A 56,832-nucleotide genomic window follows, 5' to 3' on the forward strand; every position below is an offset into this window, starting at 1 on the left:
TGCCCCTAGCGAGCCAAAAACCAAAATCCCGTTGCTTTATTTCCCCGCCAACCGTGCAGGTCTCAATTTTCTACTCCGCGTCTGGGGCCGAATGCTTGTCTGGTTTCTGGGCGCTGCAACCGCGGCTGCTCTTATGGCATTCGGGCAATGGCTACTCAAATGAAATCTAACATTGCGGTCAAAGCCGCTCCCTCCGGTCGCTGGACGCTGCGCGATAAAGCTCCGCGCAGCGCCCCTTACCTAAAACGTTGGGCGTCATGAACTCTTATCTCAAAGTTGCCGCATCAAAGCTGAGAAAGGCCAAAAACGGTGCCTATCTTCGTCGCGCAATGTGGTTGTCATTTGAAGAACGTCTTCGGTCAGTATTCACAGAGATTGATAGCCGTGGTTTTGATGCGGACGAACTTGGGACCCTGTACCTATCGTCTAATCACTCGACAAATCCCGCCTACAACAAGCCTTGGGTATACAGGCACAACTCGCTAAATCAAGCGCAAATCTCCGTTGGTTGGAGACGATTGGGTGTTTGGCACACCATAGCCTCAGACAACTTGACTAACCCAAAGGAGGCTATGGAGGCGGGGGCAAGCATTTGCTTTTCTCAAGACATCACCGGGAAAGTGATGGTCTTGCTCTCACCATATAAGTCTGACCTTGCTAAAGTGAATGAGGAAAACTTCATCCTAGTATTTGGAGCGGAACCCAACGACTTAACAGAAAATGCTATTCGCGGTCTTATGAAGACGTTTTTTCGATATTGCGTTGCAACCAGCATGATTTCCGGTGGCAACTACCGTGACTATCTCTTTCGTCTGTGGCTAGGCCTTCGTGATATTCGAAATCGAAAGATTCAGAAGATTGCAGTCTTTCGTTTTTTCGAGCGAGTTCTACTCGTTGCTCTGGCAGCAGCGGGAGTGTGGGCCACTTTATTCACCGGAAACAAATGGCCATTTTAGCAATCACGCCCAACCCTACAGTCGAGCGGAGCTGCGCAAAAAGCCGCGCAGTCCGCTCACTTCCACGTTAGGCAGCATAGGCCGTGACTACTCCGCTCTATCCGACATTTCGTAAGCGCATCGAAGATGCGACGGAACGGATCATCCGAGATCAAGTAACTCCGTGGGCCTTTTTGACTGCTGGCCCTCCATTCAAGGTCAAGCAATTTAGCGCTCGGGAAATCTCATACCAGGGCATCGGCTTCGAGGGTTCCCCTCGAACAATATTCTGGAGCCGATATATTGATCCATTCTTGGAAGCCCTTGCTATCGAAGAAATCGAATTCGCAGTTGCATCCGCAAAGGAGCGGAGAATTGATGCAAGTCTTCTTCTCCCGGAGGTTCAAAGCTTGCTCAACGCCGCCGTTCAAAAGGTATTCCGGGAAATGGCAGAGATCGACCGCCGGTTGCTCGGAAAGGGCTTTCCAGAATCGGTGCCACTCCGTTCAACCGATGGAGAAGCTGACCAGCTCGGCGCGTTCATTGACGAACGAGTCCGGTGCGAACTTGCAATGTGGAAGCCGAGATCAACCGTCGAGGAGTGGTACGACCGAAACAAGTTCTGGGTGTGGGTGGTTGGAATCGTAGTCGGCGTGGCCGGCTTGCTCGTGAAGTTCCTCTAATGCTGCCCAACCCATCATTCGAGCGGACCTTGCGCGAAAAGCCGTGCAAGGCCGCTCAATTCAAACGTTGGGTACTTAACGCTACGCTATGACCGCCATCGCAATTTGGTGCAACCACGAGGTTCAACAAAGTCCGGGGCTCTGGGTCGCTGGCGACAGCCGCATCAGCGCATCACCAGAATCGGTCTTGATCGATGACGGCTCAAAGCTTTTCGCATTGCCAGTCATCTGTAGGTCACCGGGGCCGGATGGGTTCTTTTCGCATGTCAGTTATGCGCACTCGTTCGGCTATTGCTTTGCCGGCAGCACACTCATGGCGCAGAACACCTACCTCGCGCTTATTCCACTACTGGGCAATCTCGTAGCTACAGCCAACTACGTTCCTTCACTGGCCGACGTGGCCAAATTTTTGTTTGCATACCTGAGTCGTACATTTGATGACTACAAGGCCCGCGTAGGCGAAATGGCCGTTTTCGAGGTTGCGCTGTTTGGTTTCTGCCATAGTACAGGTTCGCTTTCTGCATTTCACTTCAAACCCAAGATCGACAGCGGCACCTGCATGCTGGCCTGCAACGAACACCTCAATATGGGGGACAGAGACTTTCTGTACCTCGGAGATGCACAGGATCGAGTCACCAAACGCCTAACATCGGCATTTTCCAGTCAGTCAGTTCCCGGCAGGCCATTGAGCAGAATCCCGCGCTATGTCATTCAAGACTGCATCGACGACGAATCCTTTCCGCGTATTGGCGGGGAGCTCCAAATCGGAATTGCTGATGCCCTTGGCTTTCGCCCGCTCGCACTGTGCAAGCCCAGGACTTTGGGTCAGCCAGCCGCATACACCAGCTACCTTGGAAGAGAGCTAACTGAAGATCTCGCTTGGGTTGGTCAAGCTAAAGTTGGCTTGCCCGCATTGGCATGAACGCACCCAACCATTCGGTCCAGGGAACACCGGCGAACTGCGCTTGCCGGTTCGCTCCGGGCAGGGCCTTCGTCGGCCCATGAAGTTGAACGTTGAAGGCCCACTCTCTCAAGCAAACAGCTTCCGTTTCAGATCAATAGTCACCGCCCCCCCAACAAAAAAGCCAACCCGACCGGTTGGCTTTTTTACTTCGGCAGCGGATCGACCCTGCCTGAATTCTGTGGAGCGGGCGAAGGGAATCGAACCCTCCTCATGAGGCGGGTAAGGAGGTGGCCTCACGGCCACCCCCTCCCCTAAGAACCGTACGTGCAAGTTTCCCCGCATACGGCTCAAGCAACCCATAAGCACCCCTACTTGAACATTGAGGTACCGGCAGCAACTCCGGTTTTCTCCAAGACGTGGTGTTGCATGTGGCAATTCGGATGTAACAGAACCAGATTGGTCAGCTTGTCCGAACCTCGCTGAGATCGTTTGATTATGTGGTGAAGATGCCACCCAGTTTCTCTCGTGATCTTTTGATTGCAGACGGGGCAGTCACCTTCCTGCCACCACCACAACCAGCGAAGTTTGCGTCGTCCTTCCAGCGTCTTGTCCATCCGCTTTGCAAGCCGTTTGGAAAAATAGCTGTCGTACGTTGGATCGTATGGATTCGCTTCCCCCATGATCTTGATGTGGGGCCTTTTCAGGTATCCCGCCAAGACCGGTAGTAACTTGTCCTGATCCGCAAAAAGCCAGTCACGCCCCTTGAGGCATTTGAAGTAACGCTGTTTGATCCACCGCTTCCCCTTGTTCGGGTGACGACGGCACGCCCAGCGCCACAATGCTTGCCAGATTTGATGGTCGCACTTTGCAAACGTCCGGGATGCCATCTGACTTCGATGATAGTTGGCCCACCCCCTGATTACCGGGGTCAGCTTTTCGATCACCTCGATCTGTCTGGCAGCCTTTCTTTCCCGCAACAGGCTGCGGATTTTCCCCAGAAACGCCTTGATATTCTTTTTCGACGGCTGAGTGACCAGCATTCGATTGAACATCCTGACATTCCACCCCAAGAAGTCGAACCCCTCCGTCACATGTGTGATTTTGGTTTTCTTCTCCGAGAGGATGAGGCCCCGAGTGGCTAGGAATTTCTCCACCAAGGGTTTGACCTTCTCTTCCAGATACTCTTTCGAGCTACCCGTGATGATGAAGTCGTCCGCGTAACGCACCAGATTGACCTTTGCCGCACGCGCATCCCGCACTGTTCTGAACAGTGTGGTCAGCTCATGTTGCAGGCCATCCAGCGCCAAATTCGCCAAAACCGGGGAAATGATGCCTCCCTGTGGCGTACCTGCTTGCGTTGGGAATAGCCTTCCCGTTTCGATAAAGCCCGCTTTCAGCCATTTCCGAAGGATGCCCTTGTCCATGCAGACATTGGCAACCAGCCAGTCATGACTGATGTTGTCAAAACAGCCTTTGATGTCTCCTTCCAGCACCCATTTCGGGGAAGCTTTCCGGCCCAGCACGTTTCGCACTTGTTCGATGGCATCTGCCGTCGAGCGCTCACGTCGGAATCCGTAGGAATGATGATCGCCAGTTGTTTCAGCGACAGGCTCCAGCGCCAATAACTGCAGCGCTTGCATCGCCCGATCGCGCATGGTGGGTATGCCCAGAGGGCGTTTGTCACCGTTTGCTTTCGGAATGTAGATGCGACGTAGCGGTAACGGCTTGTATCTCTTGTTGCCAAGATCCACGACCGCTTTCCACTTCGCTTCCGGCGTATCCCAGGTTTGTTTATCCACACCTGGAGTTTTCCGGCCTTGATTCTCCGTAACTCGCCGAACTGCCAGCGCTTTCGCGCTGCTGGATTTAGTCAGGAGTCTCTGCAAGGTGCGAACCTTCCGCCACTCCCCTGCTTTTGCTGCCTTCGCAATACGTGTCTGTAACCTCGCGACAACTTGATAAGCCTTGACCCATTGAATCTCGTGCCAAGACTGCCAAGCCGTAGAGGCGACATCGCAATTTAACTGCGTTGCGTCCATATCAACCTCCGGTTGTATGGAGCGGGCGAAGGGAGTCGAACCCTCGTCTCTTGCTTGGGAAGCAAGGGTAATAGCCGTTATACGACGCCCGCTCTGAACCTTTGGAGGAAGACGCAACTTTTCCCCGGACGGGGATTGTAGCATCAACCCCCTCGGGTTAGCGATTACACAGACCCTTCTCACGAAGAGTCACCAGATGGAAGTCAGCACGCTTTCACGTCAGGGCAATCGTTTCATCCCCTATCCCTCCCATTACAGGAAGACATTCGCTTTTTCCATCCTCCTCTACCTGCTTAGGTAAAGCGACCCTTGCGGGGCGCCTTGTTCTTTCCGGTGTTCCCTTCCTTTGCACGTTGACGTGCAAAAGAGAGTATCCGGTTAGTTCTTGGTACGCATGCGCTTCCGGTTTTTCACACCTTGAGTTCATTACCGGCAGCGCTGCCGGCATTTAAAATCAAAGCATTACTAACTTTCTACACCTGGACCAATTACCAGACACGTAAGCAATAAAGTTCCCAATCCGTCTCACGACTAGTCAGGGTGTTATGGATTGCCTAATTGTTAAAGAACGCCTAATCAGGCTTACTGCGTTCCGAACCAGTAACAGAACTGGGAAGGCCTCGCTTTTCCACCGGTGATGCCATGTCAGCGTGTCCCCACCAAGCAGGGGGACAACCGATCACGTGCCTTTTGGCAGAGCCCGATACAACAAGTTGCGTTTGGCTCATCAAGCTTGACGGTGTTTAGCAGCGATTCACTTACGTTGGCCAACCAGCCCAGCCTAGCGCCTCAATCGAATGCAACTTTCGATATCACGCCAGAACCCCTCGCGGGGTATGGCGTACCCCTAAAGGTGGCTACATTGTCAGAGCGCTTAGCACCTCACCGTTACCAGTGACGCACTGCTCCTAGGCTACGGGGTGCTGAAACCCCGGTGCTGTCTATTTTCTTGCCCCTGCTACTCCGTTGTCTCCAACGGACGATCACAGGCCCTTATAGATAGCAGCACAATTACTTGTTCGGCATTCACCGACAAGGAACCCACCCGGGCGGGTGGATAAAGCGAGTCAAGATTCGTCAGAATTAAGCGTCTGACTGGGGACTCGTAAACCTTGCGATTCGCATCGCACGCTTGGGAAGCTCAGGTAATGCCACTATACGACGCCCGCTCGGGCGTGAAGGCGTGATTCTAAGCTCTGTCGGGCCGGGTTTCAATCAGCCTGACGGGCGGCCAGCAGTCGGTACTGGCCGGCGTGGAAGAGCAAGGGGGCGGCGTCTGCGTTTTCGCTGAAGCGTTCGACGCGGCCGACGAAGATGGTGTGGTCGCCGCCGGGGTGGGCGGTTTCGTTGAAGACTTCGAAGCTGGCGCAGCTGCCGGCGATGACCGGGGCGCCGCCGATGCCGGCCTGCCAGTCGAGGCCGGCGAAGCGGTCGGTCGGCCAGGTGGCGAAGCGGTTGGAGATGTCCTGCTGGTCGGCGGCCAGGATGTTGATGGCGTGGTGGCTGGCCTTGCGGAAGGCTTCGAGGTTGACCGAGCGGTTGTCCAGGCACCAGAGCACCAGCGCGGGTTGCAGCGACACGGCGGAGAAGGAATTGACGGTCAGGCCGATCGGGTGGCCGTCGGGGTCGATGGCGGTGACGACGGCGATGCCGGTGGCGAAGCGGCCCAGGGCGTTGCGCAGGGCGCGCGGGTCGGTTGGCGGTTGGCTGGTCGGTTGGCTCATCGCTGGGGTCGACGTGGAAAAACCCCGTATTATCCCGTCTCCCGTGCTTCACGTCGAGATGAAATTTGCCGCAAGAACAAAGCTTTGCCGAACGGCTGGTGGGCTGGCAGCGCGCCGCCGGCCGCCACGATCTGCCATGGCAGCGCACGCGCGATCCGTATCGCGTGTGGTTGTCCGAGATCATGCTGCAGCAGACGCAGGTGGCGACTGTGATCCCGTATTACGCGCGTTTTCTCGAGGCTTTTCCGGATGTGGCGGCACTGGCCGCTGCACCAGCCGAACAGGTGCTGGCGCTGTGGGCCGGTCTGGGTTACTACGCCCGGGCGCGCAACTTGCACCGCTGCGCGCAGCAGGTTGTTGCGGTACACGGCGGTTTTTTCCCGAAAACCGCGGCCGGGCTGGCGGAATTGCCCGGCATCGGCCGGTCGACCGCAGCCGCCGTGGCCGCCTTCTGCTACGCCGAGCGCACGGCGATCCTGGACGGCAACGTCAAACGCGTGCTGTGCCGAGTGTTCGGCATCGACGGTTTTCCCGGTTCGACGGCGGTCGACCGCAAGCTCTGGGCACTGGCGGAAACCCTGCTGCCGGAAGCGGCCGACGACATGCCGGCCTACACCCAGGGCTTGATGGACCTGGGCGCCACGCTGTGCACGCGCGGCCTGCCGCATTGCCCGGCCTGCCCGTTCGCCGACGTTTGCGTGGCGCGCCGCGATGGTCGCCAGCGCGAGTTGCCGGCGCCGAAACCGCGGGCGGCGGTGCCGGAGCGCGAATCGACCTTCGTGCTGATTGTGGCCGACAACCGCCTGCTGCTTGAACGGCGCCCGCCGGCCGGCCTGTGGGGCGGCCTGCTGGTACCGCCGGAAGGCGAGCCGGAGGCGGTGCTGGCGGCGCGCGGCTTGCTTGCGGTCGACCGGCGCGAATTGCCGTTTTTGAAGCACGCTTTCACGCATTTCCGGCTGACGCTGAAGCCGGTGCTGTGCCGCGTGGCCAGCCAGGGCAAGGCCGGGCTGGCCGAACCGGGCGGCGAGTGGATCGAGCTCGAACGGGCGGCGGAGGCCGGCGTGCCGACACCGATCCGCAAGCTGATCAGCCTGGTTGCCAACCCAGCGGATTGAGTCCCCAGCGCTCGAAGCTGTCGGCGGCGACGATGCGGCCGTAGTGATTGCCGACCCGGCGTGCCAGGTCGACGCGCACCGGCGCCACGTACTGACGGCGCCGGCCGTGGTATATCACCTTGACCACCGGCGCCAGCGGCTGGTCGCTGTGGATTTCCTCGACCACCGCCAGATGGCCGCTTTCCAGCATGACCAGGGTGCCGACCGGGTAGACGCCCAGCGTGCGGATCAGCCCGGCAACCAGCGCCGGATCGAACTGCCGGCCGCCTTCGCCGTACAGCTGGCGCAGCGCTTCGGTGGGCGACAGCGCGGCGCGATAGGGACGTTGCGACGTCATCGCGTCGTAGGTGTCGACGATGGCCGCCAGCCGGCCGGCCAGCGAGATTTCGTCGCCGCGCATGCGGTAGGGGTAGCCGAGGCCGTTGTAGCGTTCGTGGTGTTCGAGCACCACCGCCACCGACGTCTCGGGCAGGCTGGAGGTGGCTTCGAGCACGGCCAGCCCTTCTTCGACGTGGCTCTGGACCAGTTCGTATTCAGATAGCGACAGCAGGCCGGGCTTGCCGATCAGCCGAGCGTCGATGGCGGCCTGGCCGATGTCCTTGAGCATCGTGCCGAGCGCCATTTTTTCCAGCTCCGGCGCGGCAACGCCCTGCTGCCGGCCGAGCGCGATGATCAGCGCGGCGGTGGCCACGGCGTGTTCGGTGGCGTAACGGTCCATCTGCTTGAGGCGGGCCAGCGGCACCAGCGCATCGGGATTGCGCACCACCGATTCCATCATCTTGCCGACGATCGGCTCCAGCCGTGCCGCTTCGACGCTGCGCCCGGCGCGGGCGGCCAGCGTCAGTTCGTCGAGCATCAAGGCGCCTTCGCGGATCAGTTTGCCGGAACGCCGACGCTCTTCGCCCAGCGACACCTTGGGCACCGCACTGGCACGCTTTTCGGCAATCGCCCGCCAGCCGACGTCGTCGAAACGCGGCCGCGACGGCGGCGGCGGCAGATCGCCGCCACGATCGGTATCGATGCTGACCTGTTCGATGCCGGCCGCCACCAGGCGACGGATGTGCTCGGCGTCGCGCACTTCGAAGCGGCGACGCCACAGCAAGTGGTCGAGCCACGGCTTGTGCAGGTCCACGACATACATGCCGGGCTGCAGTTCGCCGATGCGGATGGTACGGATCACGGGGCGGGCCGGCTGCGGTCGACGGCGCTCAGGGCTGTTTTTCGCCGGCGCGGGCGTCGGCTTCCGCCTTGCGTTTGGCCCGCTCGGCATCGTGCGCCTCGACCTTGCGCCGGTGCGCGGCTTCGCGCTCGGCCTTGGCCCTGGCACCTTCGTCGGCCTTCAGCGCCTTGTCTTCGCGCGCCTGTTCGCGACGCGCCTCGTCGGCCACGCGGCGGGCTTCGACCTCGTCGACGCGGGTGGCCCGCTCGGCGTCGCGCACCGGCGCCTCGGCCGCCCGCTGCGCTTCCTTGGCAGCGAAACGCTCGCGCCGCACCTCGCGCTCCTGCAGGGTGCCTTCCAGTTCCTGGGCACGGGTCGCGCGGCGCACCTCGACCTGTTTGTCGCGCGCCTTGTCGATGCAGCTGTTGACCAGGAATTTCTTCTGGCAGGCCAGGCGTTCGGCTTCGTATTCCGCGTCGGCCGCCTGCTGGCGCTTGACTGCCTCGGCCTTCAACGCACCAGCCCGTTCCAGGCGGGCGTTCCAGTCGGCCTCGCGGGCCGCGTCGTCGGCCAGGGCCGGCGTCGCCAGGCAGCAGGCGATCAGCCCGGCAACCACTGATAGGGATCGATGTTCCATTTTTCGTAACTTTCAAAACTGGCGATGCGGTCCTGCTGGAATTTCGACAGATCGATGATTTCCGGCGGAATGTAGTGCTTCTGCCCGGTATGGTAGAAAACCCGGACCACCGGTTCGAGCAGGTTGCCCTCGTTCTGTTCGAGCACGACGCCGAGCCGCTTGCTGTCCAGCATGACCAGCGAACCGCTCGGGTAGATGCCGAGCGAGCGGACGAAAGCCTGCACCAGCTGCGGGTCGAAGTGGTGGCTGCTCCATTCGAGCAGTTTCTTGAGCGCCTGCGTCGGCGGCATGCCCTTGTGGTAGACGCGGGCCGAGGTGATCGCATCGTAAACATCGACGATGGAGGCCATCTGGCCGTACAGCGAGATGCCGGCACCACCGAGCGCGCCGGGATAGCCGGAGCCGTCGAAGCGCTCGTGGTGCTGGCCGACGACCTGCAGCGCGATCTCGCTGACGCCGCCCGATTCCTGCAACAGCAGTACGCCTTCGTCGACGTGCCGCTTCATGTGCGTAAACTCGTCCTCGTTGAGCTTGGCCGGCTTGTTCAGGATGCGCTCGGGAATGCGCGCCTTGCCGACGTCGTGCAGCAAACCGCCGAGCGCCAGCTGGCGGATCACCGCCTTGTCCAGTTTCATCGAGCGGCCGAAGGCGACGAGCAGCGCGCAGACGCCGACCGAATGCTGGAAGGTGTAATCGTCGTGGTTCTTCAACCGGGCCAGCGGCAGCAGCGCGTCCTGGTTGCGGAAGATCGATTCGACCATGCCGTCGACCAGCGGCTCGACGCGCTCGACTTCGATCTGCTGGCCGAGCCGGATGTCGTCGAGCATGTTGCGCACGATCTTGTGCGCTTCGCCCTGCAGCCGGCGGGCGCGTGCCGCTTCGTCCTTGAGTTCGACCTGGATCGGCCGGTCGGATTTCTTCTGGGCGATTTCCTGCAGGCGCCGCTCGAGTTCGGCATTGACCTCGCTCTGGTCGCGCCCTTCCCACAGGTCGGCGCCCTTGACGGTGTCGATGTAGAGCTCGCGGATACCGAGCTTGATGATCTTGTCCACGGTCGCCATGTCGCGGACGTGGAAGGCGTTGGTCAGGAAGGGGTGATCGAGCCAGCCGCAATTGAGATCGGAGATGTACATCCCCGGTTTGAGCTGGTCGGTGCGAATCTGCTTGATCATGCGGAGAATTCTAGCAGCCCGCCGTTATAATTCGCCCCCTCATGATTGCCTTGCGCCAACTCACTTTCGCCCGTGTCGGACGACCGCTGGTCGTCGATGCCAGTCTGCAGATTCATGCCGGATGGAAGGTCGGCGTGGTCGGCGCCAACGGCTGCGGAAAATCCAGCCTGTTCGCGCTGCTCGCCGGCGAACTGCATGCCGAATCCGGCGATCTCGAAATGCCGCCCAACTGGCGGCTGGCCCGCGTTTCGCAGGAAACGCCGGGATTGCCGACGCCGGCGCTGGAATTCGTGCTCGACGGCGACGCCGAACTGCGCAGCGTCGAGGCCGAACTGGCCGCCGCCGAAGCGGCCGGCGACGGTGAGGCGATCGGCCGGCTGCACGCCCGCTACGCCGACATCGACGGCTATTCGGCCAAGGCCCGCGCCGCCGAAGTGCTGCACGGGTTGGGCTTTTCCGACGCCGATTTTGCCCGGCCGGTGGCCGATTTCTCGGGCGGCTGGCGGGTTCGCCTGAACCTCGCCCGCGCCCTGTCCTGCCGCGCCGACCTGCTGCTGCTCGACGAACCGACCAACCACCTCGACCTCGATGCAGTGCTCTGGCTCGAAGGCTGGCTGAAGACGACACCGGCGACGCTGCTGCTGATTTCGCACGACCGCGATTTCCTCGACGCCGTGGTCGGCCAGATCATCGCCATCGACCAGCAACGGCTGAACCTGACCAGCGGCGGTTATTCCGATTACGAACGCGCCAAGGCGGCGCGGCTGGCCACCCAGCAATCGGCCTACGAAGCCCAGCAGCGCGAAATCGCCCACCTGACGCGTTTCGTCGAACGCTTCAAGGCCAAGGCGACCAAGGCGCGCCAGGCGCAGAGCCGGGTCAAGATGCTCGAACGGATGGAAATCGTCGCCGCGGCGCATGTCGACTCGCCCTTCCATTTCAGCTTCCGCCAGCCGGACAGCCTGCCCGATCCGCTGCTGGTCGTCGAAAATGCCGGCGCCGGCTACGTCGACCGCAAGATTCTGGAAAACCTGACGCTGACGCTGCGTCCGGGTTGCCGCATCGGCCTGCTCGGCCGCAACGGCGCCGGCAAGTCGACGCTGATCAAGCTGCTGGCCGGCGCCGTCGCGCAACAAGGCGGCGAACGCAAGGAAGCCAGGGCGCTCAATATCGGCTACTTCGCGCAGCACCAGCTGGAGCAGCTGCGCGAGGAAGAAACCCCGCTGTGGCACATGCAGAAGCTGGAGCCGCTGACGCCGGAACAGGAACTGCGCGACTACCTGGGCGGCTTCGATTTCCGCGGCGACATGGCGACGCGCCCGGTCGGTCCGTTCTCTGGCGGCGAGAAATCGCGGCTGGCGCTGGCCCTGCTGATCCGCACCCGGCCGAATCTGCTGCTGCTCGACGAACCGACCAACCACCTCGACCTCGAAATGCGCGAGGCGCTGGCCTTCGCCATGCAGGATTACGAGGGCGGCATGGTCGTCGTCTCGCACGACCGCCACCTGCTGCGCAGTTGCACCGACGAGTTGCTGCTCGTCGACAACGGCCGCGCCACGCCTTTCGACGGCGATCTCGACGACTACGCCGACTGGCTGGCCGCCCAGCGCAACGCGGCCAAGGCACCGCAGGCGGAAGCCGTCGCCGACAAGGCCGAGCGCCTGCAACAGCGCGCCGACGCCAAGGCCAGCCGGCAGGCGCTGCTCGCCGAGCGCCGCAAGCTGAGCAAGGAAATCGAGAAGATCGACCGTGATCTGGCCAAATGGCACGAAGAAAAGGCGGCACTCGACGCGCAGTTCGCCGATCCCGACTTCTATGCTGCGGTCGACCGCGCGAAAAGCGAAGAAATGCACCGCCGCGCCGGCGAACTGGGCGAGCAGATCGATACGGCCGAACTGCGCTGGCTGGAACTGCACGAGGCACTCGACGCGCTACCTGCGGTCGACTGAGCCGAAACGGGAAAAAACCGGGAAAGCCCCGGTGACGATCGGGTAAAATCGCCGTTTTTTGGCCGTTAGCCGGAGTTGACCGTGAAAATCGTCTGCCTTGACCTCGAAGGGGTGCTCGTCCCCGAAATCTGGATCGAATTCGCCGAGCGCACCGGCATTCCGGAACTCAAGCGGACGACGCGCGACGAGCCGAACTACGACACGCTGATGACCTATCGCCTGAACATCCTGCGCGAGAAGAAGCTCGGCCTGCCGGACATCCAGAAGGTGATCGCCGAAATGGGCCCGATGCAGGGCGCCCGTGCCTTCCTCGACCAGCTGCGCGAGGATTACCAGGTCATCATCCTGTCCGACACCTTCTACGAATTCGCCCATCCGCTGATGCGCCAGCTGGGCTGGCCGACGCTGTTCTGCCATTCGCTGGAAGCCGACGCCGCCGGCATGCTGGTCAATTACCACCTGCGCATGCCGAACCAGAAGCAGGAAGCGGTCAAGCGCTTCAAGGAACTGAACTTCACCATCGTCGCCGCCGGCGATTCGTACAACGACACGGCGATGCTCGGCGAAGCCCACGGCGGCATCCTGTTCCATCCGCCGGAAAACGTCGTCCGCGAATTCCCGCAATTCCCGGTGGTGCGCGACTACGACGCGCTGCGTACCCAGATTGATCTCGCTTTCGCCAAGGCCGCCTGACCGCCATGCATCGCGACCGGTTCTACACCCTCTCCGCCTCCTGCCCCGACCAGGTCGGCATCATCGCCCGCGTCACCGGCTTCATCGCCGAGCACGGCGGCTGGATCCTCGAATCGAGTTTCCACGCGGACGAGGTCACCGGTCGCTACTTCATGCGCATCGAGATCAAGGCCGATTCGCTGCCCTTCCTGCTCGCCGAATTCCGCGAGCGTTTCGGTCGGGACGTCGCCGAACCGCTGAGCATGCACTGGCGGATCGCCGACAGCGCGGTCAAGAAGCGCGTCGTGGTGATGGTTTCCAAGCAGGAGCACTGTCTGTACGACCTGCTGGCGCGCTGGCAGTCGAAGGAACTCGACATCGAGATTCCCTGCGTCATCTCGAACCACGACACCTTCAAGGGTTTCGTCGAGTGGCACGGCATTCCGTTCATCCACGTGCCGGTGAACAAGGACAACAAGGCGGCCGCCTACGCCGAAATCCAGCGCATCTTCGAGGATGTGCGCGGCGACACGATGGTGCTGGCCCGCTACATGCAGATCCTGTCGCCCGAACTGTGCGACGCGCTGGCCGGCAAGATCATCAACATCCACCACAGCTTCCTGCCCAGCTTCGTCGGCGCCAAGCCTTATCACCAGGCCTACGAACGGGGCGTCAAGCTGATCGGCGCAACCTGCCATTACGTGACCAGCGAGCTCGATCAGGGACCGATCGTCGAACAGGACGTGATCCGCATCGACCATTCGGATTCGCCGGACGACATGGTGCGCTACGGCAAGGACATCGAGAAAACGGTCCTGGCACGCGGTTTGCGCTACCATCTTGAAGACCGTGTACTGGTGCACGGCAACAAGACGATCGTTTTCCGCTGATGGTGATTTCGCGCAAGGACTCCCTGCTACTCGTCGTCGATCTCCAGGAAAAGCTGGCGCCGGCCATCTTCGAAGGGGACGACATCATTCGCAACAGCGTCCGGCTGCTTGAAGGTGCGCGCCGGCTCGGCGTGCCGGCCTTCGTTTCCGAACACTACGTCAGCGGCCTCGGGCCCAGCGTACCGGCGATCCGCGCGGCTGCGGTCGACGCCCGGATTTTCCCGAAAACCCATTTTTCGTGCTGGCGCGAACCGGAAATCCCGGCGCTGCTGCGCGCGGCCGGCCGCCGCCAGATCGTGCTGACCGGTGCCGAGACGCACGTCTGCGTGCTGCAGACCGCGCTCGACCTGCTGGCCGCGGATTTCGACGTGTTCATGGTGGCCGATGCGGCATCCTCGCGCACGCCGCTCAACCGCCAACTGGCTTTCGAGCGCCTGCGTTCGGCGGGTGGCCAGGTCGTCAGCAGCGAAATGGTGCTGTTCGAATGGCTCGAACGCGGCGGCACCGATGAGTTCCGCGCACTGTTGCCGCTGATCAAGTAAGACCCGCCCCCTCTCTTTTTCTGCCGACTGCCGCCGTGCCGCGGTCGACACCCTTTTTGCCTGAAAAACGCGGTCGACCGCATCATCCGCGAAAATTCGTCGCCCCAAAAAAAGCGGGCACCCGAAGGTGCCCGAAGGGAGAGAGACTACGATTCCGTTTAGTGGTGGTAGGCGCTTTCGCCGTGGGAGGTCAGGTCGAGACCTTCGCGCTCCTCGTCTTCCGGCACACGCAGACCGATCACGATATCGACGATCTTGTAGGCGATGAAGGAGACCACACCGGACCAGACGATCGTGAAGAGCACGCTCTTGATCTGGATGATGACCTGGGCACCCATCGAGAAGGTGTCCGGGGTCAGGCCGCCGGTACCGCCCAGGCTCTGGGCAGCGAACACACCGGTCAGGATGGCGCCGACGATACCGCCGACACCGTGCACACCGAACACGTCGAATGCGTCATCGGCACCCAGGATGCGCTTCAGGCCGGAAACACCCCACAGGCAGACCAGACCGGCGATCAGGCCGAGGATGATCGAGCCCATCGGGCCGACGAAACCGGCCGCCGGGGTCACGGCAACCAGACCGGCAACGGCACCGGAAACGGCACCCAGCACCGAGGGCTTGCCCTTGAACAGCGCCTCGCCGGTGATCCAGGAGAGGGTGGCAGCACCCGTGGCCAGCACGGTATTGACGAAGGCCAGACCGGCGATGCCGTTGGCGGCGCCAGCGGAACCGGCGTTGAAGCCGAACCAGCCCACCCACAGCAGGGAAGCACCGACCATGGTCAGCGTCAGCGAGTGCGGGGTCAGCGATTCCTTGCCGAAGCCGATGCGCTTGCCGATCACGTAGGCACCCACCAGACCGGCAATACCGGCGTTGATGTGAACCACCGTACCGCCGGCGAAGTCGAGCGCACCGTCGGCGCCGAGCAGACCGCCGCCCCAGACGATGTGGGCCATCGGCACGTAGGAGAAGGTGAACCAGATCACCGAGAACAGCATCACCGCGGAGAACTTGATGCGCTCGGCGAAGGAACCGACGATCAGGGCGGTGGTGATGGCCGCGAAGGTGGATTGGAAGATCAGGAAGACATATTCCGGGATGGTGGGCAGGACGCCGGACAGGGTGTCGGGCGTGATGCCGGCCAGGAACAGCTTGGACAGATCGCCGAAGAACTTGCCTTCACCGGAGAACGCCAGGCTGTAGCCGTAGATGCACCACAGCACGGTGATCAGCGAGAAGATCACGAAGACCTGCATGAGCACCGACAGCATGTTCTTGCTGCGGGCCAGGCCGCCGTAGAACAGGGCCAGACCGGGGATGGTCATCAGGATGACCAGCATGGTGGAAGTCAGCATCCAGGCGGTATCGCCGGTGTCGAGCTTCGGTTCGGCAGCCGGCGCAGCAGCTTCGGCCGGTGCTTCAGCCGGGGCAGCGGCAGCTTCGGCGGCGGGAGCGGCAGCAGCGGCGCCCGAAGCGGTTTCGGTGGCGACAGCCGCCGGGGCAGCCGCCGGTTCGGCGGCCTTTTCTTCAGCCCAGGCCGATGCGCCGAATGCAACGGCGCCGACCAAGGCCAGCATAGCGAGGACACGTTTCATGTCGGAACTCCTTACAGGGCGTCGCCACCGGTTTCACCGGTGCGAATGCGGATGACTTGTTCGAGGTCGAAGACGAAGACCTTGCCGTCGCCGATCTTGCCGGTGCTGGCCGACTTCTCGATGGCTTCGATGACCTGGTCGAGCTGCTCGGACTTGACGGCAGCCTCGATCTTCACCTTGGGCAGGAAGTCGACGACATATTCGGCACCCCGATACAACTCGGTGTGGCCCTTCTGCCGGCCGAAACCCTTCACTTCGGTAACCGTGATGCCCTGCACGCCGATGGCGGACAGCGCTTCACGCACTTCGTCAAGCTTGAACGGCTTGATGATGGCGGTAACGAATTTCATGGGAGGTTCCCCTTTGATGGTTCAAAACTTTTAATTTCCCGCCGGCGCCGGCCGGGTCGCCGGCGGGAAAGATCGGAATGTCTTAGAACGACTTCGAGACGGACAGAACGGCGGTTGCCTTGCCGGCGTACTTCTGATGGCCGCTATTCACATTGGTGAAGGTGTAGACCGAACGCTTGGCATCGGTGTCGATGTACGACAGGCCGAACACGAAGCCGCCGATGTCCTTGGTCACGCCCAGCTTCCAGTCGGTGTAGTCGTTGGCCGAGTAGTTGTTGACGTCGGTATAGCCGACGTGGCCATTGACGCCCCAGCCGGAACCGAGGTCATAGTTGGCCGACAGGTCGTAGTAACCGGTGTGCTTGGAATTGACCAGGTCGAAGTAGTCGGTCAGCGCGTGCGAGTACTTGAACGACAGGAACTTCCAGGAAGCACCGATGTACAGTTCGAAGTTGTCGACTGCATCGCTCTGCCCCTTCAGGTTGTTCGAACCCGGGTAGTAGTAGTACAGGCCGCCGACGTCGATGCCGAAGTCGCCGAAGGACTTGCGATAGCCGCTGTAAACGTCCATTTCGAGGTTGCCGTCCTGGAAGCCGGCGTATTCGCTGACGTTGGAGTTCCAGTTGCCGACATAGAAGCCGCTGGCGTGGGAGTAGTCGAAACCACCTTGAATGGCAGCCTTGCCGAAGGTCTGGTCGATACCGCGGAAGCGATAGTTCGACACCAGCGAGACGTTGGCGGTGAAGGTATGCGCGCTCTCGGCTTCCTGGGCGACGGCAACCTGGACGGCGGCCGGAGCAGCGAAGGCGCCGACGAGGGCCAGGGCGATCAGGGACTTCTTCATAAGGTTCTCTCCTGTACGGAAGTAGTTGATAAAAGGAATTTGTGCAGCACAACATAGCAGAAGCTGTGCCAGCATGTATTTCTTTTTAAATTCATGCAACTAGAGAGAACAATTAAAACTGCGCACCGACATGGCGCACCAAACAAGTGCGGTCACAGACTGTTACGCACCAGCGGCGAGCGGCAAAAGGCAAAATCCCCGAAATACCGCTGTGCTACACTGCTCGGCCCACGGAGGATGATCATGCTCGACCCCAAGACCCTGGAAGAATTCGGTAACCGGATGAGCGCGCTGCTCGCCAATTCCCCGGCCAAGGATATCGAGAAGAACGCCAAGGCTGCCCTGGGCGGCCTGTTCGGCAAGCTCGATCTGGTCACGCGCGAGGAGTTCGACATCCAGGCACAGTTGCTGGCCCGGACGCGCGAAAAACTGCAGGCGCTGGAAGCCCGCGTCGAAGCACTCGAAAAAGCCCGCCAGGGCGAGCAGTAGCCCGGCATGGCGCTGGCCGTCGCGCTCAGTCGCGGACTGGACGGCCTGCACGCGCCACCGGTCACCGTCGAAGTCCATCTGGCCAACGGCCTGCCCGGACTGACGCTGGTCGGCCTGCCCGACGCCGAGGTCCGCGAGGCGCGCGACCGCGTCCGCGCGGCGATTCTCAATTCCGGCTACGAATTTCCCAGCAAACGGATCACCATCAATCTGGCGCCGGCCGACCTACCCAAGGAATCCGGGCGCTTCGACCTGCCGATTGCGCTCGGCATCCTGGCCGCCAGCGGACAGATTCCCGTCGACGGCCTGCGCGGTCACGAATTTGCCGGTGAATTGTCGCTGTCCGGCGAACTGCGCCCGATTCGCGGCGCCCTGGCAATGGCGCTGCAGGCGGCCGGCGACAAGCGGCGTTTCGTGCTCCCGGAAGCCAGCGCGCCGGAAGCCGCGCTGGCCGGTTGCGGCGACATCCTGGCGGCGGACTCGCTGCTCGCGGTATGCGCCCACCTGAGCGGCGAACGCCCGCTCGGCGCGCCGCCTGCGGTCGACATCGGCAACGGCGAAATTCTTCCCGACCTGGCCGACGTCCGCGGTCAGGCACAGGCCAAGCGGGCGCTCGAGATCGCCGCGGCCGGGCGCCATTCGCTGTTGATGTACGGTCCGCCGGGTGCCGGCAAGTCAATGCTCGCCAGCCGCCTGCCCGGCCTGATGCCGCCGCTGACCGAAAGCGAAGCGCGCGAATCGGCCGCCGTGCTGTCGCTGGTCGGCCAGTTCCGGCCTGCGGGCTGGGGCCGCCGGATGTTCCGCAGCCCGCATCACTCGGCCTCGGCGGTGGCGCTGGTCGGCGGCGGCAATCCGCCGCGCCCCGGCGAGATCAGTCTGGCGCATCAGGGCATCCTGTTCCTCGATGAACTGCCCGAGTTCGACCGCAAGGTACTCGAAACGCTGCGCGAGCCGCTGGAAAGCGGTCGCGTGCATATTGCGCGGGCGGCGCGTCAGGCCGAGTTTCCCGCCGAATTCCAGCTGATCGCCGCAATGAATCCCTGCCCCTGCGGTTATCACGGCCAGGCGCGTTGCCGCTGCACGCCGGAACAGGTGATGCGCTACCGGGGAAAACTGTCCGGCCCCTTCGTCGACCGCATCGACCTGCTGATCGAAGTGCCGCCGCTGCCCGACGCCGCGCTGGCCGGACAGCCGGACGGCGAAACCTCGGCCGTCGTCCGCGAACGGGTGGCCGCCGCCTGGGCCAGACAGCGCGCCCGGCAGGGCGGCCCCAACGCCCGCCTGGACAACCGCGAAATCGACCAGTTGTGTGCCCCGGAGCCCGCCGCCGCCCAGTTGCTGCAGGCAGCCGCGCAGCGCCTGGGCCTGTCGGCCCGCGCCTGGCACCGCGTGCTCAAGGTGGCGCGCACCATCGCCGACCTGGCTGCCAGCGAGACCATCGCCGCCGCCCATGTCGGCGAAGCTATCCAGTATCGGCGACTGGCCCATGACTGATTCCCGCAACACCCGCGGCCTGGCGTTGCTGCTGGCCGTCCTGTCGGCGCTCGGCCCGTTCTCGATCGACACCTACCTGCCCAGCTTCCACGATATCGGCAGCAGCCTGCAGGCAACGCCGCTGGATGTGCAGCAGACGCTGTCCGCCTATCTGTTCTCGTTTGCCGTGATGACCCTGTGGCACGGTGCCATTGCCGACCGTTTCGGCCGGCGCCGGGTGATCCTCTGGGCGCTGGCGCTGTTCGGCGTGGCCAGCGCCGGCTGCACGCTGGCCGGCAGCATCGGCCAACTGTGGTTCTGGCGGGCCATGCAGGGCGTCACCGCCGGTGCCGGCATCGTTGTCAGCCGGGCCATCGTGCGCGACCTGTTCGACGGCGCGGCGGCCCAGCGCCTGATGTCGCAGATCACGATGATGTTCGCGCTGGCCCCGGCCATTGCGCCGGTGATCGGCGGCTGGCTGCAGTCGGCGTTCGGCTGGCGCTCGATTTTCGTGTTCCTGACGCTGTCGACCGCAGCCCTCTGGTTCACCTGCTTCAAGCTGCTGCCGGAAACGCTGCCGCCGGCGCGCCGCCAGTCGCTGCAACCGGCCTATCTCGGGCGCACTTACTGGAAGGTGCTGAGTTCCCCCCGCTTCCTGCTGGTCTGTGCGGCGCTGTCATGCAACTTCGGCGGCTTCTTCATCTATGTACTGTCGGCGCCGACCTTCCTGATGAGCCATCTGAAATTGCCGGAAACCGCCTTCCTCTGGCTGTTCGGACCGGCGATGAGCGGACTGGTCTGCGGTTCGTGGCTATCCGGCCGGCTGGCCGGGCGCATCTCGCTCGGCCGCACCGTGGCACTGGGCTACGCGGTGATGGCCGCGGCGGTCGTGCTCAACCTGGCGATCAACCTGACGCTGCCGCCCGGCCTGCCGTGGAGCGTCGCGCCGCTGTTCGTATACACCACCGGCATGTCGCTGGCGCTGCCCTGTCTGACCTTGTTCGCGCTCGATCCCTTCCCCGAGCAGCGCGGCCTGGCCGCCTCCTGCCAGACCTTTTTCCAGTCCGGCTTCAACGGTTTCGCTGCGGCCGTGATCGCACCGCTGCTGTGGGGAACGACGCTGCACCTGGCGCTCGGCATGGCCGGCCTGCTCACCCTGGGCGCGCTGGCCGCCTGGGGACACCGCAAATTACGACTGCTGCCAGGGTAGACCGTGGAAACGCCAGCCGCCGCGGGTTCCGCGGTGAAAGTCCTCGTCGAGCGGTCCCTCGAAGCCTTCGAGCACGTTGATCACTTGCGTGAAGCCGGCCTTTTCAAGCGCTTCGCAGGCGTACAGCGAACGATGGCCGCTGCGGCAGATGACCAGCACCGGACGCTCGACGCTCCCCTTGCACAGCCGCTGCACGCGCAGTGCGAAATCCGGGTCGATGTCCCAGTCCGGCGCTTCCTGCCAGGCGACATGTTCGGCGCCGACCGGATGACCGACGTACATGTGTTCGATCTCGGTCCGGCAATCGACCAGGACGGCCTCCGGCGTCTGTTGCAGAAAGGCATGGGCGGCACGGGGATCGAGATGCTGCATCGGCGTATCGGAACATTTGAATGAACCGATATTATACGTTTCCCCCCACCGTCTGCCCCGGATCGCCATGAAACTGCCCGCCTGGATCGTCGCCCTGTTTTCCGGCCTGAGCGCCCTGCTGTTGCCCGCCTGCGACGCGGTGAACCTGCCGCAGATCCAGCCTGGGGTGACGACGCAGGCCGAGGTCCGCCAGCGCCTGGGCGAACCCGGCGCTGTGCACGCCAACGACGACGGTACGGCGACCTGGGAATACTCGCGCCAGCCGGCCGGCGTCGACTGCTGGATGATCCGCTTCGACGACCGCCAGGTGGTGGCTGCGGTCGACCAGGCGCTGAGTGCGGAAAACCTCGCCCGCATCGCCAGCGGCATGCCCGAGGCCGAAGTCCTGCGCCAACTTGGCCGCCCGGCGACACGTATCGCCTTCGGCCCCGACGACGTGCTGGAATGGCACGTGCGCAGCGATTTTCCCGGCGAGGAAGCCTATTTCGCGGTGCATGTCCGACGCGACGACGGTCGGGTCGTCAAGACCGCCAGCCGGGTCCAGCCGAAAGGCTGAACCGCGCGGTCAACCGCCCAGCCGCTGCAATTCCTCGATCGTGTTGATGTTGGCGAAGGCGTCGGCAACGTCAGAAAAATCGACATCGACCGCCGCCAGCGGTTGATACCAGCGCTCGAACTTGCGCTCGCCGGCCTGCAGATAGGCGGTCAGATCGTCGAGCAGCTCGCGCCGGCACAGGCAGAACACCGGATGCGGCTGATTGCCGGTACGGGCGACGGCAATCTGCGCGTCGTTTGCGGTCAACTCGGCTAGCAGCCGGCAAACCAGGTCGACCGGCAACCGCGGCGAATCGCACGGCGCCGTTGCCACCAAGGGCGTCGCGGCCGCCGCCAGCGCCGCGTGCAGGCCAGCCAGCGGCCCGGCAAACCCGGCGATCGCGTCGGCCACGACCGGATAGCCGAAGGCGGCATAAACCGCCGGATTACGGTTGGCGTTGATCAGCAGCGTATCGACCTGCGGCGCCAGCCGCTCGATCACGTGCGCCACCAGCGGCCGGCCGGCGAACGGCTGCAGCCCCTTGTCCACGCCGCCCATCCGGCTGCCCATGCCGCCGGCCAGGACGACACCGGTGATCGCCGGGCGCAAGGGCGACCGGACTTCAGACATGATCGAGAATCTCGCCGGCGACGCGGGCGATTTCCGCATCGCTCAAGACACCCGCCACCACCGGCCGGGATTCGTTCGCGGCATGGCGGGCGAGCGAGCGGCGGTACAGCGGATCGTAGTGCCGTTCGAGCAGCGATGCGGTCAACGCAGCGAATTCGCCGTTTTCGATCAACCCCCGCCATTCGCCGACGCGTTCGCCACCAACCAGTTCGCGCAGGCTCTCCAGACGCTGCAGCAGGGTTTCCCGGTCGTCGAGGAAATGCGGGTAATCACGCAGCAGGAAATCCACCCGGTCGCCCAGCGCTACGCACAGTTCGCTGCGCCCCGCCTGCTGCATCGCCCGGTGGAGTGTCTCCGGCAGACGCAACCGGCCGATCTTGCGCGACTCGGCTTCGACGAACACCGGCCGGTCCGGGTCGAAAACGCTCAAGGCCTGCCACAGCAGAGTCTCGAACCATTTCTGCCCGGGCTGCGCGATGCCCGGCCGGCCACCCAGCACCGAGCCCTTGTGGCAGGCGATTTCCTCGAGGTCGAGCACCTGGCCGCCACGGGCGGCGATGGCCTGCAGGATGCGCGTCTTGCCGCAACCGGTCGGGCCGGCGATCACGTGGTAACGGAAGCGGCCGGGCAAGGTCTCCAATTGATCCAGCACATGTTGCCGGTAGGCCTTGTAGCCGCCTTCCAGCTGGCAGGCATCCCAGCCGACCGAACGCAGCACGGTGTTCATCGCCCCCGAGCGCATGCCGCCGCGCCAGCAAACGATCAGCGGCCGCCATTGCCGGTCGTTGGCGAGAAAGCGTTCGCGCAAATGGCGCGCGATGTTGGCCGAGATGTAGGCGGCACCGAGCTTCTTGGCAGCGAACGGCGATACCTGCTTGTACAGCGTGCCGACCTCGGCGCGCTGCGCATCATCGAGGACCGGGCAGGAAATCGCACCGGGAATGTGGTCGTCGGCGAATTCGTCCGGCGAACGGACATCGACGATGGTGTCGAATTCGCCGAGTTCGCCCAGCGTCGCGCTGCCCTTGCGGGCTGCCTGCCGGGCGGTCGCCGGCAGCCTTTCGCCGTTCATTTTCCTTTATCCTTCGCGCTGATCCGTGCCAAGCCGACATTTTAGTGGTCTGCTGCACAAAAGTCGGCCCGACCGACCTGCAATTCGTCAGGAACCCCGATGGAAAACACCCCCGAAACCGTCCCCGCTCCGCGCCTGACCCAGCTCGCCCATGGTGGCGGCTGCGGCTGCAAGATCGCCCCGGCCGTGCTCGGCGACATCCTGAAGCACGTCGGCAGCGGCATCGTGCCGCCGGAACTGATGGTCGGCATCGAATCGTCCGACGACGCCGCCGTTTATCGCCTGAACGACACGCAGGCGCTGGTCGCCACCACCGATTTCTTCACCCCCATCGTCGACGACCCCCGGGATTTTGGGCGTATCGCCGCAACCAATGCGCTGTCCGACGTCTACGCCATGGGCGGCAAGCCGATTCTGGCGCTGGCACTGGTCGGCATGCCGCTCGCCAAATTGCCGGTGGACGTCATCGGCCAGATCATCGACGGCGGCGCCAGCGTCTGCCGGGCGGCCGGCATCCCGGTGGCCGGTGGTCATTCGATCGATGTCGTCGAGCCGATCTACGGCCTGGTCGCCCTCGGGCTGGTCGAGCCGGCCAAGGTCAGGAAAAACTGCAACGCGCAGGCCGGCGACATGCTGGTCCTTGGCAAGCCGCTCGGTGTCGGCGTGCTGTCGGCCGCGCTCAAGCAGGAAAAGCTGTCGGCCGCCGGCTACGCCGAGATGCTGCACTGGACGACCCTGCTCAACACGCCCGGCCCGAAGCTCGCCGAACTGCCCGGCGTGCACGCGATGACCGACGTCACCGGTTTTGGCCTGGCCGGCCATCTGCTGGAAATCTGCCGCGGCTCGCGGCTGGGCGCCGACGTCGCATTTGCCGACCTGCCGCTGATCGACGAGGCGCTGGACGGGGTACGTCAGGGCATCGCCACCGGCGCGTCGACGCGCAACTGGGCCAGCTACGGCAGCGAAGTGGAGTTGCCGAACGGCTTTGCCGAATGGCAGCAGAAACTGCTGACCGATCCACAGACGTCCGGCGGCCTGCTGGTGAGTTGTGCGCCGGCTGCGGTCGACACGGTGCTGGCAACATTTTCCGCCGACGGTTTCGGCGCCGCCCGGGTGATCGGGCAGATGCGCGAAGGCAGCGGCCTGCGCGTACGCTGAAGACGGGATGCATGGCAACGCGGGGCCGGCTTGATGAGACCGGCGTCCTGCGCATGCGTTGAAGGCGGTCGCCCCCCGCGAAAACGGCGTTCAGCGCCCCCGGCCGCCGCCCGGCCGTCCTTTGGCGCCGGCTTTCGCCACACCGGCCACCGGCCGACTGCCGGCTCCCGGCTTCTGGCCTGTGTTTTGCCCGGGCTTTTGCCCCGAATTCCCCGGTCGACCGCGCCCGCCACCGGTTTTCGGACGTTCGTCAAAGCCCACCCAGTTGCCCGGTGCGCTGCGCCGGCCGGCCGGTTTCGCCGGCTTGACCGAGGAGACACTGCGCGCGACCGGCGCGCCCCAGGTCGGCGGCACGTTGTGCTTGGGCTCGAAGCCCGGTTCCTCGTCACGCGACAGCGCCTGTTTCAACAACGCCTCGATGGCCGCCAGTTGCGGCGCCTCGTCGGCAGCGACGAAGGAGATCGCCTCGCCAGGCTGGCCGGCCCGGCCGGTGCGGCCGATCCGGTGCACATAATCTTCCGGCTGCAGCGGCAGGTCGAAATTGACCACCTGCGGCAATCCGTCGATGTCGATGCCGCGTGCCGCCACGTCGGTCGCCACCAGCATCTCGACGGTGCCCGCCTTGAAGGCGTCGAGCGCCTGCTGGCGGGCGGCCTGCGGCCGGTCGCCGTGGATCGTGTCGGCCGGAATCTGCTTGCCGCGCAGGCGCTCGACCAGTTCGTCGCAACCCTTCTTCGTCTTGACGAAGACCAGCACCTGGCGCCAGTCGCGGTCGCGGCGCATGAACAGGAAAAGGTCGGTCTTGCGCTTCTTGTCCACCGGCACCGCCCACTGGCGGACCGTCTTGGCCGCCGTGTTGCGCGGCGTCGCCTCGATGCGCAGCGGCTTTTTCAGGCGGCGACCGGCCAGTTCGACGATGGCCGGCGCGAAAGTGGCGGAGAACAGCAGCGTCTGGCGTTGGCGCGGCAGCGCGGAGAACAGGATGTCGAGATCGCCGGCAAAGCCGAGGTCGAGCATGCGGTCGGCTTCGTCGAGGACCAGCGTGCGCAACTGGCGAAAACGCACGGCGCCCTTGGTGAACAGGTCGATCAAACGGCCCGGCGTGGCGACCAGGATGTCGACGCCCTGCTTCAGACGGTCGATCTGCGGATTCAGGTTCACGCCGCCGTAGACCGCATAGGTTTGCGGCGCCAGCCCAGCGCCGTAACGGCGGAAGCTGTCCATCACCTGCTCAGCCAGTTCGCGCGTCGGCACCAGCACCAGCGCGCGCACCGCGCCGGCATCGAGCGCTTCCGGCGCAGCGGCGAGCATCTGCAGGATCGGCAGCGCAAAGGCGGCCGTCTTGCCGGTGCCGGTCTGCGCCGCGGCCAGCAGGTCGCGACCGGCCAGCACGGCGGGAATCGCCTGCTGCTGGACCGGCGTCGGCGTGCGGTGGTCGAGTTCGGCCAGGGTCTGCAACAGGGCCGGCACGAGGCCGAGTTCGGTAAAGCTCATCGGGGCATTCCGGGGAAAAACCGGCAATTCCTGCGGTCGACCGCAGGAATCCGGAAAAAATCAGAAGGTGACGACCTTGTCGGCGTCCAGCGTGGCCTGCGCCAGTTCGGCCAGCGTGCCGATGCTCAGGCCGGGAATCAGCGGCAGTTCGCCGAGGCCGCGGGCCAGCGCGCAGGTCCGGCACAGTCGGATGTCGACGCCGTAACCGACCAGCGTCTCGACCATGCCTTGCAGACCGTTGGTCGCGCCGTCCACCTGCTTGGGCAAACCGAGCACGGTGGCGTCGGACATCAGGAAAACCTTCACTGCCGGCGGGTCGTCGCGACCGGCCAGCGCGGTGGCCAGACGCAGGCCGGACAGACAGCGCTCGCTACCGTAGGGCGGTGCGTGGATGATGATCAGGACGTTCTGCATGGCGGACTCCGCAGGAGGAAAGTCCGCCATCTTAGCGCCGGACGGCGGATTTTTCCGCCGCTTCGGCAAGCTCAGCCGTCAACCGCCTCGCCGGCCAGCAGGAAGGGATTCGGCGCGCCACGGGCGTAACCCTGCTCACCGACCAGCACGTCGATGGCCAGGCTGGCCAGATCGTCGATCAACGGCTCGACCTGACGATCGTCCTTCTGGAAGTAGAGCTTGATGTAGCCGTGGCAGTGATCGCAGGCCTCGGCGCGAACCGCCGGGAAAGCATCCTCGATGCCGAAATAGGCGACCACGCCGGGATCGTCGCACAGCGTGCAGCGGGCGCGCACGGCGTTCCAGCGGGTGGCGCACAACGAGCATTCGAGATAGCGCAGGCCGCCCTTGCCCTGCTCGGCCAGCACGACGGCGCCGACCGGCGCACTGCCGCAGCACGGGCAGGCGTGGCGATCGGCCAGCGGCAGATGGCCCTTCGGCAGAATCAGGCGCGCCGCGGCATGGGTATGAACGACCTGCAGCGCCGCGGCGACCACGACATCGGCCAGCGTGCGCTGGCCGGTCGTCGCCGCGCCTGCTAGCAGCGCACGGGCAGCGGGCAGAAGGGCGGCGGCATCGCGGCTCGGCGGAAGGTCGGGACCGACCTGTCGCAGCGTGTCATAGACATCGGCCCAGGCGGCATCGAAGCCGGATTCGGCGCCGGCGAATAGCGGTGACTGCCAGTCGAAATCGGCCGGCAACGCCAGGCCGGCGTCGGCCAGACCGGCCATTGCCGCATGCTGGGCATCGGCCAGCACGGCCAGCCAGTTCAACCATTCGGCGGCGCCGGAGCTTGACGCCAATTGGCGCAGGCGGGCGGCACGCCGCTGGAAGAGATCGCCAGTCGGCGCCACGACGGTGGACGGCTCGACGGACAGCGGCAAAGTTTGTTCGGGAAAAAGCATGTCGCCCCAGAAAAAATGTCAGGTTCTCACATCAAGGTCGGCGGTGCCAGCACGCCACCCGCGTCGACGATACGCTCGGCACCGGCATAGACCACCATGCCGTGCGCCCGGGCGAAGCCGACCAGCAGAAGGCCGGCGGCCTGCGCCTGGCGAACCGCCAGCGCCGTCGGCGCCGATACGGCGACCAGCGCGGGCAGGCCGGCACTGGCCGTTTTCTGCACCATTTCGTAGGAGGCACGGCTGGTCACCAGCACGAAGCCGTCCCCGGCGTCGCCGGAACGGGCCAGCGCCCCGACCAGCTTGTCGAGGGCGTTGTGCCGGCCGACATCCTCGCGTACGCAGCGGATGTTGCCGGCGGCATCGGCCCAGGCGGCAGCATGGGCCGATCCACACCGTTCGCGCATCGCCTGCCAGTGCGGCAGCTGGCGCAGCGCTTCGTGAATCGCCGCCACGGTCAGCGGCTCGCCGGCGTGCAGCGTCTTGTCCGGCATCGCCGTAACGCCGGCCAGGCTCTCGACGCCACACAGGCCGCAACCGGTGCGCCCGGTCAGCTGACGCCGCCGGTCCTTGAGCCCGACAAAGCGCTCGCTGGCAATCTCCATTTCAATGGAAATACCGTCGCAACCGGGTTTCACCTCGATGTCGTACAACTCGCCGGGCCGGGCCAGAATGCCCTCGGACAGGCTGAAACCCAGCGCAAAATCTTCCAGATCGGAGGGCGAAGCCAGCATCACGGCGTGGGAAATGCCGTTGTACACCAGCGCCACCGGCACTTCCTCGATCAGCTCGTCGCTGGCGGTGGACCAGAACTCGCCGCTCAGGCGGTGAACGTCGGCCAGTACCGTGGTCGGCAGGACGTCGTCAGGGTCGACTTGAGCGGCAGGTCGGATTTGCGGCTTCATGTGCGTAACGTTTTCGGAAAAAAATGGGGATGCAGGAAACGAATTCCGGCAGAGCCCCAAAAAACGCAAGGTAAAGCAGAAACTTGTCGATCGCCGGGCACCGCAACGGGCGCCCGGCGGACCGGTCGGACGGCGCTTACTTGCCGGTGACCTGACGGTACCAGCCGCGGTGGTGCTGCTTGGCCCAGGCGCGGGTCACCGTGCCGTACCACATGGCGCGGATGGTGCCCTTGACCCAGATCGCGGCATAGACGTGCACCATGATCAGGCCGATCATCGTCGCGCCGGCCGCCGCATGCACCACGGCGCCGAGACGGACGATGTCCACCGGCAGGTGGAACCAGGCACGCCAGATGACGATGCCGGACAACGTCATCAGCAGCATGCTGATCGCCAGCGCCCAGAACATCACCTTCTGGCCGCCGTTGTACTTGCCCTGTTCCGGCATGTCGTGGTCGTTGCCATCCACCATGTTCTTGGCCTTGGCCAGCCATTCCTTGTCGGCCGGCGTCATCTTGTTCAGATGCTTGAAGCGCAGGAAGATGATCAGGAAAGCCACCGCCATCAGCACCCCGATATAGGGATGCAGGATGCGCGTCCACACCGGGCCGCCGAACAGCTGCGTCAGCGGAAAGAAGGCCGGGTGGAAGAAGGCCAGGCCAGACAGCGCCAGCAGGATGAAGGAAATGCCGACCACCCAGTGGTTGGCCCGCTCGGACGCGTTGTAGCGCTTGAGGTCCTTGGGATCACGGATCATTTCACTTCCTCCTTGTCTTCACGCTCGATCTCTTCTTCGATTTCGCGGGATACCTCGTTCGGGCCCTTGGTCACGTAGTGGAACAGGCTGCCCAGGGCGATGCCGGCCAGGGCCAGCGTTGCCAGCGGCTTGGTGAAGCCCTTCCAGATCGAGACCAGCGCGCTGATCGACGGATTGCTGGGCAGGCCGCTGTACAGCTCGGGACGGTCGGCGTGGTGCAGCACGTACATCACGTGCGTGCCGCCGACGCCTTGCGGATCGTACAGGCCGGCATTGGCGTAACCGCGTTCCTTGAGGTCCTTGATCCGGTCCTCGGCAACCAGCTTCATGTCTTCCTTGCTGCCGAACTGGATGGCGCCGGTCGGACAGGTCTTGACGCAGGACGGCTCCTGGCCGACGGCCAGGCGATCCGAACACAGCGTGCACTTGTAGGCCTTGTTGTCTTCCTTGTTGATGCGCGGCACGTTGAACGGGCAGCCGGTGACGCAATAGCCGCAACCGATGCACTGCTCGGACTGGAAGTCGACAACACCGTTGGCGTACTGGATGATCGCGCCGGGCGACGGGCAGGACTTCAGGCAGCCCGGATCGGCACAGTGCATGCAGCCGTCCTTGCGGATCAGCCATTGCAGGCGGCCGCCTTCGTCCTGATGCTCGGCGAAGCGCATCACCGTCCAGCTCTTGGCGGTGAGGTCGACCGGGTTGTCGTAGATGCCGTGGTTGTGACCGACTTCGTCACGCACATCGTTCCATTCCGAACAGGCCACCTGGCAGCCCTTGCAGCCGATACAGATGGAAACGTCGATCAGCTTGGCGACTTCCAGCTTGTGGTCGCGGACCTGCGGCGGCGGCGTCAGGCTCGAGGTGGCCGAACGCCGGATGATGTCTTGGGATTGCATGGACATATTGGTTTCCTCAGACCTTTTCAACGTTGACCAGGAAGGCCTTGTATTCCGGCGTATGGGTGTTGGCATCGCCGACGCGCGGGCTCAGGGTGTTGGCCAGGAAGCCCTTGCGGGTCGTGCCTTCGAAGCCCCAGTGCACCGGAATGCCGACCTGCTCGACCTCCTGCCCCGCCACCTGCAGCGTCATCACGCGCTTGGTCACCACCGCCTTGCCGCGGATGTGGCCACGCTTGCTCGACACCTTGATCAGGTCGCCGGCCTTGATGCCCTTGCTGGCCGCCAGCTTCTCGCTGATCTCGACGAACTGCTCGGGCTGGACCACGGCATTGAGCAGCGAATGCTTGGTCCAGTGACGGAACATTTCGGTGATCGAGTAGGACGTCGCCACGTAGGGGAATTCCTCGCGGGAACCGAAGGACGGCTTGTCGTCCTTGAAGATGCGCGCCACCGGGCTCTTGCCACTGCCGGAATGCAGCGGATTGGCCGGGATCGGGCTTTCTTCCGGCTCGTAGTGCTCGGGGAACGGACCGTCGGTCATCGCGCCCATCGAGAACAGGTGGCCGACGCCATCCTGCAGCATGATGAACGGGCTGACGCCGCTGCCCGGTGCCGCCGTCGGCGGATAGTCGGGCACATCGGCACCGCTCCACTTGACGCCGTCCCAGTGCAGGAACTTGCGCTTCGGATCCCACGGCTTGCCGGCCGGATCGGCCGAAGCACGGTTGTACAGCAGGCGGCGGTTGGCCGGCCAGGCGAAGCCCCAGCCCGGCGTGTTGCCGAGACCGGTGTCGGTGTTGTCGCGGCGCGCCATCATGTTGCCGGCCTGCGTCCACTGGCCGGTGTAGATCCAGCACAGGCTGGTCGTCGTGCCGTCGTCGCGCAGGTGGGCGAAGCTGGACAGCAGTTCGCCCTTCTTGGCGATCTGGTTGCCCTTGTCGTCGAACAGGTCGGCAAGTGCGTAGCCGTTGAGTTGCTTGGCGACCTCTTCCGGATGCGGATCCTTCGGATCGTGGTAATGCCAGTCCAGGTTCATCAGCGGTTCGGGACAGACGCCGCCTTCCTTTTCGTACAACTCGCGCAGCTTCATCAGCAAGGTGCCGAGGAACTTGCCGTCGTGCCAGGCTTCGTGCGGCGGCGTCTGCGCCGCCCAGTGCCATTGCAGCCAGCGGCCGGAGTTGGCGATCGAGCCGTTTTCCTCGGCAAAGCAGGACGACGGCAGGCGGAACACGGTGGTCTGGATTTCCGCCGGATTGACGTCATTGAACTCGCCGTGGCTCTGCCAGAACGACGAGGTTTCGGTCTGCAGCGGGTCCATCACCACCAGATACTTGAGCTTGGCCAGACCGTCACGCACCTTGCCCGACGACGCAGCGGCAGCGATCACGTTGAAGCCCTGAACGATGTAGCCGTTGGCCTTGCCCTGAGCCATCTGCTCGACGAAGGCCATGACGTCGTAGCTGCGGTCCCACTTCGGCAGCCAGTCGTAGCCGAAGTTGTTTTCCGGGGTGGCCTTGTCGCCGTACATGCCCTTGAGGAAGCTGACCATGAACTTGGAGGTGTTCTTCCAGAAGTTCACCTGCTTGTCGACCAGGGTCTTCGGAGTCCGCTGTTCAAGATAGGTCTGCAGGCTTTGCTGGTTTTCGTTGGGCAGCGTCAGGTAGCCGGGCAGCATCGTGGTCAGTACGCCCAGGTCGGTGAAGCCCTGTACGTTGGAGTGGCCGCGCAGCGCGTTGATGCCGCCGCCGGGCATGCCGATGTTGCCGAGCAGCAACTGGACGATGGCCGAGGCACGGATCATCTGCGAGCCGCCGACGTGGTGGGTCCAGCCCAGCGCGTAGAGGATGCTCGTCGTCTTGTCCGGCACGCAGGTGGCGGCCAGTTTTTCGCAGATGTGCAGGAAGTCTTCCTTGGGCGTACCGCAGATATTGCTGACCATCTCCGGCGTGTAGCGCTCGACGTGCTTCTTGAGCAGGTTGAAGACGCAGCGCGGATGCTGCAGCGTCTCATCGCGCAGCGCATAGCCGTCGGCACCCAGTTCGTAGGCCCAGGACGAGCGATCGTAGCTGCGCTTCTCGGCGTCGTAGCCGCTGAACAGGCCATCCTCGAACTTGTAGTCCTCGCGCACGATCAGCGGCGCATTGGTGTAGGCCTTGACGTATTCGTGCTGAATCTTGTCGTTGGTCAGCAAGTAGTGAGCAACGCCGAGCAGGAAGGCCGCATCGGCGCCGGCGCGGATCGGCGAATAGAAATCGGCGACGGCGGCAGTCCGGTTGAACCGCGGATCGACCACCATCATGTAGGCCTTGTTGCGGATCTTCGCCTCGACCGCCCACTTGAAGCCGACCGGGTGGGCTTCAGCCGGGTTGCCGCCCATCACCAGAATCACGTTGGCGTTCTTGATATCGACCCAGTTGTTGGTCATCGCGCCACGCCCGAAGGACGGGGCCAGACCGGCCACCGACGGACCGTGGCAGAGGCGCGCCTGGTTCTCCAGGTGCACCATGCCGAGACCGCGGGCGAACTTGACGTCGAGGATGCCGGTTTCGTTGCTGGCCGCCGACGAACCGAGGAAGCCGGTGGTCGCCCAGCGATTGACCAGTTGCCCCTTCTCGTTCTTCTCGATGAAGTTGGCGTCGCGGTCATCCTTCATCAGGCGGGCGATGCGATCGATCGCTTCGTCCCAGGAAATGCGCTTCCATTCATTGGTGCCGGCCTCGCGCACTTCCGGATATTTCAGGCGCTGCGCACTGTGAATGAAGTCGAGCACGCCGGCACCCTTCGGGCACAGCGAACCGCGGCTGACCGGATGATCCGGATCGCCTTCGACGTGGAAGATCTTTTTCTTCGCGTTCTTGGCGCCGTCGCCGAGGCTGTACATCAGGATGCCGCAGCCGACCGAACAGTAGGTGCAGTTATTGCGCGTCTCCGTGGCGCGGAACAGCTTGTATTGGCGGACTTCCGCCTGGGCAGCCGTGGGGGCCATGCCCATCACGGCAAGACCGGAACCGCTGAGACCGGCCGCCGAAATCTTGAAAAACTGCCGTCGATTGATATTCATCTTTTCCTTCCCTCCTGGACTGCGAGCTCGCCTCGCCCGAAAACTGAGGGCAACGACCGTGCCAAAATCGGCAAGTTGATGAATCGAAAGGGTTCACAGCAAAAAGGGTTATAAAACCCCTTCGTCGAAATGGACATTTTGTCCCGCCCGGCCTCGACATTGGACAAAATGTCCCACCTTGCCGGCCAGAATGACCAAGCCCGGCGCCGCCGACCGAAGCACGGCGGTTTGCCGAAGTCGCGCCGAGTTTGCGATGATGCGGGGCGAAGCGGAGCAAACGATGGATGACAACACCCCGGACGGCAACGACGCCTCCCCCCAACGACAATATTCGATCCTGGTCGTCGACGACGAACCGGGCATGATCAACTTCCTGCAACGGGCGCTGAGCCAGCGTCACGGGCAGGTCGACACCGCCGGCAGCGTCGAGGAAGCCGCACCGCGGCTGTCGCACTGCCTGTACGACCTGATCGTACTCGACATCGCGCTGCCCGGACGCAACGGCCTGGAATGGCTGCACGAGCTACGCAGCGAAGGCTACGGCGGCGATGTGATCCTGATCACCGCCTACGCCAATCTCGATACCGCCATCGACGCGCTGCGCGGCGGCGCCTCGGATTTCCTGCTCAAACCGTTTTCGGTAGCGCAGATGCTCAACGCGGTCGAACGCTGTTTCGAACGCTCGCGCCTGCGCCGCGAAAATTTCGTGCTGCGCCGCGAGGTCGAGGAACAATCCACCGCCGTCGAGGGCGTGATCTGCCAGTCGGAAGCGATGCAGGGCGTCTGCGACCGCCTCAAGCGGGTCGCCCCTTCCTCGGCGACGGTCCTGCTGACCGGTGAATCCGGCACCGGCAAGGAAGTCGCCGCCCGCGCCCTGCACAAGATGAGCCGACGAGCCGAAGGACCTTTCGTGCCGCTCAACTGCGCGGCGATCTCGTCCGAACTGATCGAATCCGAGCTGTTCGGCCACGTCAAGGGCGCCTTCACCGGCGCCCAGGGCAAGCGCGAAGGCCTGTTCTACTACGCCCAGGGCGGCACGCTGTTCCTCGACGAAATCTCGGAACTGCCCCCCGCCGCCCAGGCCAAGCTGCTGCGCGTGCTCGAGGAAAGGCGCATCCGGCCTGTCGGTTCGGAACAGGAAATCCCCGTGGACGTGCGGGTGATCGCCGCCAGCAATCGCGACCTGCGCCAGGAAGTCGCCCAGCAGCGCTTCCGTCAGGATCTTTACTACCGGCTGCAGGTGCTGGAAATCTACCTGCCGCCGCTGCGCGAACGAACCGACGACATCGCGCTGCTCAGCCGCTATTTCCTCGACCTGCTGTCGGCGCGGCTGAATGTGCCGATGCTCGATCTCAGTCCGCGCATCCTCGCCCGCATGTCGGCCTACGACTGGCCGGGCAACGTGCGCGAACTGCGCAATTTCATCGAACGTTCGCTGATCCTCGGCTGGTTCGACCTCGGACCCGACGAACACGACATCGACAGCAACGGCGACGGCAACGACGAACTGCTCGAAGCGGTCGAGAAGCGCCACATCCTGGCCACCCTGGCACGCTGCCAGGGCAACAAATCGGAAGCCGCCCGCCGCCTGGGCATTTCGCGCAAGACGCTGGACCGCAAGTGCACGGCCTGGGGTTGCGAATGAGCGACACCGAACCGGGCGAACCCGCACCGCGGCGGCGTTCGATCCGCCGCCGGCTGCTGCTGCTGGCACTGCTGCCGCCCGGCCTGGTGCTGCCGCTGCTGACGGTATTGCTGATGCAGTGGGGCAGCGCCTACGTCGACCGCCTGCTGATCGCCAAGGCCGCCTCCGACCTGATCGTCGCCAACAGCTATTTCGAACGCGTTTCCAGCGGCATCGGCAGCTCGCTCGAAAGCCTCGCCGCCTCCACCCGGCTGGCCCGCCATTACGCCGGCGGGCGCAATTCCGGCCATTTGCCGCTGTGGCTCGACAACGAGCGCGAACGCCTGCATCTCGACTTCCTGCTGATCCTGTCGCCCGACGGCTGCGTGCTGACGCCGCAACTGGCACCGGCCGGCCGCAAGACCTGTTTTCCCGACTGGCCGGTGATCGAAGGCGCCCGCGCCGGCGACGGCAATAGTGCGGTCGACGTCTTTCCGGCGGAACTTTTGCGGGCCATCGACCCGCGGCTCGCCGCCCGCGCCCACACCACGCTGATCCCGACCCGCAACGCCGCCCCCGACAGCCGGCAGGTGGAAGAACGCGGTCTGGTGGTGCATGCCGCGGCCCCGATGTTCGACGCCGACGGTCACATCGTCGCGGTACTGGCCGGCGGCGTGCTGCTCAATGGCAACCTGCCCTTCGTCGACCGGCTCAACGAGATCGTCTATCCCGACGGCACCCTGCCGCTCGGCAGTTCCGGAACGGCAACGCTGTTCCTCGGCGACGTGCGCATCGCCACCAATGTCCGCCTGTTCGAGGACAAGCGGGCGATCGGCACGCGCGTTTCGCAGGCAGTCCGCGATGCGGTGCTCGGCCAGGGCCAGACCTGGCACAACCGCGCCTTCGTCGTCAGCGACTGGTATCTGTCCGGTTACCGACCGCTGCTCGACAGCCGCGGCGAGCGCGTCGGCATGCTCTACGTCGGCTTCCTCGACAAGCCTTTCGCCGCCGCCAAGGAAACCGCGATGGTCGTCGTCATCGGCATCTTCGCCGCGGTCATGCTGTTTGCCGCGGTCTTTGCGGTACTGCTGGCGCGCCGCGTGTTCAAGCCGATCGAACGCATGCATGCGACGATGACCGCGATCGAGAGCGGCCACCCCGACGCACGCGTCGGCCCGGTCGGCGGCCACGACGAGATCAGCGACCTGGCCAGCCATTTCGACCGCCTGCTCGAACGCCAGCAGGCGCAGGCGCAATCGCTGCAACGCTGGGGCGAATCGCTCGACAGCGAGGTCGCCCGCCGCACCGGCGAACTGCGTCAGGCACTGTCCAACCTGCGCGCCGCCCAGGGCAAGCTGGTGATGCACGAGAAAATGGCCGCCATCGGCCAGTTGACCGCAGGCGTCGCCCACGAGATCAACAATCCGATCGCCGTCATCCAGGGCAACCTGGAGCTCGCCCGCGAACTGCTCGGCGAGCAGGCCAGACCGGTCGAGGGCGAATTGCAGCTGATCGTCGACCAGGTGCACCGCATCCGGCTGATCGTCGCCAAGCTGCTACAGTTTGCCCGGCCGCAGGAATTCGTCGGCTACATCGAGCCGGTCTCGCCGCAGGCACTGATCCAGGATTGCCTACTACTGGTCGGCCACTTGCTGAAGAAGGGAAACATCGCCATCGAACAGCGCCTGCATTCGGTGCGCCGGGTCAATTGCAACAAGAACGAGTTACAGCAGGTGCTGATCAACCTGATGGTGAACGCCATCCAGGTGATGCCGGAAGGCGGCGTACTGACTCTGTCCACCGAAGACTGGGACGAGGCCGACATGCCGATCGGCCTGAAACTGGTGGTCAGCGATACCGGGCCCGGCGTACCGCCGGAGAACCAGACCAGCATCTTCGAACCCTTCTTCACCGCCCACAAGATCGACGGCCACGGTCTCGGCCTGTGGGTCAGCCAGTCGCTAGTCGAACGCTACGACGGCCGGATCACGCTCGACAGCCCGCCGGGCCAGGGCGCCACCTTCACCGTCTGGATGCGTTGCGAGCCGCTCGGCTGAGCGAACGAGGATCAGGATAAAGCGCTGACCACGCTCCTGAAGCTGGCCAGCCCGGCTTCCAGATTCTCGATGATCTCGCCGGCCAGTTCGTCCGGCTCCGGCAGATTGTCGAGGTCGGCCAGGCTCTTGTCCTTCAACCAGAAAATATCCAGGCTGGTCTTGTCGCGGGCAAAAATCTGCTCGACGCTGAAGCGCCGCCAGCGGCCTTCCGGGTTGTTCGTCTCGTGCCAGGTTTCACTGCGCTCGAAACGGTTCAAGGGGCTGTAGCAGGCGACGAAATCCTGCAAATCCTCGTAGCGCAGCGGCTTCTTTTTCAGCGTGTGGTGGATGTTGGTACGGTAATCGTAGACCCAGACTTCCCTCGTCCACGGCTCGGCGCGCGCCGGCTGGTTATCAAAGAACAGCACGTTGGCCTTGACGCCGTTGGCGTAGAAGATGCCCGTCGGCAGGCGCAGGATGGTGTGCAGATCGGTCGTTTCCAGCAGCTTGCGTCGCACCGTCTCGCCGGCACCGCCTTCAAAAAGCACATTGTCCGGCACCACCACGGCGGCGCGGCCGGTCGTCTTCAGCAGGCTGCGGATGTGCTGCACGAAATTGAGCTGTTTGTTCGAGGTCGTCGCCCAGAAATCCTGGCGGTTGTAGGTCAAATCGTCGCGATCCAGCTCGCCGTCCTCATTGGTGAACACCATGCTGCTCTTCTTGCCGAAGGGCGGGTTGGCCAGCACGTAGTCGTAACTCTCCGGCGGCGGCGCGATCAGCGCGTCGTTCGGCGAAATCGGGCTGTCGCCGTCGATCTCGCCGATGTTGTGCAAGAACATGTTCATCAGCGCCAGCCGGCGCGTCCCAGCGACGATTTCGTTGCCGAAGAAAGTGTCGTGCTTGAGGAAAGCGCGCTGCTCGCGGTCCATGCCGGGATAGGTGTCCACCAGGAAATCGTAGGCAGCGAGGAAGAAGCCGCCGGTGCCGCAGGCCGGATCGGCAATGGTCTTGTTCGGCAACGGCCGCACGCACTCGACCATCGCCCGGATCAACGGCCGCGGCGTGAAATACTGCCCCGCCCCCGACTTCGTATCCTCGGCGTTGCGCTCCAGCAGGCCCTCGTAAATGTCGCCCTTGACGTCCGCCCCCAGCGTCACCCAATTGGTTTCATCGACCATGTCGATCAGCCGCGACAGCTTGGCCGGGTCCTGTATCTTGTTCTGCGCCTTGGTGAAAATCTGCCCGAGCAAGCCCGGCTTGTTGCCCAGCTCGCGCAGCACCGTCACGTACTGCACCTCCAGCGCCGCCCCGCGCGCGCCCTTCAGGCTCGGCCAGGCAAACTCTGCGGGGATGCCGATCTTGCGGTTATGCGGCGGCCGGCTGTACTCGTCGGCCATCTTCAGGAAAATCAGGTAAGTCAGCTGTTCGAGGTAATCGCCATAGCCGACGCCGTCGTCGCGCAGTGTGGTACAGAAGCTCCAGACACGGGAGACGATGGATGCGGTTGCGTTCATTTCGGTGAATCTTTCAAGCAAAAATCAAGAGTTTTAAGGCGTCCAGATAAGGAACAGTTGGCTGATTTATTGGGATTTATTTTCAGCAAAATGGGTCCGGCGTGCATCCTGAATCAAAACACGATCAAGAAACCTACCGGTCCTGAATATCAACGAAGGCACACCGATCTATTTTCCTGAATCAGCCACTTCTGCCGACATATACGCCTGCTTCGGATTACTCGTCGATGCAAAAGCCGGAATCAAGCGCTTGGCTTGCACCATCGGGGTCAACACTCGTTTGCGCAAATCATCGGGGTCGCGCTCTAACAGATAAGACAGCACCCTGCGTCCCAAAAAACGCCCAGTACAAAGCGCAAAAACAACATTTTGAAGCTCCTCTGGCGCAACCCGACGCTTGGGTCTGATCGGCGCGGCAATCTCCGATAGCTCGATTTGCAACTCCGGTGACAAGTCTTCCCAATCCAGATACTGAGGCGTTAGCTCCGGTGGCATCGGGCCAAGCTCCGGTGATATAGGCCCCAGCTGCGGTGATATCACCGCAGCCAACCCCGGTGATATGGCAACAGCCTTTACTGCATTGGCGATTTCGACCCGCAGGTCGAAAAGGGCATCCTCCCGGGCCTTCTGCCACGGAAGGAAATACTCCATTCCTCGCCCTGCGCCATCGGAAAGTAACAGTCCCTCTCTCACCAGACCTGCCAGCACTTTGGAAATATCCGCAGGATGATCGGTACAAACCTCATGCAGACGCGCATGGCTAACCACCCGCTCTGAACTTGCAATGATCAACGCCATGCGCTCCGTATCCGTTAACGAATGGAAGCGATCACCCAAATGCGCCTCCAGTTCGGCAATTACCTCCTCCGGAACCAGGCTGGTCATGCGCAATTCCATCAAGGTCTGTTCCGGCTCGCGTACTTCATAGAGAACCGGGCGACGCCAGTGCCGATTGGCCCAGTTGCTGTAAATCTTCGGAATTCCCGAGCCGGCATGATCGCCATAGCCCACCAACTGAAACATGGTTTGCAGCCGACGATTGCGGCAATCGCTAGTCCCGCCCTGAATGGCCATTTCAGGTGAAATCCGCATCAATCCGGGGTTGCGGAATCCGAACATATCCGGGCGCTTAACCACCAGCACCGAAGCCCGGCCCGAGAAATCGGCATGGATCAGCGTATTGACCAACGCCTCCCGCAAGGCCTCATGCACCGGCGTGTCTTCAATGCGCTGGCCATCCTTGAGCTGGAACTGGATTTTCAGATCAGCCGTCAGCTTTTGATACACTTTGCGGAAAAAGTCGTAGATATTCCCCGACCAACTGCCATCCGGCACCAGCCGGTCAACCCAGCGTTTTTCTGCCTTGGCTTCCGGGCGCTCCTGATAATCGACCATGTAATGCGGCAAGGCATCGCGGATGACCTCGGCGCGCCCGAACATCAACAGGCCGGCCAGACGAATCCCGGAGTAACCCTCCTCTCGGTTCTTGCCGACTGCACCGATACGCTCCAGAAACTCCGGCACCGGCAAATCCGCCCAGACATGGCCGGGTTTGACCGCCGAAAAACGGTTCCGGTAAGCCGACACCGTATCCATATCCAGATCGCCGAAATCGAATCCCTTGAGAATCCGCTCATCGCGTGAATCCTCGACCCGCTCGGCCAGCATGCGGCGCACCGATTCATCGTCGGCCGGGTAATCGCCTTCGTAACGCCGCAGATAGGTGCCGCCCAGCGGGTTGCTGCCCAGATGCACCGGCTTGGCCTGGCGCGGCGCACGCGGCACCTCGATACGCAGCACCGTCTTGCCATCGACCTTGATCGGCTGGATAGCCTGCTCGCTCAGCAGATTGATGCTGATCTGCTTACGATTGTGCAGGTTGTCCCAGATCGCCTTGCGCAGGCGTTCCACATCGGTAATGCCCAAAGCCTTGAATTCGCCACGCGGCTTTTCCTGCACGCCGAGCAGGATGATCCCGCCATCGGCATTGGCCATGGCGCTATAGCTCTTCCAGAAATCCTCCGGCACCTCACCGCGACCGTCCCGACCCTGGGCCGCCTTGCACTCCAGGTCGTAGGCTTCGGCCAGACCAGCGAGTTCGGAAATATCGATCAGATCATCCATGGCGTTATCTCGGAATACCTGTTTTGCACAAAGGCTTGTATCAACAATTGGTCAGCGGCTTGCTGACCAATTTTGCCTGCCGGCCCTTCGCCGGGGAAGCGCCACGGCTGGCGCGGATGCGTTCGAGCAGGGCGGTGGCGGGTTCGTCGTTTTTGTCCTGTTCGACCAGTTGACCGCAGAAAGCCTTTTTCAGGATGGATTGGCGCAGCGCGTCGGCCTGTTGCAGCGCGGTGGTAAGGGTTTGGTCGAGTTGGTCGGCTTCGGAGAGTTTTTCCTGAATCAAGGCAATCAATTCGCGCTGCTCATCGGTGGAGCAAACCGGAATCACCACATTTTTCAGTTGTGTCGTATTGATTCGGGGGCGCCCAACGCCATGAATTTCCTCTTCAAGACGCTTATAGACTGAGCGTGTCGCCAAGAAACTCAGCGCAAAACTGTTCAAAAGCGTTTCACCAAAAAGCCGAATACAGAAGCAATCCGCCTTATTTACCGCCTTTTCAATACTTGGCGGAACCATTGCAACCCGAACATTTTCAGTAACAAACGACGAGAAAACCAAATCGCCTGGGAAAACTGTGTGCTTTTCCAACTCCAGATACTTCTCGGGAGTAACAAAAGAGAGTTTGTCCTCGATAAAGGCCATCGCACCGATATTTTCCAAGCGAATGACACGCACGCCATCTGAAACGTAGTCACTGCTTTTCAAGTTGGAACCAAATGGCCCGTCAAAAACCTCTACGTTTGCGGCGCCCAAACGTATCCACCCCCACCCCGCCGGCAATTCAGGTAACTCGGCGAGTTCTTCGGGAGTAAGCGGTGGCAGGGGCTTGGGGGGTTTGGGTTTGGGGCCTGCTTGGCCGGCGGTTTTCCAGTCGGCGAGTTGTTGCTGGTAGCGGGCCTGGCGTTCGCGGGCGATACGTTGTTGCAGGGCGGTGGCGGTTTCAAGTTGGTCGGCGTGGGCGGCGCGCCAGGCGGCGGTGAGCTTGCCCTCGAAGGCATTCTTGAGCAGCGACTGGCGATAGACCTTGAGCTGTTCGCGGGCGGTTTTCAGGCTGGCCACGCCCTGATCGAGTTCGGAGAACAGTTCCTCGATTTTGGCGACGATGCGTTGTTGTTCGGCGAGGGGTGGAAGATTTAACGGCCACTCCTTGATGACCCCTTGGGAAATATTTGGCTGGGCACCACCTTTCCCTGCCTTGATGAGACTACGCTTCTCAGAGGCCAAGAAGTAGTACAAAAACTCGTTGTTCAAGGCTTCGCCACCAATCCCAACTGCACAGGCTTGGTTTGTTGCCGCATCAATTCCCCAGATTGATAGCTTGCCTATCGTGGCACCGTACATCGCAATGCCAACTGCCCCCTTTGGGAAAATTTTGGCGCTTGATTGAGCAATAGCAGTTTCTGAAATTCGTTCTTCAGCGTCCCGAATGTATTTGGCACCAAGCTCCCCGGTTTTAATCCAAGGAATATTCCCTCGAAAATACTCTGGCCGTGAGCGCGAAGGCGTCCCCCCCGATCCCCACGCCGCAACTTCTCCAAGAGTTGTTAACGCCCACCCCGCAGGCAACTTCCCAACACCCATCACGCCACCAACGCCTCATTCAACTCATCGAGCAACGGGTCCATGCCCTCGCCGAACAGTTGCCACATTTTCCCCAGCCCGCCCTGGGCGTCGAAGGGGCTGTAGTCCAGATCGCTGCGGTCGACGTGAAAAGAGTGGCAAATATGGTCGCGGAGCATGCGTAGCCAGTTCATCTGTGCTTCGTTGAATTTTTCGGTGGTGCCGGCGTGGTGCTGCATGATCCAGGTCTGGAAGTTCTTGCGCACGGTGTCAGCGAACGGGGTGATCTTTTCGTCCAGGCCGCAGACGCGGCGAATCAGGGCGACCAGCGCAGTCAGTTCCTGTTCCGGCGGGGCGCCATTGTACTGGTCGAGCTGGCCGTAGGCTTGCCAGACGCGCAGCGGGGCGAGTTTCGGTTTGTCGGCCTTGAGCTTGTCGAGCACCTGGCGCACCAGTTTCAAGGTCACTTCGCGCCGCCGCCAGGGTTGGGCGAAGAAGATGGTCAGGGCTTCGATTTCATCCCGGTTGGCGGCCAGCCAGTCGGCGAACTCAACGGTCAATGCTTCGGCCTGGGCGGTACTGTCCTGGCTCCAGCCGGCGTAGATGACGCTATCCAGGGTGTCGTGGTCGATGGTCTGTTCTTTTTCGCGGCGAATGGTGTCGATCAGTTCGATGAATTCGCCATTCAGCAGCGCGGCAGCTTCGCCAACCAGTTGTTGCTGGGCTTGGTCGCGCAGCGTGTCGCCGGGGTCGTTGCCGATGGGCAGGCCCGCCAGATCGAGGGCGCGGGCTTCGATGAGGTCGGCGTCGATGGCGTTGAAGAGTTTGCTGACGACGTGGCTCAATTCGACGCCGCCGGCCGCTTCGCGCAGGCGGCGCTGGTCGTCGGCGTCGAGCTGCTTGTTGAGGCGGGCCAGGCGGCCGGCCAGCGAGGAAACGCTGTCGGTGTCGGTGGCGCCCATCAGGATGCCCATGGCGAGGTCTTTCAGCGGCACGCCGGGCTTGGTGATCAGCGGCTGGCTGGCGGTTTTCAGCGATTTGGTGACGCCGATGGCGTCGACGATGACGTAGTGGGTCTTGGCGGTTTTGGCGCTGGGGGTGACCTTTTGCAGGGCATCCATGTCCAGCGTGCGCGTTCCCCGGCCTTTCATCTGCTCGAAGTAGTTGCGGCTTTTGACGTCGCGCATGAAGAGCAGGCATTCGAGCGGCTTCACATCGGTGCCGGTAGCGATCATGTCGACGGTGACGGCGATGCGCGGGTGGTATTCGTTGCGAAACTGGGCGAGGATGGATTTAGGGTCTTCGCCTTCCTGCACGCTGCCGTCGGCCAGCTTCTTGTCCTGCCCGGCGCGGTAGGTGACTTTCTTGCAGAAGGCGTTGCCTTCGCCGAATTCCTCGCGCACGGTGTTGATGATGTCGTCGGCGTGGCTGTCGGTCTTGGCGAAGATCAGAGTTTTCGGCACTTCGGCGCGACCGGGGAAGATGGCCGGCAGCTTGTCGCGGAAGGCGCGGATGACGGTGCGGATCTGGTCCGGATTGACGATGTCGCGGTCGAGCTGTTTGGCCGTGTAGGCGGCGTCTTCGTCCTGCTGCTCCCAGCGCTTTTTGCGCGTCAGGCGTTCGCGCTTTTCGACCTGCTGCTGCGCGGCGATGACGCCGCCTTGCTGAGTGACCTGGGTGTCGATGAGGTAAATCTCGTTGCCGACGTTGACGCCATCGGCGACGGCTTTTTCATGGCTGTAGTCGCTGACGACGTTCTTCCTGAAAAAGCCGTAGGTGCGGTTGTCGGGCGTCGCGGTGAGGCCGATCAGGCTGGCATCGAAGTAGTCGAGCACCTGCTGCCAGAGGTTGTAGATACTGCGGTGGCATTCGTCGATGAAGATGAAATCGAAGAATTCGGGCGGGATTTTGGCGTTGTAGGCGACGGGCGGCGGGGCTTTCGGCTGCGTCAACTCGGCCGGGTTGGTTTCCTCGGCGTCCTCCGGCAATTCCTTGTCCTGCAGCAGCGAATAGAGGCGCTGGATGGTGGAAATGCAGACGTCGGCGCCCTTGTCGACGAAGCTGTTTTTGAGCCGCTGGACGCTGTAGAGCTCGGTGAATTTGCGGTTATCGTCGATCGGCACGTAGGCCATCATTTCCTGCTCGGCCTGCTCGCCGAGGTTCTTGGTGTCGACCAGGAAGAGCACGCGCTTGGCGTCGGCGTGCTTGAGCAATCTGTAGATGCTGGTGATCGCGGTGTAAGTCTTGCCAGCGCCTGTGGCCATCTGGATCAGCGCGCGCGGCCGGGCGTCGCGGAAGGATTGCTCCAGGTTGGTAATCGCCGTTTCCTGGCAGTCGCGCAGATGGAGTTCGCTGGCCGGCTTGTTTTCCGGATTTAGTTGCGGCAATTCGGCGAGGCGGGCGCGCAGGCTGCTGCCCTGATTCAGCCAGTCGCGTAGGGTTTCCGGGCGGTGGAAGCTGAACACCTCTCGCGAGCGCGGTTTGGGGTCGCGCGCATCGGTAAAGCGGGTAATCGCGCCGGTGGCTTCGTAAAGAAAAGGCAGCGGCGCCTTGTTATTGACCCATTTCAACTTGGCGGCGGCGTAGCCTTCGGTCTGGCTTTCGTGCACGGTGAGATGCTGACCTTCCTCCTCACGCTTGGCTTCGATGACACCGACCGCCTGCTTGTCGATGAAGAGCACGTAGTCGGCGGGGCCGACGTCGGTTTGCCATTCGCGTACCGCCACCCCGCAGGCTGCGCCAAAGTTGACCTTGTTCTTGGCCTGAACAACCCAACCAGCAGCGCTCAGTTGTCCGTCAATGCGGTCACGTGCCTGTTGTTCTGGATTCTGGTTTTCGCTCATGCCCGGAGAGGAGAAGACGATCAGCCGGACATCATAAGCGAAGAATCAGTGACTTGGCTTGGCAGGCGCCCTACCAACCGCTACACTTCGCCTCCTGCCGAGGAGCGCTGCGACCATTTCCCTGAATGGCCAGGCTCGGCAACGTTCAACGGCGCTCGCAAACCCTGTTTCCCGCCGGTTTGCAGCGCCGTTCGCTTTTGGCGGCGTCACCGGTACTTTGCTTTGCCGAGGTAAGCCATGATCCAGCCCGACCGTACTGCCGAACTCCACACCCTGCTCGAACAACGCCTGCTCGTCCTCGACGGCGCCATGGGCACGATGATCCAGCGCCACGGCCTGCAGGAGAAAGACTACCGCGGCGAGCGCTTCGCCGATCACCCGCACGACCTCAAGGGCAACAACGACCTGCTGGTGCTGACTCGCCCCGACATCATCGGCGGCATCCACCGCGAGTACCTGGCCGCCGGCGCCGACATCCTGGAAACCTGCACCTTCAACTCGACCGCCGTCTCGCAGGCCGACTACAACCTGACCGAGATCGTCTACGAACTGAACTTCGAAGGCGCCGCACTGGCCCGCCGCCTGTGCGACGAATTCACCGCCCAGAACCCGGCCAAGCCGCGCTTCGTCGCCGGCGTCCTCGGCCCGACCTCGCGCACCGCGTCGATCTCGCCGGACGTCAACGATCCCGGCTACCGCAACGTGAACTTCGATGAACTGGTCGCCAACTACGTCGAGGCCACCACCGGCCTGATCGAGGGCGGCGCCGACATCCTGCTCGTCGAAACCGTGTTTGACACGCTGAACGCCAAGGCGGCGCTGTTCGCCATCGAGAAATACTTCGACATCGCCGGCCGCCGCTGGCCGGTGATGATCTCCGGCACGATCACCGATGCTTCCGGCCGCACGCTCTCCGGCCAGACTGCCGAGGCCTTCTGGAACTCGCTGCGCCACGTCCAGCCCTTGAGCTTCGGCCTCAACTGCGCGCTCGGCGCCAGCGAGCTGCGCCAGTACGTCGAGGAACTGTCGCGCGTCTGCGACTGCTACGTCTCGGCCCACCCCAACGCCGGCCTGCCGAATGCCTTCGGCGGCTACGACGAAACCCCGGAACAGCTGGCCGACGAGATCGCCGGCTGGGCCGAGCGCGGCATCGTCAATATCGTCGGCGGCTGCTGCGGCACCTCGCCTGACCATATCCGCGCCATTGCCAACCGCGTTGCTGCGGTCAACCCGCGTAAAACGCCAAAAATCGAACCGGCGCTGCGCCTGTCCGGCCTGGAAGCCTTCAACGTCACCGCCGAGTCGCTTTACGTCAACGTCGGCGAACGCACCAACGTTACCGGCTCGCGCGCTTTCGCCCGCATGATTTTGGAGGGACGCTTCGACGACGCGCTGGCTGTCGCCCGCCAGCAGGTCGAGAACGGCGCGCAGGTCATCGACATCAACATGGACGAGGCGATGCTCGATTCGCTCGCCGCCATGGACAAGTTCCTCAAGTTGATCGCCTCGGAACCGGACATCTCGCGCGTGCCGATCATGATCGACTCGTCGAAGTGGGAAGTCATCGAAGCCGGCCTCAAGTGCATCCAGGGCAAGGGCATCGTCAATTCCATCTCGATGAAGGAAGGCGAAGCCAAGTTCCTGGAACAGGCCAAACTGGCCCGCCGCTACGGCGCCGCCGTCATCGTCATGGCCTTCGACGAAAAGGGCCAGGCTGACACTTACGCCCGCAAGATCGAGATCTGCGGCAAGGCGTATGAGCTGCTCACCGGCATCGGCTTCCCGGCCGAAGACATCATCTTCGACCCGAACATTTTCGCCATCGCCACCGGTATCCCGGAACACGACAACTACGCCGTCGATTTCATCGAGTCGGTGCGCTGGATCAAGGGAAACCTGCCACACGCGCACATTTCCGGCGGCGTTTCCAACGTGTCGTTCAGCTTCCGCGGCAACGACCCGGTGCGCGAGGCGATCCACACCGTCTTCCTCTACCATGCGATCAAGAACGGCATGACCATGGGCATCGTCAACGCCGGCATGCTCGGCGTGTACGACGACCTGGCGCCGGAGCTGCGGGCCAAGGTCGAGGACGTGGTTTTGAACAAGAACCCCGGCGCCGGCGAGGCGCTGGTCGATTTCGCGCAGACGGTCAAGGAAGGCAAGGCCAAGGACGCCGGCCCGGACCTGAGCTGGCGCGAGCAGTCGGTCGAGAAGCGCCTGGAACATGCGCTGATCAAGGGCATCACCGATTTCGTCGTCGCCGACACAGAGGAAGTGCGCGCCAAGCTCGAAAGCGAAGGCAAACCGCCGCTGGCGGTCATCGAAGGCCCGCTGATGAGCGGCATGAACGTCGTCGGCGACCTGTTCGGCGCCGGCAAGATGTTCCTGCCGCAGGTGGTCAAGTCGGCGCGCGTCATGAAACAGGCGGTCGCCCACCTGCTGCCCTACATCGAAGCCGAAAAGGCCCGCACCGGCCTCGGCTCCAAGGGCAAGATCCTGATGGCCACGGTCAAGGGCGACGTACACGACATCGGCAAGAATATCGTCGGCGTGGTGCTCGGCTGTAACGGCTACGACGTCATCGACCTCGGCGTCATGGTGCCCTGCGACAACATCCTCAAGGCGGCGCTCGAGCACAAGGTGGACATCATCGGCCTGTCCGGCCTGATCACCCCGTCGCTGGAAGAAATGGCCCACGTCGCCGCCGAGATGAAGCGGCACGGCATGAACCAGCCGCTGCTGATCGGCGGCGCGACGACCAGCCGCGCCCACACCGCGATCAAGATCGCCACCAACACCGACAGCCCGGTGGTCTACGTGCCGGACGCCTCGCGCGCCGTCGGCGTCGCCACCAAGCTGCTGTCGACCGAGCAGAAGGCCGGCTACGTCGCCGAAATCGCCGCCGAATACGAAACCGTGCGCGCCGAACACGCCGGCCGCAAGGGCGCCACGCTGGTCAGCCTGGCCGACGCCCGCACCAATCGTTTCACGTGGAACGCAGCGCACGCGCCGGTCAAACCGGCGCAACTTGGTCGCCAGACGCTGGAGATTCCGCTCGCCGACCTCGTCCCCTACATCGACTGGTCGCCCTTCTTCCAGAGCTGGGACCTGGCCGGCCGCTACCCGGCCATCCTGACCAACGACGTCGTCGGCGAAACCGCCCGCCAGCTGTTCCACGACGCGCAGGCGATGCTGGCGAAAATCGTCGCCGAACGGTGGTTGACCGCAAGAGCCGTGTTCGGCCTCTATCCGGCCCGCGGCGAGAACGAAGACATCGTGCTGTACACCGATGAATCGCGTAGCGTCGAGGCCACCCGCTGGGTCGGCCTGCGCCAGCAGATCAAGCAGCCGGCCGGGCGTTTCAACACTGCACTCGCCGATTTCGTCGGTGAAAACGACTACGCCGGCGCCTTCGCCGTCACCGCCGGCCTCGGCATCGACGACCGCGTCGCCGCCTTCGAAGCCGCCCACGACGACTACTCGGCGATCATGTTGAAGGCGCTGGCCGATCGCTTCGCCGAAGCCGCCGCCGAATGGCTGCACATGAAGGTGCGCACCGAGTTCTGGGGCTACGCCGCCGGCGAAAAGCTCGACAACGACGCGCTGATCGCCGAAGCCTACACCGGCATCCGCCCCGCCCCCGGCTACCCGGCCTGCCCCGACCACACCGCCAAGCGCGAGCTGTTCGCCCTGCTCGACGCCCCGGAAATCGGCATGGGGCTGACCGAATCCTGCGCGATGACCCCGGCCGCTGCCGTCTCCGGCTTCTACATCGGTCATCCCGGCGCCAAGTACTTCGCCATCCCCAAGATCGGCCGCGATCAACTGGAAGACTGGGCCGCCCGCAAGGGCATGGCGCTCGGCGAAGCCGAACGCTGGCTGGCACCGCTGCTGTAATCGACTGCCGGAACACCCCATGACCGACGAAATCAACTACAGCAACAACCCGCTGCACGGCGTCAGCCTGAAGCAGGTGGTCAGCGAACTTGCCCAGCACTACGGCTTCGAAATCCTCTACGCCTACCTCAACATCAACTGCTTCAAGACCAACCCGAGCACCGAATCCAGCGTCAAGTTCCTGAAGAAGACCGACTGGGCGCGCGAGAAGGTCGAGGCCTTCTACCTCTACCAGTACAAGAGCCTGCCGCGCGCCTCGGCCGAGCAGTTCGAGCGCCCGCCGCGCGACCGCATCGTCCCGCCCGACCAGGTGCCGGGGCCGCCGGCCGTACTGAGCCTGGAAGACGCCGAACGGCTGCGCGAAAAGCGCGCCCGCAAGGCCGAGCAGCACGACCGGGAAAGCGCACAACGCCCGGAGCGGGGTCGCCGCCCGGCGTCGCCGCGGCCGAGTCCGGCCGCCGGCAATGACGACCCTTGGGCGAAGTGGCGGAAGTAAGACGCGAGGCGCTGACGGCTTAACCGAACCAGCAAGACAAGTCGCCAGGCCCCGTTGGCGAGGGCTGCCGTTTTCCAGGGCAGCCCCTCCGAGCATCCATCAGCCTTCACCCCTTCTGGCGCCGCCCCTTCGCCTTGCCGGCAGCACGCACCAGCTTGCCGAACGCCCTGTCCTTGTCGCGTTTCTCGTGCAGGGACATCTCGTGTAACGCCGATTCCCGCAGCAGCTTCTGGTAGTTGCGGAAATGCTCGGCGTCCACTTCGCCCTCGGCGATGGCGCGCTGGATGGCGCAACCCGGTTCGCACTCGTGGGTGCAGTCGGCGAAACGGCAATCACGCGCCAACGCCCGGATGTCGGCAAAGCTGTCAGCGATGCCCTCGCTGACATCGAGCATGCCCAGTTGGCGCATGCCCGGCATGTCGATCAGGCTGGCACCGCCCGGCAACGGGATCAGTTGGCGGCGCGTCGTCGTGTGCCGGCCTTCACCGGACTGGCTGACCGCGCCGGTCGCCAAACCCTCGTCACCGAGCAGACGATTGACCAGCGTCGTCTTGCCGACCCCGGACGAACCGAGCAGGCAGCAGGTTTGGCCGGGCTGGATCAGCTCGCGGATCGCCGCGATGCCCTCGCCGCTGACATTGCTCAGCGCGACGACGGGGGCAGCGATGCCGGCCTGGCGTATCTGCGCGAGCAGTTCCGCCAGCGTTTCCGGACTGACCAGATCGGTCTTGGTCAGCAACAGCACCGGCTCGATCCCGCCTTCGCGGATCAGCACCAGATAGCGCTCCAGCCGGCGCACGTTGAAATCGAAGTGGCAGGACTGGACGATGAAGGCGAGGTCGATATTGGCGGCGATCATCTGGAACTCGACCGCACTGCCCGGCCGCTTCCGGCGCAGGAAGGCGCGGCGCGGCAGCACCTCAAGGATGCTGGCGTGGGCGCCGTCATCGTGCAGGCAGACCCGCAGCCAGTCGCCGACGCAGGGCAGGTCGACAGCGGAAACACGGGTGTAGGCCGTCCGGCCGGTAAGTCGGGCCGGGACTTCGCCGGCGGCGTTGCGGATCAGGTACTGGTCACGATCAACCGCCGTCACCTGAGCAATGGTCTCGTCCGGGCCACAGGGCACGGCGGGCGGCATACCGGTTTCCCGGCAGTCGGCAGCAGAAAAAGTGGATGGGTCGGCCGGCGCGGACAAAGGCGCGGCCATCGGTTTGGAAATCGTCATGTTGGTCTTCCCATTGGCGTCATCTGAACGAACAGAAACGGCAAACCACCTGCGGGTGGTCTACCCGGTCTTTCGATCCCGATAACCTCAATCCCCTGCGGCTGCAGGGAACGGGGTTACCGGATGACGGCAATCTCCAACATCCAAACCTCAATCAAGTCAGGCGCGCCAAAACGGACAACGCTGGGGAATGGTAGCCGGGGGGAGGGGGGGAAAGCAATGATGCCGAACTAGCAGGTGCAGTCTGGCGGCAGGGCATCTGCAAATTCGCGACACCACTGGGGAATACAGGGGAGTTGGCCAGGAAAACTCCTGCTTTTGCCTTGGGGCAACTATCGACTCAACCCAGCCCTTCAAGGTTGCAGAGGGCAGCCGTTCAGGAAGGTGCTAGCTCAGGGGCGGAAGGCCGAAGGCAGCGGCGAATAGCCAGCGGCTCAATCCCAGCCGAACTTCAACAACTCTCTGCCGCATTGGGGGCAAGGACTTCGTAGTTTGCCGATATCAATATTGGCAATATGGCAAACAGCGCAGTAAACGCCATCAGTCGGGATTGGAATCGATTCCCGTAGTTGAGACAGGCGCGAAGCAACTCGAAAGACTTCATCCGCGCTGGCGCCGACTGACGGAAGCCCCATGCTCTCCGGATCTTGAGTCATTTCGTTCAGAGGAATGGTGGCAATCCATTCGTCCTGTGCAAGCCCTAGGTTGTCACCGAATCGCTCGGTTGTATCCACCTGGCTATAGGAAATGGAAGCAGGAGGTAGTGCTTCCGGTTGGGTTGTCTGCTTCTTTTTGAATGGCCACATGGCGTAGGGTCGAGATAGAAGAATGGTCGGAATGTCAGGTTTGGTCTGGGAACTCAAGATAGCGAGGCGGGACAGCAGACGTAAGCCAGACGGCATTGTCGGATAGTAGGAATTCGAAGCCGTCACGGTGCATGTCCAATGCCCGAACAGCCAGCACCAACGGCTTGCCGTGTCGGGCACCTACTTCGCTCGCTGTTATCGCATTTAGCGATAGGTGCACATGCTGTCGTGAACCTGGAAGCAAACCATTCTCGCGAATGGACCGCGCAAATCTCGTTGCCGTGCCATGAAATAGTTCGTGTGGAGGCTCCTGTGAGCTTAGGTTCAGATTCACCGCAATTGAATGTCCTTGATTGGCTCGAATTCGGTTTTCGTCTGGAGAGATGGTGAATCGCTTCTTGTCGCTGGTCGCGGCTATCTCCAGTACGAGATCACGCGTCAGAGGTGTTCCTCTGGAATTGGCCAAAGCAACCAAGGAATCGATCTCCGTCCAACCGTGCTCGTCTAGGGTCAGGCCGATTTCCTCGGGCCTGTGGCGAAGAACAAGACTGAGAAACTTGCTTAACGATTCGAGGCGATGGGACATGTAGTAGATGGATGATAGTTATTCACAAGCAGAAACGTCCGGTTTGTTGCTGCGAATCGACAAAAGGAGCCAAGCTCGATTTATCGAGGAGGGTTGGATAGAACCTCTATAGCATATCCATACAGGGATCGGTTGTCTGCCAACAACAACCAACCAGAGGCGGGAATCGTTCCCGGCGTAACGGATCGCCGGCGATCATTCACGCCTTTCTTTGACAGCTTTCGGCTTTCTGGTTTCATCTGCTGGCTGCACGAAGCCGATGCGACGCTTGCTAGGTTCCGGCGGGGTCATCAACTGGCGAATCGCCTCAAACACCTGCTTTAGCTGAGCGCGGGTATGGTGCGCGAAGTTGTCCTGCTGGAGGGCCAGGGCTTCGGTTTTCTCCTCCAGTTCATTGAGGCGCTCGGCCAGTTCGCCCTGGGTATTGGCCAACTCGCGGACGCGCACGAAGGTGCGCATGATCTCGATGTTGATTGCAATGGCACGCGGGCTGTTCAGTACCGACGAGAGCATGGCGACGCCTTGTTCGGTAAAGGCATATGGCGCAGTCCGGCGACCGCCATGGGTCGAACTTGAGGTCACAAATTGTGACCTCAAAACGGCAAGGTACTGTTTTTCAAGCTGAAACATGAAATCCACGGGGAAGCGCTCCAGGTTCCGTTTGACAGCCTGCACCAACACCTTGGTCTGGACGCCATAGAGTTCTGCGAGATCGCTATCGAGCATGACTCGCTGCCCTCGTAAGACAAAAATCCGGCTACCGATCACCGCCTGCACTGGCTCGCGTACCTGTTCCTGGCTCATTTCACTTCCTCCTTTCAAAAGCTGCATGACTGGCCTGCCCATGCTTCAGCAGCGCGCCAGAATATCCCTTTTGCATTTTCCAAACATCCCACCAAAGGCAATTTGTTGGAGAGAGATGGCTTTGCCAGCCAGGATTTCGTGACGCCTGGCCATTGGCCGTCTAGAATAGTTATTCGTTTATTTATTCACTGATCTATTCAAATCATGTCGCGCCACGCCGACGCCATTCGCCTGCTGCTCGCTCAAGGCCCCTTGAGTGCGCGGCAACTCGTTGAAAAGACGGGGATCAGCCAGCCGACGGTGTCGCGGGCGCTGGCGGCGCTGGGTGACGAGGTGGTGCGTATCGGCGCCGGGCCGGCTATTCAGTACGCGCTGCGCGATGCCGGCCGGGCTGCCGTCGCCGCGCCGGTGTTCCGGGTCAGCGACGAAGGGCAGATCCGCGAGCTGGGCCGGCTGGTGCCGGTGCGGCCGGCGGGTTTCGTCATGGTCCAGGCCGACGGCGTCACGCTGCACAGCGACGGCCTGCCCTGGTGGCTGTTCGACATGCGGCCGCAGGGCTATCTCGGCCGCGCCTATGCCGCGGCCCACGCGGCCGGCCTCGGCCTGCCGGCGAACCCGGAGCAGTGGAGCGACGCCGAAGTCCTGCACGCGCTGCTGGCGCAGGGTCATGACGCGATTGGCAACCTGCTGATCGGCGAAGCGGCGCGCGAGCGCTTCCTGGCCATGCCGGCACCGCAGCCGGTCGAGCGGGCGACGGCCTATCCGGCGCTAGCGCGTGCCGCCAGTGCTGGCGAACTGCCCGGCTCGTCGGCCGGCGGCGAGCAGCCGAAGTTCTGTGCCTGTAGCGAGCGCGGCCATGTGCTGGTGAAGTTTTCGGCGGCCGACGACAACCCGGTCAGCGAACGCTGGCGCGACCTGCTGCTGGCCGAGCATCAGGCGCTGGCGGTGCTCGGTGTCGCCAGCGAGGTCTTCGATTTCGCCGGCCAGCGTTTCCTGGAAGTGCCGCGCTTCGACCGCGTCGGGCAATTGGGCCGCGTCGGCGTCTTTTCGCTGCGCGCGCTCGACGCCGAATTCGTCGGCGATGCCGCCGCGCCCTGGCCATCGCTGGTCGCCCGCCTGGCGTCCGCCCGAGAAGTGGAGACGGAGGCCGTCGGCGGTGCCGCCTTGCTCTGGGCCTTCGGCACGCTGATCGGCAATACCGACATGCACGCCGGCAACCTCTCCTTCGTCAGCCTGCATGGCCGCCCTTACCAGCTGGCGCCGGCCTACGACATGCTGCCCATGGGTTTTGCCCCGCGTTCTGGCGGCGCGCTCGTCGATACATTGGCGCCGGCGGCGCTGATCGCTGCCGTCGATGCCGATACCTGGCGGCAGGCGCTGCAACTGGCCGAGAATTTCTTCGCCCGGCTCAGCGACACCGCCGCCTTCTCTCCGCGTTTCCAGCCCTGCATCGCGGCGCTGGACCGGCATATCGACGAGGCGGCAACGCGCATCGCCCGACTGGGGTAAGCTACACCGCAAGCCCGACTTCGTTCAGTCCGACACCGCCCTTGGCCAAACGCTTCCCCCTCCACCCCAAGCATCCCGAGCGCATCTGCTGGGGCTGTGACAAGTATTGTCCGGCCAGGGATCTGCAATGTGGCAACGGCTCGGGCCGCACCATGCATCCCTGCGAAATGCTCGGCGACGACTGGTATACCTGGGGTGACTGGGGTATCGAACCGGACGAGAACGATCCGTCGGCAGTCGCCGCATCGCTCACCAACCCCGACCGCGGCTGATCGGGCCGGTTCCTGGCGTAACAAACGCAATCGATCCAACAGTCGTCTCCTCCCGACGGCGATATCCCGATGCCCCCTATCCGGAAAGACATCGGGATTTCCTGGTCACACCAGGCGTTCCGGATTCCTCAGTAGAAATCCGTCTCCACCGGCCGCAAGTCGAAGACCAGCACTTCGGCATCGTGCCCCTGGCTCAGGCTGACGGCATCGACATGCCTGAGCTTGAGGCCGTCGCCGGCACCCAGGCGCTGACCATTGACGGTGATCTCGCCGCGCGCGACATGGACGTAGGCATGGCGGTCGCCGACCAGCGTCAGCGTGGCGCTTTCCGGGCCGTCGAACAATCCGGCATGGACACGGGCATCCTGACGGATGCGGATGCTGCCGTCAGCGCCATCCGGAGTCACGATGGGGCGCAGACGGCCGCGCTTCTCGCTGCTCGGGAAGTGCCGCTGCTGGTAGCCCGGCGGAGTATCCGAAACGGCCGGCAAGAGCCAGATCTGCAGGAAGTGCACGCTATCGCGATCCGAACCGTTGAACTCGCTGTGGGCGATGCCGGCGCCGGCGCTGATCATCTGCACGTCGCCGGGCACGATGCGCCCGGCGTTGCCGGCGGTGTCCTTGTGTTCGAGCATGCCGTCGAGCACGTAGGAAAAGATTTCCATGTTGCGGTGCGGATGGGTGCCGAAACCGCGGCTCGGTGCGACGCGGTCGTCGTTGATCACCAGCAGGTCGGAAAAGCCGCGCTGCTCGGGATCGTCGTAATGGGCGAAGGAAAAGGTATGGCGGGAACTCAGCCAGCCGTGTTCGGCAACCCCGCGTTGGTCGGCGGGACGGCGCTCAAGGGTAGTGATGGACATCATGGACTCCTTTTTAGAGAAGGATGCCGGGGAGCGGCATCCGGTCGATCGGTGAAAGGGTCAAGCGGTGCGTCGGGCATCGAGCGAGAACTTGCCGCCGCCCAAAGCGATCACCTGCAGCAGGCCACCGGCAATGGCGATGTTCTTGAAAAAGTGGATGAACTGGTTCTGGTCGCCGAGATTGAAGTGGAAGGCGAAAGCGGTGACCAGCGTGAAACCGGCGATGCCGGCGGCGACCAGACGGGTGCGATAGCCGAGGACCAGCGCGGCGGCGAGGAACACTTCGACGAAAACGGCACCGGCGTAGGCGACTTCCGGCAGCGGCAAACCGGAGGAAGCGATGTAGCCGATGGTACCGGCCGGGTTGGCCAGCTTGCTGAAACCGGAGATCAGGAAGATCGCGGCGAGCAGCAGGCGACCGACGACGGCGGCGACATCGGTCAGGGCGTGGGTTTGGGTGTTCATGGCATTTCCTTTCGGGGCATATCGGGTGGTGGTCAGTCCGGCTTGCGTTGGTTTCGCGGCAACCGTTGGACGAACTTTACTGTCACCCGATATATCGAAAAAGACGCTAACATGCGATTAATTGTCTCTTTTGAATTGACAGAATGAACCAGCTCGAAGACATGCGGATGTTCGCCGTCACCGCCGACACCGGCAGCTTCACCGCTGCGGCGGAACGCCTGGGGGTTACCAAACAGTTCATCAGCCGGCGCATCATGGCGCTGGAAAAGCGCCTGGGCGCCCGCCTGCTGGTTCGCACCACGCGCAAGCTCAGCGTCACCGACACCGGCCGCAGCTACCACGAGCGGGCCGTGAAGATTCTCGAAGCGGTAGACGAGGCCGAACAGTTGGTCGCCGACCGCAACGCCGCGCCGCGCGGCTCGCTGCGGATTTCGGCGCCGATGTCCTTCGGCACGCTGCACCTCGGGCCGGCCATCGCGCAGTTCATGCGCCTGTATCCGGAAGTACGGATCGAACTGGACCTGAGCGACCGCTTCGTCGACATCGTCGGCGAAGGCTACGACCTGGCGCTACGCATCGGCGAACTGGACGACTCCTCGCTGGTCGCCCGGCAGATCGCCCTGACCCAGTTGCTGGTCTGCGCCAGCCCGGACTACCTGGCCCGGCGCGGCACGCCGCAGACGCCGGAGGACCTGCAGGACCACGACTGCCTGCTCTACGGCCACAGCCCGCACGTCGAATGGCGCTTCAAGCGCCAGGGCAAACCCTTCAATCTCACGGTCAACGGCCGTTTGCGGGCAAATAACGGCGAACTGGCCTGCGCCGCGGCGATCGCCGGCGTCGGCGTGGTCTGCCTGCCCAGCTTCATCGTCGGCCGGGCCCTGCGCGACAACCGGCTGCACACCGTGCTCGACACCTTCCTGCCGCCGCCGCTGGCCATCAGTGCAGTCTATCCGCAGCACCGCCAGACCTCGCAGACGGTCCGCGCGTTCACCGACTTCCTGCGCAACACCTTCGGCAAGGCCGACTTTTCCTGACCCGGCCGACAGCGCAAACGCGCTATCCTTCGCATCCCTTCCGCCGCTTTTCCGCCATGCCCCGCTACCCGCACATCGTCTTCGACCTCGACGGCACCCTGATCGATTCGGCCCCGGCCATTCTCGCCAGCTTCCGCGACGCCTTCGCACAGACCGGCATGGCGGCGGTGCGCGCCATCGACGACAGCGTGATCGGCCCGCCGCTGACCGAGACCCTGCAACTGCTGTCGGGCAGTACCGATACAGCGCAGATCGCACGCCTGGCCGAAGCCTTCAAGGCCAGCTACGACAGTACCGGCTACCGGGCGACGGCAGCCTACGCCGGTGTCGGCGAGTTGCTGGCCGGACTGGCCGACGCCGGGCTGACGCTGTCGATCGCCACCAACAAGCGCATTCATCCGACCCGGCTGATCCTCGAGCATCTCGGCTGGGCCGGATATTTCGCCGAGGTTTATGCACTCGACCTGTTCACCCCGCGCCTGCCCGACAAGGCGGCGATGATCGCTCGCCTGCTCGCCGACCGCGGGATTCCGAGCGATCAGGC

At 63.2% G+C, this 56,832-nt stretch carries 50 protein-coding genes, 1 tRNA gene and 1 riboswitch (2 of these 52 running past the window's edge); of the genes, 22 read left to right on the forward strand and 29 right to left on the reverse strand.

Annotation, left to right across the window (positions count from 1 at the left end; genetic code table 11):
- The 4 genes from L0962_RS01440 to L0962_RS01455 form a co-directional block, all read left to right on the forward strand.
- Nucleotides 1-163 carry the end of a hypothetical protein gene (locus tag L0962_RS01440; RefSeq protein WP_234082899.1) on the forward strand. It extends 197 nt beyond the left edge of the window, so the window shows 163 of its 360 coding nt (coding positions 198-360); its start codon lies beyond the left edge, outside the window; the stop codon is at nucleotides 161-163.
- A 94-nt stretch (nucleotides 164-257) separates the two neighbouring features.
- Entirely contained in the window at nucleotides 258-956 is a 699-nt protein-coding gene (locus tag L0962_RS01445) for a hypothetical protein (RefSeq protein WP_234082906.1), read from the forward strand.
- Between the two features lie 83 nt (nucleotides 957-1,039).
- Nucleotides 1,040-1,618: a hypothetical protein gene (locus L0962_RS01450; protein WP_234082912.1), complete on the forward strand. Its 579-nt coding sequence runs from the start codon at nucleotides 1,040-1,042 to the stop codon at nucleotides 1,616-1,618.
- An 88-nt stretch (nucleotides 1,619-1,706) separates the two neighbouring features.
- Entirely contained in the window at nucleotides 1,707-2,540 is an 834-nt protein-coding gene (locus tag L0962_RS01455) for a hypothetical protein (protein ID WP_234082919.1), read from the forward strand.
- Nucleotides 2,541-2,890: 350 nt separating this feature from the next.
- Here L0962_RS01455 and ltrA read toward each other — a convergent pair whose 3' ends face one another.
- The 3 genes from ltrA to L0962_RS01470 all read right to left on the reverse strand — a co-directional run bounded on the left by ltrA (nucleotide 2,891) and on the right by L0962_RS01470 (nucleotide 6,285).
- A complete protein-coding gene (gene ltrA / locus L0962_RS01460; RefSeq protein ID WP_234082922.1) occupies nucleotides 2,891-4,561 on the reverse strand; it encodes a group II intron reverse transcriptase/maturase in 1,671 nt (556 codons plus the stop codon).
- A 17-nt stretch (nucleotides 4,562-4,578) separates the two neighbouring features.
- Nucleotides 4,579-4,653 (reverse strand) — tRNA-Gly (locus L0962_RS01465).
- 1,119 nt (nucleotides 4,654-5,772) lie between these two features.
- Complete coding sequence (locus L0962_RS01470) at nucleotides 5,773-6,285, reverse strand: flavin reductase family protein (RefSeq protein WP_234082925.1); 513 nt, start codon at nucleotides 6,283-6,285, stop codon at nucleotides 5,773-5,775.
- Between the two features lie 65 nt (nucleotides 6,286-6,350).
- Here L0962_RS01470 and mutY point away from each other — a divergent pair, with 65 nt between their 5' ends.
- A complete protein-coding gene (gene mutY / locus L0962_RS01475) occupies nucleotides 6,351-7,400 on the forward strand; it encodes an A/G-specific adenine glycosylase (RefSeq protein ID WP_234082928.1) in 1,050 nt (349 codons plus the stop codon).
- Here mutY and L0962_RS01480 read toward each other — a convergent pair.
- Genes L0962_RS01480 through L0962_RS01490 form a run of 3 tightly spaced genes read right to left on the reverse strand, consistent with a single transcriptional unit; the run spans nucleotide 7,372 to nucleotide 10,368 of the window.
- Entirely contained in the window at nucleotides 7,372-8,580 is a 1,209-nt protein-coding gene (locus L0962_RS01480; RefSeq protein ID WP_234082930.1) for an HD-GYP domain-containing protein, read from the reverse strand. The genes mutY and L0962_RS01480 overlap by 29 nt on opposite strands.
- A gap of 28 nt (nucleotides 8,581-8,608) precedes the next feature.
- Entirely contained in the window at nucleotides 8,609-9,196 is a 588-nt protein-coding gene (locus L0962_RS01485) for a hypothetical protein (protein WP_234082933.1), read from the reverse strand.
- The gene (locus tag L0962_RS01490) at nucleotides 9,160-10,368 is read right to left on the reverse strand and encodes an HD-GYP domain-containing protein (RefSeq protein WP_234082936.1); all 1,209 of its coding nucleotides are present in this window, start codon (nucleotides 10,366-10,368) and stop codon (nucleotides 9,160-9,162) included. The genes L0962_RS01485 and L0962_RS01490 overlap by 37 nt, the downstream gene beginning before the upstream one ends.
- 41 nt (nucleotides 10,369-10,409) lie before the next feature.
- On the opposite strand from L0962_RS01490, the gene L0962_RS01495 reads away from it, so the two are divergent.
- From L0962_RS01495 to L0962_RS01510, 4 genes are all read left to right on the forward strand, one after another.
- Nucleotides 10,410-12,317, forward strand: coding sequence for an ATP-binding cassette domain-containing protein (locus L0962_RS01495; protein ID WP_234082939.1), 1,908 nt, complete (start codon nucleotides 10,410-10,412; stop codon nucleotides 12,315-12,317).
- 81 nt (nucleotides 12,318-12,398) lie between these two features.
- Entirely contained in the window at nucleotides 12,399-13,010 is a 612-nt protein-coding gene (gene thrH, locus L0962_RS01500; protein WP_234082943.1) for a bifunctional phosphoserine phosphatase/homoserine phosphotransferase ThrH, read from the forward strand.
- A 5-nt stretch (nucleotides 13,011-13,015) separates the two neighbouring features.
- The gene (gene purU, locus L0962_RS01505) at nucleotides 13,016-13,879 is read left to right on the forward strand and encodes a formyltetrahydrofolate deformylase (protein WP_234082946.1); all 864 of its coding nucleotides are present in this window, start codon (nucleotides 13,016-13,018) and stop codon (nucleotides 13,877-13,879) included.
- The gene (locus L0962_RS01510; protein ID WP_234082949.1) at nucleotides 13,879-14,421 is read left to right on the forward strand and encodes a hydrolase; all 543 of its coding nucleotides are present in this window, start codon (nucleotides 13,879-13,881) and stop codon (nucleotides 14,419-14,421) included. The genes purU and L0962_RS01510 overlap by 1 nt, the downstream gene beginning before the upstream one ends.
- A 158-nt stretch (nucleotides 14,422-14,579) precedes the next feature.
- Here L0962_RS01510 and amt read toward each other — a convergent pair whose 3' ends face one another.
- The 3 genes from amt to L0962_RS01525 form a co-directional block, all read right to left on the reverse strand.
- Entirely contained in the window at nucleotides 14,580-16,019 is a 1,440-nt protein-coding gene (gene amt / locus L0962_RS01515) for an ammonium transporter (protein WP_234082952.1), read from the reverse strand.
- Nucleotides 16,020-16,030: 11 nt separating this feature from the next.
- The gene (gene glnK / locus L0962_RS01520; protein ID WP_234082967.1) at nucleotides 16,031-16,369 is read right to left on the reverse strand and encodes a P-II family nitrogen regulator; all 339 of its coding nucleotides are present in this window, start codon (nucleotides 16,367-16,369) and stop codon (nucleotides 16,031-16,033) included.
- An 82-nt stretch (nucleotides 16,370-16,451) separates the two neighbouring features.
- Complete coding sequence (locus tag L0962_RS01525) at nucleotides 16,452-17,213, reverse strand: TorF family putative porin (RefSeq protein WP_234082971.1); 762 nt, start codon at nucleotides 17,211-17,213, stop codon at nucleotides 16,452-16,454.
- Between the two features lie 243 nt (nucleotides 17,214-17,456).
- Here L0962_RS01525 and L0962_RS01530 point away from each other — a divergent pair, with 243 nt between their 5' ends.
- The 3 genes from L0962_RS01530 to L0962_RS01540 are packed head-to-tail and all read left to right on the forward strand — an operon-like array spanning nucleotide 17,457 to nucleotide 20,385.
- Nucleotides 17,457-17,702: an accessory factor UbiK family protein gene (locus tag L0962_RS01530; RefSeq protein WP_234082974.1), complete on the forward strand. Its 246-nt coding sequence runs from the start codon at nucleotides 17,457-17,459 to the stop codon at nucleotides 17,700-17,702.
- Between the two features lie 6 nt (nucleotides 17,703-17,708).
- Complete coding sequence (locus L0962_RS01535; RefSeq protein WP_234082977.1) at nucleotides 17,709-19,196, forward strand: YifB family Mg chelatase-like AAA ATPase; 1,488 nt, start codon at nucleotides 17,709-17,711, stop codon at nucleotides 19,194-19,196.
- Entirely contained in the window at nucleotides 19,189-20,385 is a 1,197-nt protein-coding gene (locus L0962_RS01540) for a multidrug effflux MFS transporter (RefSeq protein ID WP_234082980.1), read from the forward strand. Before L0962_RS01535 ends, L0962_RS01540 begins: the two co-directional genes overlap by 8 nt.
- Here L0962_RS01540 and L0962_RS01545 read toward each other — a convergent pair.
- Nucleotides 20,365-20,757, reverse strand: coding sequence for a rhodanese-like domain-containing protein (locus L0962_RS01545; protein WP_234082983.1), 393 nt, complete (start codon nucleotides 20,755-20,757; stop codon nucleotides 20,365-20,367). The genes L0962_RS01540 and L0962_RS01545 overlap by 21 nt on opposite strands.
- A gap of 67 nt (nucleotides 20,758-20,824) precedes the next feature.
- On the opposite strand from L0962_RS01545, the gene L0962_RS01550 reads away from it, so the two are divergent.
- Complete coding sequence (locus L0962_RS01550) at nucleotides 20,825-21,313, forward strand: hypothetical protein (protein ID WP_234082987.1); 489 nt, start codon at nucleotides 20,825-20,827, stop codon at nucleotides 21,311-21,313.
- Between the two features lie 9 nt (nucleotides 21,314-21,322).
- On the opposite strand, the gene mobA is transcribed toward L0962_RS01550, so the two are convergent.
- Nucleotides 21,323-21,922 (reverse strand): molybdenum cofactor guanylyltransferase MobA, encoded by a 600-nt coding sequence (mobA, locus tag L0962_RS01555; protein ID WP_234082990.1) that lies wholly within the window; start codon nucleotides 21,920-21,922, stop codon nucleotides 21,323-21,325.
- Entirely contained in the window at nucleotides 21,915-22,994 is a 1,080-nt protein-coding gene (mnmH, locus tag L0962_RS01560) for a tRNA 2-selenouridine(34) synthase MnmH (RefSeq protein WP_234082993.1), read from the reverse strand. The genes mobA and mnmH overlap by 8 nt, the downstream gene beginning before the upstream one ends.
- Nucleotides 22,995-23,093: 99 nt before the next feature.
- Here mnmH and selD point away from each other — a divergent pair, with 99 nt between their 5' ends.
- Complete coding sequence (selD, locus tag L0962_RS01565) at nucleotides 23,094-24,152, forward strand: selenide, water dikinase SelD (protein ID WP_234082996.1); 1,059 nt, start codon at nucleotides 23,094-23,096, stop codon at nucleotides 24,150-24,152.
- A 90-nt stretch (nucleotides 24,153-24,242) separates the two neighbouring features.
- Here the strand turns inward: selD and L0962_RS01570 are convergent, their stop codons facing one another.
- The 7 genes from L0962_RS01570 to fdnG all read right to left on the reverse strand — a co-directional run bounded on the left by L0962_RS01570 (nucleotide 24,243) and on the right by fdnG (nucleotide 32,626).
- The gene (locus tag L0962_RS01570; protein WP_234083000.1) at nucleotides 24,243-25,646 is read right to left on the reverse strand and encodes a DEAD/DEAH box helicase; all 1,404 of its coding nucleotides are present in this window, start codon (nucleotides 25,644-25,646) and stop codon (nucleotides 24,243-24,245) included.
- Between the two features lie 60 nt (nucleotides 25,647-25,706).
- Nucleotides 25,707-26,060, reverse strand: a complete 354-nt coding sequence (locus L0962_RS01575; protein ID WP_234083003.1) for a DsrE/DsrF/TusD sulfur relay family protein — start codon at nucleotides 26,058-26,060, stop codon at nucleotides 25,707-25,709.
- A 71-nt stretch (nucleotides 26,061-26,131) separates the two neighbouring features.
- Nucleotides 26,132-26,983 carry a formate dehydrogenase accessory protein FdhE gene (locus L0962_RS01580; protein ID WP_234083007.1) on the reverse strand — a complete coding sequence of 284 codons (852 nt, stop codon included), beginning with the start codon at nucleotides 26,981-26,983 and terminating at the stop codon, nucleotides 26,132-26,134.
- A gap of 47 nt (nucleotides 26,984-27,030) precedes the next feature.
- Nucleotides 27,031-27,906 (reverse strand): formate dehydrogenase accessory sulfurtransferase FdhD, encoded by an 876-nt coding sequence (gene fdhD, locus L0962_RS01585; protein ID WP_234083023.1) that lies wholly within the window; start codon nucleotides 27,904-27,906, stop codon nucleotides 27,031-27,033.
- Nucleotides 27,907-28,042: 136 nt separating this feature from the next.
- Nucleotides 28,043-28,663, reverse strand: a complete 621-nt coding sequence (locus tag L0962_RS01590) for a formate dehydrogenase subunit gamma (RefSeq protein ID WP_234083028.1) — start codon at nucleotides 28,661-28,663, stop codon at nucleotides 28,043-28,045.
- Nucleotides 28,660-29,568 carry a formate dehydrogenase subunit beta gene (gene fdxH, locus L0962_RS01595; RefSeq protein ID WP_234083031.1) on the reverse strand — a complete coding sequence of 303 codons (909 nt, stop codon included), beginning with the start codon at nucleotides 29,566-29,568 and terminating at the stop codon, nucleotides 28,660-28,662. The genes L0962_RS01590 and fdxH overlap by 4 nt, the downstream gene beginning before the upstream one ends.
- A 10-nt stretch (nucleotides 29,569-29,578) precedes the next feature.
- Nucleotides 29,579-32,626: a formate dehydrogenase-N subunit alpha gene (gene fdnG, locus L0962_RS01600; RefSeq protein WP_234083034.1), complete on the reverse strand. Its 3,048-nt coding sequence runs from the start codon at nucleotides 32,624-32,626 to the stop codon at nucleotides 29,579-29,581.
- Between the two features lie 280 nt (nucleotides 32,627-32,906).
- On the opposite strand from fdnG, the gene L0962_RS01605 reads away from it, so the two are divergent.
- Nucleotides 32,907-34,271 carry a sigma-54 dependent transcriptional regulator gene (locus L0962_RS01605; protein ID WP_234083038.1) on the forward strand — a complete coding sequence of 455 codons (1,365 nt, stop codon included), beginning with the start codon at nucleotides 32,907-32,909 and terminating at the stop codon, nucleotides 34,269-34,271.
- A complete protein-coding gene (locus L0962_RS01610) occupies nucleotides 34,268-36,307 on the forward strand; it encodes a cache domain-containing protein (protein ID WP_234083043.1) in 2,040 nt (679 codons plus the stop codon). The genes L0962_RS01605 and L0962_RS01610 overlap by 4 nt, the downstream gene beginning before the upstream one ends.
- Nucleotides 36,308-36,318: 11 nt before the next feature.
- Here L0962_RS01610 and L0962_RS01615 read toward each other — a convergent pair whose 3' ends face one another.
- The 4 genes from L0962_RS01615 to L0962_RS01630 form a co-directional block, all read right to left on the reverse strand.
- A complete protein-coding gene (locus tag L0962_RS01615) occupies nucleotides 36,319-37,800 on the reverse strand; it encodes a class I SAM-dependent DNA methyltransferase (RefSeq protein WP_234083047.1) in 1,482 nt (493 codons plus the stop codon).
- Nucleotides 37,801-37,968: 168 nt separating this feature from the next.
- Nucleotides 37,969-39,924 carry an RNA-binding domain-containing protein gene (locus tag L0962_RS01620; RefSeq protein WP_234083051.1) on the reverse strand — a complete coding sequence of 652 codons (1,956 nt, stop codon included), beginning with the start codon at nucleotides 39,922-39,924 and terminating at the stop codon, nucleotides 37,969-37,971.
- Nucleotides 39,925-39,964: 40 nt separating this feature from the next.
- The gene (locus L0962_RS01625; RefSeq protein WP_234085042.1) at nucleotides 39,965-41,506 is read right to left on the reverse strand and encodes a restriction endonuclease subunit S; all 1,542 of its coding nucleotides are present in this window, start codon (nucleotides 41,504-41,506) and stop codon (nucleotides 39,965-39,967) included.
- Nucleotides 41,506-44,328, reverse strand: a complete 2,823-nt coding sequence (locus L0962_RS01630) for a DEAD/DEAH box helicase family protein (protein ID WP_234083054.1) — start codon at nucleotides 44,326-44,328, stop codon at nucleotides 41,506-41,508. Before L0962_RS01630 ends, L0962_RS01625 begins: the two co-directional genes overlap by 1 nt.
- A gap of 93 nt (nucleotides 44,329-44,421) precedes the next feature.
- Nucleotides 44,422-44,492: riboswitch (S-adenosyl-L-homocysteine riboswitch) on the forward strand.
- Nucleotides 44,493-44,568: 76 nt separating this feature from the next.
- On the opposite strand from L0962_RS01630, the gene metH reads away from it, so the two are divergent.
- Nucleotides 44,569-48,228: a methionine synthase gene (metH, locus tag L0962_RS01635; RefSeq protein ID WP_234085050.1), complete on the forward strand. Its 3,660-nt coding sequence runs from the start codon at nucleotides 44,569-44,571 to the stop codon at nucleotides 48,226-48,228.
- A 19-nt stretch (nucleotides 48,229-48,247) separates the two neighbouring features.
- Complete coding sequence (locus L0962_RS01640) at nucleotides 48,248-48,724, forward strand: VF530 family DNA-binding protein (RefSeq protein WP_234083057.1); 477 nt, start codon at nucleotides 48,248-48,250, stop codon at nucleotides 48,722-48,724.
- Between the two features lie 106 nt (nucleotides 48,725-48,830).
- Here L0962_RS01640 and rsgA read toward each other — a convergent pair whose 3' ends face one another.
- The 4 genes from rsgA to L0962_RS01655 all read right to left on the reverse strand — a co-directional run bounded on the left by rsgA (nucleotide 48,831) and on the right by L0962_RS01655 (nucleotide 52,145).
- Nucleotides 48,831-49,949: a ribosome small subunit-dependent GTPase A gene (rsgA, locus tag L0962_RS01645; protein ID WP_234083073.1), complete on the reverse strand. Its 1,119-nt coding sequence runs from the start codon at nucleotides 49,947-49,949 to the stop codon at nucleotides 48,831-48,833.
- 434 nt (nucleotides 49,950-50,383) lie between these two features.
- The gene (locus L0962_RS01650) at nucleotides 50,384-50,755 is read right to left on the reverse strand and encodes a hypothetical protein (RefSeq protein WP_234083076.1); all 372 of its coding nucleotides are present in this window, start codon (nucleotides 50,753-50,755) and stop codon (nucleotides 50,384-50,386) included.
- 34 nt (nucleotides 50,756-50,789) lie between these two features.
- Nucleotides 50,790-51,341 carry an RNA 2'-phosphotransferase gene (locus L0962_RS18265; RefSeq protein ID WP_367398003.1) on the reverse strand — a complete coding sequence of 184 codons (552 nt, stop codon included), beginning with the start codon at nucleotides 51,339-51,341 and terminating at the stop codon, nucleotides 50,790-50,792.
- 195 nt (nucleotides 51,342-51,536) lie between these two features.
- A complete protein-coding gene (locus tag L0962_RS01655) occupies nucleotides 51,537-52,145 on the reverse strand; it encodes an ORF6N domain-containing protein (RefSeq protein WP_234083080.1) in 609 nt (202 codons plus the stop codon).
- Nucleotides 52,146-52,349: 204 nt separating this feature from the next.
- On the opposite strand from L0962_RS01655, the gene yjjJ reads away from it, so the two are divergent.
- The gene (gene yjjJ, locus L0962_RS01660; RefSeq protein ID WP_234083083.1) at nucleotides 52,350-53,654 is read left to right on the forward strand and encodes a type II toxin-antitoxin system HipA family toxin YjjJ; all 1,305 of its coding nucleotides are present in this window, start codon (nucleotides 52,350-52,352) and stop codon (nucleotides 53,652-53,654) included.
- Between the two features lie 41 nt (nucleotides 53,655-53,695).
- Entirely contained in the window at nucleotides 53,696-53,926 is a 231-nt protein-coding gene (locus L0962_RS01665) for a DUF3079 domain-containing protein (protein WP_234083087.1), read from the forward strand.
- Nucleotides 53,927-54,054: 128 nt separating this feature from the next.
- On the opposite strand, the gene L0962_RS01670 is transcribed toward L0962_RS01665, so the two are convergent.
- Both L0962_RS01670 and L0962_RS01675 read right to left on the reverse strand, forming a co-directional pair.
- Nucleotides 54,055-54,789, reverse strand: a complete 735-nt coding sequence (locus L0962_RS01670; protein WP_234083090.1) for a pirin family protein — start codon at nucleotides 54,787-54,789, stop codon at nucleotides 54,055-54,057.
- A gap of 57 nt (nucleotides 54,790-54,846) precedes the next feature.
- Nucleotides 54,847-55,251 carry a DoxX family protein gene (locus tag L0962_RS01675; RefSeq protein ID WP_234083093.1) on the reverse strand — a complete coding sequence of 135 codons (405 nt, stop codon included), beginning with the start codon at nucleotides 55,249-55,251 and terminating at the stop codon, nucleotides 54,847-54,849.
- Nucleotides 55,252-55,394: 143 nt separating this feature from the next.
- Here L0962_RS01675 and L0962_RS01680 point away from each other — a divergent pair, with 143 nt between their 5' ends.
- Both L0962_RS01680 and L0962_RS01685 read left to right on the forward strand, forming a co-directional pair.
- On the forward strand, nucleotides 55,395-56,288 hold the full coding sequence (locus L0962_RS01680) for a LysR family transcriptional regulator (protein WP_234083098.1): 894 nt from the start codon (nucleotides 55,395-55,397) through the stop codon (nucleotides 56,286-56,288).
- 56 nt (nucleotides 56,289-56,344) lie between these two features.
- Nucleotides 56,345-56,832 carry the 5' portion of an HAD family hydrolase gene (locus L0962_RS01685; RefSeq protein ID WP_234083101.1) on the forward strand. Its footprint extends 169 nt past the window's final position, so 488 of the gene's 657 nt are visible here — the first part of the coding sequence; it begins with the start codon at nucleotides 56,345-56,347; its stop codon lies beyond the right edge, outside the window.

Origin of the sequence: Azonexus sp. R2A61, assembly GCF_021401135.1 — a bacterium.
Taxonomy (GTDB): Bacteria; Pseudomonadota; Gammaproteobacteria; order Burkholderiales; family Rhodocyclaceae; genus Azonexus.

Bases quoted from the DNA above. Each gene is read 5' to 3' on its own strand.
- L0962_RS01445 (WP_234082906.1), top strand. From the start codon at position 258: ATGAACTCTTATCTCAAAGTTGCCGCATCAAAGCTGAGAAAGGCCAAA.
- L0962_RS01455 (WP_234082919.1), top strand. From the start codon at position 1,707: ATGACCGCCATCGCAATTTGGTGCAACCACGAGGTTCAACAAAGTCCG.
- ltrA (WP_234082922.1), bottom strand. From the start codon at position 4,561: ATGGACGCAACGCAGTTAAATTGCGATGTCGCCTCTACGGCTTGGCAG.
- L0962_RS01470 (WP_234082925.1), bottom strand. From the start codon at position 6,285: ATGAGCCAACCGACCAGCCAACCGCCAACCGACCCGCGCGCCCTGCGC.
- L0962_RS01485 (WP_234082933.1), bottom strand. From the start codon at position 9,196: ATGGAACATCGATCCCTATCAGTGGTTGCCGGGCTGATCGCCTGCTGC.
- L0962_RS01490 (WP_234082936.1), bottom strand. From the start codon at position 10,368: ATGATCAAGCAGATTCGCACCGACCAGCTCAAACCGGGGATGTACATC.
- L0962_RS01495 (WP_234082939.1), top strand. From the start codon at position 10,410: ATGATTGCCTTGCGCCAACTCACTTTCGCCCGTGTCGGACGACCGCTG.
- purU (WP_234082946.1), top strand. From the start codon at position 13,016: ATGCATCGCGACCGGTTCTACACCCTCTCCGCCTCCTGCCCCGACCAG.
- L0962_RS01510 (WP_234082949.1), top strand. From the start codon at position 13,879: ATGGTGATTTCGCGCAAGGACTCCCTGCTACTCGTCGTCGATCTCCAG.
- amt (WP_234082952.1), bottom strand. From the start codon at position 16,019: ATGAAACGTGTCCTCGCTATGCTGGCCTTGGTCGGCGCCGTTGCATTC.
- glnK (WP_234082967.1), bottom strand. From the start codon at position 16,369: ATGAAATTCGTTACCGCCATCATCAAGCCGTTCAAGCTTGACGAAGTG.
- L0962_RS01525 (WP_234082971.1), bottom strand. From the start codon at position 17,213: ATGAAGAAGTCCCTGATCGCCCTGGCCCTCGTCGGCGCCTTCGCTGCT.
- L0962_RS01530 (WP_234082974.1), top strand. From the start codon at position 17,457: ATGCTCGACCCCAAGACCCTGGAAGAATTCGGTAACCGGATGAGCGCG.
- L0962_RS01535 (WP_234082977.1), top strand. From the start codon at position 17,709: ATGGCGCTGGCCGTCGCGCTCAGTCGCGGACTGGACGGCCTGCACGCG.
- L0962_RS01540 (WP_234082980.1), top strand. From the start codon at position 19,189: ATGACTGATTCCCGCAACACCCGCGGCCTGGCGTTGCTGCTGGCCGTC.
- L0962_RS01545 (WP_234082983.1), bottom strand. From the start codon at position 20,757: ATGCAGCATCTCGATCCCCGTGCCGCCCATGCCTTTCTGCAACAGACG.
- L0962_RS01550 (WP_234082987.1), top strand. From the start codon at position 20,825: ATGAAACTGCCCGCCTGGATCGTCGCCCTGTTTTCCGGCCTGAGCGCC.
- mobA (WP_234082990.1), bottom strand. From the start codon at position 21,922: ATGTCTGAAGTCCGGTCGCCCTTGCGCCCGGCGATCACCGGTGTCGTC.
- mnmH (WP_234082993.1), bottom strand. From the start codon at position 22,994: ATGAACGGCGAAAGGCTGCCGGCGACCGCCCGGCAGGCAGCCCGCAAG.
- selD (WP_234082996.1), top strand. From the start codon at position 23,094: ATGGAAAACACCCCCGAAACCGTCCCCGCTCCGCGCCTGACCCAGCTC.
- L0962_RS01570 (WP_234083000.1), bottom strand. From the start codon at position 25,646: ATGAGCTTTACCGAACTCGGCCTCGTGCCGGCCCTGTTGCAGACCCTG.
- L0962_RS01575 (WP_234083003.1), bottom strand. From the start codon at position 26,060: ATGCAGAACGTCCTGATCATCATCCACGCACCGCCCTACGGTAGCGAG.
- fdhD (WP_234083023.1), bottom strand. From the start codon at position 27,906: ATGAAGCCGCAAATCCGACCTGCCGCTCAAGTCGACCCTGACGACGTC.
- L0962_RS01590 (WP_234083028.1), bottom strand. From the start codon at position 28,663: ATGATCCGTGATCCCAAGGACCTCAAGCGCTACAACGCGTCCGAGCGG.
- fdxH (WP_234083031.1), bottom strand. From the start codon at position 29,568: ATGTCCATGCAATCCCAAGACATCATCCGGCGTTCGGCCACCTCGAGC.
- fdnG (WP_234083034.1), bottom strand. From the start codon at position 32,626: ATGAATATCAATCGACGGCAGTTTTTCAAGATTTCGGCGGCCGGTCTC.
- L0962_RS01605 (WP_234083038.1), top strand. From the start codon at position 32,907: ATGGATGACAACACCCCGGACGGCAACGACGCCTCCCCCCAACGACAA.
- L0962_RS01610 (WP_234083043.1), top strand. From the start codon at position 34,268: ATGAGCGACACCGAACCGGGCGAACCCGCACCGCGGCGGCGTTCGATC.
- L0962_RS01615 (WP_234083047.1), bottom strand. From the start codon at position 37,800: ATGAACGCAACCGCATCCATCGTCTCCCGTGTCTGGAGCTTCTGTACC.
- L0962_RS01620 (WP_234083051.1), bottom strand. From the start codon at position 39,924: ATGGATGATCTGATCGATATTTCCGAACTCGCTGGTCTGGCCGAAGCC.
- L0962_RS01625 (WP_234085042.1), bottom strand. From the start codon at position 41,506: ATGGGTGTTGGGAAGTTGCCTGCGGGGTGGGCGTTAACAACTCTTGGA.
- L0962_RS01630 (WP_234083054.1), bottom strand. From the start codon at position 44,328: ATGAGCGAAAACCAGAATCCAGAACAACAGGCACGTGACCGCATTGAC.
- L0962_RS01640 (WP_234083057.1), top strand. From the start codon at position 48,248: ATGACCGACGAAATCAACTACAGCAACAACCCGCTGCACGGCGTCAGC.
- rsgA (WP_234083073.1), bottom strand. From the start codon at position 49,949: ATGACGATTTCCAAACCGATGGCCGCGCCTTTGTCCGCGCCGGCCGAC.
- L0962_RS01650 (WP_234083076.1), bottom strand. From the start codon at position 50,755: ATGTGGCCATTCAAAAAGAAGCAGACAACCCAACCGGAAGCACTACCT.
- L0962_RS18265 (WP_367398003.1), bottom strand. From the start codon at position 51,341: ATGTCCCATCGCCTCGAATCGTTAAGCAAGTTTCTCAGTCTTGTTCTT.
- L0962_RS01655 (WP_234083080.1), bottom strand. From the start codon at position 52,145: ATGAGCCAGGAACAGGTACGCGAGCCAGTGCAGGCGGTGATCGGTAGC.
- yjjJ (WP_234083083.1), top strand. From the start codon at position 52,350: ATGTCGCGCCACGCCGACGCCATTCGCCTGCTGCTCGCTCAAGGCCCC.
- L0962_RS01670 (WP_234083090.1), bottom strand. From the start codon at position 54,789: ATGATGTCCATCACTACCCTTGAGCGCCGTCCCGCCGACCAACGCGGG.
- L0962_RS01675 (WP_234083093.1), bottom strand. From the start codon at position 55,251: ATGAACACCCAAACCCACGCCCTGACCGATGTCGCCGCCGTCGTCGGT.
- L0962_RS01680 (WP_234083098.1), top strand. From the start codon at position 55,395: ATGAACCAGCTCGAAGACATGCGGATGTTCGCCGTCACCGCCGACACC.